A 57,671-nucleotide genomic window follows, 5' to 3' on the forward strand; every position below is an offset into this window, starting at 1 on the left:
TCAACAGGGTCGAACCGTCTACCATATTCATTGGGAGACCTCAAGCTTTGGTGTCGTTACCTTTATCTTGTGGTTTCCCCTTCTTTTTTGCTACCCCATCTCACATAAGGCGTAAATTATGATTATAAACATATTCATAATTTTTAGTTAACCATTATATAACCTACTAATAATTATTGGTAATTAGCTTAAGTGAAAGCTGGGATATAGTGTGAAACTTTAATGAAAATCTCAGTGTTAACCTGTGCTTTCAAGCAGGGTTACTAAAGTTTGAAACTGGAAAAACTCACATAAATTGAGTTATTTTTTCAGCTTGGAAAAGAGTTGGTTACTAGTAAATTTCTCCTGATACAACAGAGGAAAATTTGATGTCTACATTAAGTCGAAGACAACTTCTTATATTTTTTGGTGGCAGTACTGCGGCTGCTGTATTGGGAGACAAACTTTTAACAGGTTTGTCCAGTGTCGCCGAGGCAACAACAACTCCACTAAGCTTTACACCAGTCCGATTACCGCATCCTTTACCGATTTACCAAAATCAGCCTAGTTTTTTACCAACAGGAATTGGACAAGGACAAGTAGTTGCAGCTTCTAGCAGTCCCAATTTGCCTAGCTACAACGTTATCGATGATGTGATTGTACCCCCAGAATATGAGCGTTATATCATCGTCAGTTGGGGCGATCGCGTATTTCCTAACTCTGATGATTATGTCGGTTACAACTGCGATTACACTGGTTTCATTCCTCTGGGCAGAACCTTAGATGAAGGCTATTTATGGATTAACCATGAGTATGTGAGTTTTCCCTTTTCTGGTTTTGCACCCGAAGCTCCGGCTGATGTCCAAGCACTCACCACAAGCTTTCCTACAGTCATCGGTCGCTCTTTACCGACAACCAGAAACATCGAAGTAGAGGGAGAATTTTTATATAACTTGGGTGGTTCGATTATTCGTGTTTCTCGCCGCAATAGTGCTAGACGTTATACCGTAGTTCGCGGAGATAGCCGAAATCGCCGAATTCATGGTTTATCTGGTTTGGGAATTAACCGCGAAAGAACGGATAGCTACAACACTGTCACAAGTTGGGGCAGTCTCAGCCACCAGCAAGGCGACCAAAATTATTTAATTGGTACTGGCCCGGCTGCAACCCAAGTTTTCCCCCTAAGTGCTGATGGCTTAGGTAACAGAATTATCGGTACTGCTTACAACTGTTCTGGCGGAACAACACCTTGGGGAACCATTTTAACAGCAGAAGAAAACTTCCAAGGTAGTTCAGCCTTTTTTGTGGGTGTCACAGAAGCAGTTCAACCCAATGGTACTCAAACAGCTTACTCCAATGGTACAACTGGACAGACTTTTGGTTTAGTTGGTGAAAAATATGGCTGGATGGTAGAAATTGACCCAGCTAACCCGAATTTTCGTCCCCGCAAACACTCATGGTTGGGTCGTTTCCGCCATGAAAATATTGCTATACGTGCGGAAGCTCGTAAGAGATTAGTCGCCTATATGGGTGATGATAGACGTGGTGGACATACATGGAAATTTGTGAGTACAAATGTTGTCACTTCACCAACTAGTAAAGCCAATAGCGATTTGTGGGAACGAGGGACTTTATATGTAGCTCGTTACAATCCAGATGGTACAGGTGAATGGATACCTTTATTATTAGATACTCGCACCAATCCAATTTCTCCTTCAGTACTTTCTTCTGTAGAATTTGCGGCTTTGGGTACAGCGCAAACTAATGGTCGTTTACCACTACCTAGACGTAATGGTGTGGCTGGACAGACTGTTGATGGTGGAGCATTTAATTGCGATCGCACTAACGAAGCCACAGCGTTACCCGATTATCAAAATAGAACACTCAGAAATTTCTACACTAGCCAAGGTGCAGTTCTCTGCGATGCGTTCCTCGCTGCCAACTTGATTGGGGGAACTCCTACAGCTCGTCCCGAAGATTTAGAAGTGCATCCCGTCACTAGAGAAGTGTTCATTGCTTATACCGATGGTGCGCCTGGTAGTGATGGTTATCCTGATTCTCGGATTTTCCAAGTGGCTAAGTTAAGTGCTGCTGTTGATGCTACTCAACAATCAGGTGGACTGTACAAAATTATTGAAGACAGTGCCGATGGTACAGGACTAACCTTTAGATGGCAAAGATTTGCTCAAGGTGGTGAAGCTGGAGCAGATGATGGTGCTGGTTTTGCCAATGTCGATAACTTGGTATTTGACAATCAAGCCAATGTTTGGGGTGTAACGGATATGTCCACCAGCACTCACAATGGTTTCAACGTGGGTGCGGCTGGTAATCCAACAACTATCAATCACACAAGTACTGGTAATATTTCCAATTTTACAGGTGTTTTTGGTAACAACTGGTTGTTCTTTATCCCTACCAGCGGCAGCAATGCTGGAAAAGTTATGCCTTTTGCTTATGGGCCTGTGCGCTGTGAGATGACAGGGCCGACCTTTGTGGGTGATACCCTGATCATTTCCGTCCAGCATCCTGGTGAAGATTGTCCAATTAATGATGGTACAGTTCTTAGCCGCTCAATAGAAATGCTGGCTTTGGATGGCACACTGTTCAATCAGACTCGTACTGTTCCCCGTGGTAGTAGCTGGCCTAGCAATATTCAAGGTCAACCCCAAGGCGTTCCTCGTCCATCGGTCATTGGGATTCAACGCCGCAACCCCATTAATGGCAGATTTGTCTAGATAAGGTTCAGTAGCAGGAGTTTTATTGATTAGGGTGGCTAGAATCATAGCCACCCTACTTTTTTATTGTGTTACTGATGCTTTTTTCTTACGATTTGCCCATAATCCTGTCGCTGTAGCGATCGCTGTTCCCACAAGCGCCAAGGGTTCGGGAACTTTAGTGTAAGTCACTGTGCCTGTTTCTATAGTGGATGTCAAGTCAGCACTGACAATACTATAAAATCGATTGCCACCAGTTGAGGGACTATTAGCATCGCCAATGAAAAATTGATCTTCTACTAGGTAGCTGAGTCCAACAAAATTGCCATTATTAAAGCTAACGATGGGTGCAATTCCGGCGGGAAAATCAAAGTCATCAGCTTCTGTATAGCGAGTACCAAGATAATCAAACACAACAGATAGCAATCCATTGCTGACATCGAGATTTTCTGCGCCCACACCAGTTAAGTTGGTGTCATCATATCTGAATGAACCGCTATATTGACCAGGGTTAGCACCAGAAGTCACATCAGCAGTGAAATTATAATTAAATACTGCTGCCTGTGTTGGCTTAACTTCAACAGTTGCTAAAGATAAGGCGATCGCTAAACTAGCAACGCCTAAGTATTGAGTTGATTTCATCAGACTAAGCTCCAAAGCTCAAAAGTAAATATTGTGGCAATATCACTTAAATAAACTTTGAAGTTATCTTTAGAGGTTAAGAAAAATAGAATAAAAGGTTAAGCCGTTTTTGCCTAATACCAATTCTGTATGAAGATTCACAGAATCTTAAGAAATGAACCGCCAAGAGCGCCAAGGATATAGAGTTTATCACTATGGTTCTAGAATTTTTTATCTGTTGCAGATGCTCAACTTTTGAAGAGATTTTCTACTAATGGTAGTTGATAGTTATCTAACTGAGATTGTGCGGCTTGAGTTTCGTCAAAAGAATCTACCTCTGGAATTTCCGCTTCTTCAGAGGTAGGTTTAAAATTTTCCCCGTTCTCACTATCTATAATTGGCAAGGTAATCTTAACCGTGGTTCCCTGATTTAGCCCCGGACTTTCTAGGGAAATGCTACCACCCATGAGTTCAATTAAGTTGCGAGAAATTGCCAGTCCTAATCCTGTACCATCAAACTTACGTGTTGAGCCACCATCTATCCGTACAAAGGGACGAAATAATTTGTGTTGTTGAGATGGTTCAATTCCTAAACCTGTATCGGTGACAGAAACAATCACTTGCGAATGGCTATTACTATGTTCAATCATGGCAGCGATCGCAATACTGCCTTCATCAGTAAACTTAGTAGCATTACCAATAATATTAATTAATACTTGTCGCAGTTTGGCTGCATCTGCCTTGACTGGAATTGGCTCATCACCCAAAGTTGTTTTTAACTGTAAGCCTTTTTGCTGCACATTCACTGATTGGATATTAATCACCTCCAACAGTGTTTGTCGCAAATCCATTGGGACGGAAACCACAGAAAGTTTCCCGGCTTCAATTTTAGAAATATCCAGTAAGTCGTTAATAATCCCTAGCAAGTGAATGGCGGTTTCGTCAGCGCGTTTGAGAAATTCCATTTCCTCATCGCGGCTATCGCACATATCTTCTCGTACGAGGCGCACACAATTAATAATAATGTTCAGGGGGTTACGCAACTCATGAGAAGTTGTCGCCAAAAACTGACTTTTAATTTGGTTGGCTGTTTTAGCTTCTTTCCAAGCACTTTCTAATTCTTCCGCCCAAGCTTTCAGCCTGTCAAACATTTGGTCAATTGCTTGTGCTAGTTGATTAAACTCCCGAATTTTAAAAGTCTGTGGTACTGTTTGGGCTACATGATGACTGTGAATGTTCAGCACATAATCCCGCAATTCTTCTACAGGCCCGGCTAAATAAGGAGCCAAGTATAAAGATGCTAACAAAGTTGCACCAATCAAACCCACTGTTAGCACAATCAAAATCAGTTTAATTTCTTCTAAACCAAACAGGGCATTATCTACACTGGTAACAGCTAAAATAATCCATTGTGGCGGTTGTTTGGCGATCGGATTGCTAATTACACTATAGCCAGCAACTAATTCTTTGCCTTCTTGAAACGATAAGTTGACAGAGTTGCTTTGACCTGTCATTGCATTTTGAATAATACTTTGCAACCTATCGGCATCAGGGTATTCTTGAATATTGCTGTTAATTCTCTCTGGTATTGGATGTGCCAAGATTGTGCCATCGTCAGCAATTACTAATGTAGAACCTGTGAGTGAGCCTGGGAGATTTTTGGTGTGCTTGTATAGCGATGACTGGACACTCAAGACATACTTTAGCTGCTTAGTTGGATTGTAAACTGGGGCAGAGAGAACCATTTGCAGCTGATTTTCTGTGTCTCTTTGACCAGTTTTACCTGCTTTGGGGGGTAGTACTGGATTGATTTCAAATCGACTGTCAGTTACAAAGGGTAGTTTCGGTTCTCTGATGGGTTTGTCACCACAACTACTAGCAATGATATTGCCGTTTTCTAAATCAGCTAATTGTAAACATTCAACGTAGGTTGGTAATTCTTGAATTATCTGACTGATAAAGTCTTTGACTTCAGCCTCTGAACCTGTTCGTAATACCGATGTTTCACTAGCCATTAATAAACTGGTTTTGAGACTAGCAATCTCATCAGCTATTTTCTTTCCTTTGAAAACCGCACTTTCTGTCAGATTTTGGCGTGCAGTTTTTAGCAAGCTAGAACGCGCTTTATTTAAAGCCACAAGTTCTCCCAGTAATAACACTGGGACAAACAGCAGCAAAATTCTTGTTACTAAAATACGTCTAAACGACGATTGACGGGACTTAGCCATCGGGTGTCTCACTGTCTCACTTCACATCTGCAAACCACAACAGCAAACAATATGCAATTAGATTAGCTAAATGAGACATTTTGTTACGTTGGGAGGGGTTTATTGACGATCCCTAACAGTATCAAACATTGAATGTACAAAAAGAAATATCGTATACCAAAACTCTTATGTGCTAGATGTAATCGCGGCTTATGTTGCATAACAGTACAGTAATGAAATTGGTAAACAGTAGCTTGCTGTGCAAAGATTTTTTACAATCGACACAATAGCAAGAAAATCCTCAGACTATCAAACCAACCCAATGACGCAACATCGTCCTCATACCGCAGTAGTTTTGGCAATGAGTGCAGATGGCAAAATAGCAGATTTTAGGCGATTGCCTGCTCGATTTGGCTCTGGGGCAGATAAAGCACACCTAGAAGCACAAATCGCTGCCTCTGATGCCGTTCTTTTTGGTGCTGGTACACTGCGTGCTTACGGTACGACAATTACCGTATCACATCCAACACTGCTGCAACATCGAATCAAAGCGGGGAAGACTCCCCAGCCGGTTCATATAGTGATTACACAGTCTGCGGATTTTAATCCGGAAATCAAGTTTTTTAACCAGCCTATCCCACGTTGGTTATTGACAACAACAGTGGGAGCAACGATTTGGCAAAAACGCCCAGAATTTTTTGAACAGATTTTTGTTTTTGAAACCTCAACTGGAAAAATTGACACTGCTGCTTTTTTGCAGCATTTGGCATCTATAGATATAACACGCCTAGCGGTCTTAGGTGGCGGACAATTAGTAGCTTCTATGGTTCACTTAGATTTAATAGACGAATTTTGGCTGACTGTCTGCCCGTTGATTTTAGGTGGGACGACAGCACCCACGTCAGTAGAAGGACAGGGATTTCTAGCGAATCTAGCTCCTCGGCTCAAACTTTTGGAAGTTAAGCAAGTTGAGCAAGAGGTCTTTCTACACTATCAAGTGCAACGAACATTAGACTAAGAAAAGTGTGAAGTCTGGCAAATCCATTTCACACTTCACACTTCATACTTCATCCTTGAAAAAGATGGTGGAACAACTTAAGCCGCGCTATTCTGTTGCCTGGATTAATAAAATTGCCGAAGTCCCGCAAAATGCCTGGGATGCTTTAGCACTGTCATTGAAAACTCCGTTTTTGGAGTGGCAATGGTTAAAAAATTTGGAAACTTCCCATAGTGCTACAGATAAAACTGGTTGGTTGCCAAATCACTTAACTTTGTGGCGAGACAAAACCTTGATTGCAGCTGCGCCTTTATATTTAAAAGGGCATAGTTATGGTGAATTTGTTTTTGATCATCAATGGGCAGAATTAAGCGATCGCATCGGTGTGCAGTATTATCCTAAACTCTTGGGTATGGCTCCCTTTACACCGGCTGAAGGTTATCGCTTCTTAATCGCGCTAGGAGAAGATGAAGACGAAATCACCGCCATGATGGTGCATGAAATTGACAGTTTCTGCAATAAATACCGCATTTCTGGGTGTCACTTTCTCTATGTTGATCCTGAATGGCGACCAGTTTTGGAACGCAACGGGTTTAGTTCTTGGTTGCACCACAGCTATATTTGGGAAAATACCGGATTTAATAATTTTGATGATTACTTAGGAGTTTTTAACGCCAATCAGCGCCGGAATATCAAGCGGGAACGGAAAGCCGTGGAAAAGGCGGGTTTACGACTAAAACCTATCACTGGTGATGACATCCCTAAATCTTTGTTTCCCTTGATGTACCAGTTTTACGCCGATACTTGTGATAAGTTTGGCTGGTGGGGCAGTAAGTATTTAACAAAGCAATTTTTTGAACAGCTACACGCCGATTATCGCCATCGGGTGGTGTTTTTTGCCGCCTATAGCGAACATGACAATCGTCACCCAGTGGGAATGTCTTTTTGCCTTTATAAAGGTGATAGATTGTATGGGCGTTATTGGGGGAGTTTTCAAGAAATCGATTGCCTGCATTTTGATGCTTGCTATTACACACCAATTGAGTGGGCGATCGCTAATAATATCCAATTATTCGATCCCGGTGCAGGTGGTAGACACAAAAAACGCCGTGGATTTCCGGCTACACCCAATTACAGCCTACATCGCTTTTATAATCAGCGTCTGGCGCAAATTCTACTTCCATATATTAAAGAAGTAAATCAACTAGAACAGCAGGAAATTACCGCCATTAATGAGGAAATGCCATTTAGTCAGAAACAAGTATAAAGTATGAAGTCTGAAGTATAAATTTCATACTTCAAACTTCACACTTCATACTTTTATTTACTCTCTTGTCCAAAAGAAACTGGCACATCTCCAGGGTTAGCTGGTGTTCCTTCAGGTGTTGTGGGGGTGGGTTGTTCTGGTGTCGCTACATTTTCAGTTGGTGCGGGTTTTTTACCTGCTTGACGCTGTTGTTGTTCTTGTAACTTCTGTTGGGCGATTTGCTGGGTAATTTGCTGCATTAGTTGTTCAACTTTGGCAGTTTGTTCGGTATTACCTTGTGTGCGGTAGTTATTCAGAGCATTTTTCAAGGCTGCATTTGCTTTTTTGAGTTCGCCCTGATTATATAAAGTGATGCCTAAGTTATGGTAGGCGACAGCATCTTTGGAGTTTTGGCGAATGGCTTGTTTATAAACATTAATTGCCTCCGCCGTCTGCCCTTGGACTACCAGCAAACCAGCCATATTATTGTAGGCGACTGTATTTTTGGGGTTGAGTTGGATAACTTGACGATAAGCTGCGATCGCATCTTCTAATTTGCCTTGTTCTTGCAGCGCGATCGCTAAGTTAAAAAAGGTATTCTCATTACCACTATCAAGATTAGCCGCTTGTTGGTAAGCTGCGATCGCTTCTTGCGGTTGTCCTAGTTCCTGTAGTAATACACCCAAGTTATACTGGGCTGTTGCTATTTTGGGATCTATAACTATAGCTTGGCGGTAAGCGGTGACAGCAGCTTCTTTCTGTCCTTGTCGTTGTAACACTAACCCCAAGTTGTAATAAACCTCACTTTGATTGGGGTTCATTCTAATCGCCTCGCCATATTCTTGCACTGCTGCATCCAGGCGATTTTGTCTTAACAGAATATTCCCTAAATAATTCCGCGCCATCCCAATATTTGGGTCACGTTCCAAGGCTTGACGAAAGGCAGATTCCGCACCGTCTAAATCTTTGCGGTTATATAGCGTCACTCCTTTTTGGTAAAAAATAGCTGCATCCAAATCTTGGGAGATCACATTCTCTGCTAGTAACCGACTTCCTGGTAAATTCATTACTGATGGTGCAGCCAACACCAAAAACGCCGAGGCCGCTGAGATGATGGTTAAATGCGACTTCCGCCAATTAATCACTTGGTGAAACGCCATCTGAGGAAAGCCGCAATACCACTGACGAATTTGATGGTGTTTATACATAATTAGCAGCCTGTATTGTAGTGAGTTCTATATGTCAGAGTACCCACTACAGCCGGAAAAATTAAAAATGCCAGATGAATAAAACAGGACTGACGCACAAAGTTTTTCTATTCACATCTTGTACCAAGCGACTGAAGTCACGGCTACACCGACAAAACCACTTGATTTTAGGTTAGTCCGCGTTCAGCTTTGCTGTTGCCGCAGGCTAGGCGGACTTTGTTCTTATAGCCGCGAATTCCATTCGTCGGGGCGTTGCAAGATATGTGTCTATGGAGACTGGGTGTAAAGGTGAAAGGGTTTTGGATACATGCACTCCTACAGGGAAGTCGAAATTCAAAAGTCAGAGAATTTTTGACTTTTAACTTTTGACTTGATTTTGCCCCTATACCCCTTCACCTCCGCAAAATCTTGATTTTTGTCTGAGTACGGTATTTACAACCTCGTTTAGTATGGCTTACACCACAAATACTTTTTGTCAATACATTGCAAATATTATTTACATTCTGTTATATTTAGTTACATAAACCAGCTAAGGAAAAAAGAGATGATCAGCAAAAGCTTCACCATGAATGAACTCGGTCAACTCAACAACTATGCAATTGAACCAAAAGTTTATGTAGAAGAAACCCCACGAGTTGGTTTTACCGAGTATGCAGAGAAACTCAATGGGCGTTTGGCAATGATTGGTTTTGTCTCAATCATCGCTGTAGAAATCATCACCGGACATAGCTTAATCGGTTGGCTAACAAACCTGTAGATAAGTTTGACTATTTTAGAATTTGACTCAATCAACAAATAGAAATTTAATGAGACAATTTATGAGAACTGATTTTGATTTTCCTAAAAAAGATATGATTGGATCTGTGGTTTTTCGCCCTGATTTCAACAACTTTGAAACAATCAATGTTAACCAAGCTTGGTCACTATTTTTTAGTAAAGGTCAAGATGACAAAACATTAGGTCAAAACGTTGAATTAGGTAGGTTTTTCACTAACCTGATAATTGCTATGGTCACTGTAGGCAGCCTCTGGGAAACATTTTTCAGTAATGTAGGTTAAGCAGTTGGTTTTTGTTAGTCAATTGAATAGATTAAAAAGAAGCCCTATGTTATCACTAGGGCTTCTTTTTAATTTTGATGTAATAATTCAGGGTTTATTTATTCACATTTTGCACCTAGTGACTGAAGTCGCGGCTACAGGGAAAAACCCTTAATTTAATGTTAGTCTGTGTAGGCGGACTTTGTTTTTATAGCCGCGAATTTCATTCGTCGGGGCTAGATGCTGGCTGGCAAAATTAGCATCGCATCACCAAAGGAATAGAAACGATATCGAGAGGCGATCGCTTCTTGGTATATTTGCAATAATCTTGGTCTGCCAATTAAAGCACTCACCAGCATCAACAAACTCGAACGCGGTAGGTGAAAATTAGTAATTAACCCATCTACTACCCGCCATTGATAGCCAGGGTAAATAAATAAGTTGGTTTTGCCACAAAATGGTTGTAACTCGCCAGACTGCGCCGCACCTTCTAAAGAGCGTACTACTGTTGTACCAACTGCAATAATTCTGCCCCCAGCAGCTTTTGTGGCGCGGATTTGTTCGACTGTAGCCGCAGGGACTTCAATCCATTCTTCGTGCATTTCATGGGTGGTGACATCTTCTACTTCCACAGGGCGAAATGTCCCGACACCAACATGCAGTGTCACAAATGCTTGATGGATATTGCGATCGCGCAATTTTTCGAGTAATTCTGGAGTAAAGTGTAACCCAGCCGTGGGTGCAGCGATCGCACCTGGTTGTTCGGCGTAGACTGTTTGATATTGTTCATCAGCTGCGGCTGTAGTGGTGATATAAGGCGGTAAAGGAATTTCACCAAAGTTATCTAACAGTTCTACCAAAGATTTTCCTGGCGGTACATCAAATTGCAACAACCGCCCGCCAGTCGCCGCATCATTTTCTAAAACTGTAGCGGTTAGCTGGGGAGTCGAGGAATTTTTACCAGAAAAAATAATCTGTGAGCCTAATTTAAACCGCTTTCCTGGTTTGACTAAAGCTAACCAACAATTATTTTGCCTCTCTTCTAACAGCAATACTTCAATTTCTGCCCCTGTAGATTTATTCCCGTACAGTCTGGCGGGGATAACTTTTGTATTATTCATCACTAACAAATCCCCAGGGCGCAGGAGTTCTGGTAAATCGCGGAAGATGTGGTGTAGGGGGGCTAAATTTTTACCTGTGGCGTTAGAGTTGACTACTAATAAGCGAGAACTATCTCTAGGAACTACCGGATTTTGAGCAATTAGTTCTGGCGGTAGTATGTAGTCATAGCCAGTTAAGGAACAATCTAACTGTCTGTTTTCTACTCCTGTATCTGTAACTTTATTAAAATTTTCTTTTGTTATTGCTGGCTCCATTGAAGGTTATGCTAATTTTTACGGGTTTATTTGATATTTTCTAAGGAAAACACCATTTCATTCATAGAGTTTTCCAACGGACATCATTAGGTAATACCTAATGATGGATTGTAAATTGGGTAAAACTCCCCATTCAAAGACGGGGGCTTCTACCCTACCGGGAAAGTGTTCTATTGAGGATGATAGAAGTGTAGGATTGGCTTTGATCCCAAGCACCAACATGGAATATTTGTATTATCTGGCAAATGCCAGTCTAACACTGAGGGTCGTTCAACATCTGCACGCCACGCCCCAGTTGCCTGTCTCTTTCGTTACAGTTATTCATCAAATAGATGGCTGGGTGGTTAGGATCAAACTTAAATGTCAAATCTCCGCGCAACAGGATGGAGACTTTCGAGCTTTTCTAAATGAATTAGGAATTTGCTACGAGCCACCTATGCGTGTACAAATGGCACTTTGGAGTTTGGAAGCTGGTCAGTCTCCAGTAGACGTAATGCGCCGCTATCAAGTAGCGATCGTCTCTCATGGTAGCTCAGAGAGAGAAGAAATTGAAGCATTCCGCCAACAGTTTGTTCGTGGATTAGGCTACTGTCCAGAAACTTTAGCGTGAAACTGTTGACCGTGTGGCGAATAGCTAATAATTTTTAATTGGTAATTGCTGACAAAAATATTCTAGCAATTACCAATTATGCTTTTATTTGTAGCGGCATGTAGCTAATATGATGAAAGCGGTGTTTGAGATTTATCAATTAATTTTATCTTTAATAAAAAACTACGGTTAGATTCTGTTGTTCCTTCGGATAATGTAATTTGATTGTCTGGGATCTGCAATTGAGAATTTAGATATTTTTGCATAGCTTCAATTCTTTTTTGAGTAATGTCAGTAAGTTCTTTTTTGGCTAAATCAGCCCTTATATCTAGTTGTAAATTTCGCTGCAATTTTAAGATTCTGCCTATACGGTCAAGTAATTGAGTATTAGCAGGTGTCAGTGCTGCTTGATCTGGAGCAAAATTTAGAGAACCTTGCAAAACAGGTATTCTTTGAAATTTGATATTTGCATTTAGTAAACTGAGCCTGTTTCTGACATCATCCACCAGTAAACTTTTCGCATCAGGACTAATCTCACGTTGGCTGAGATAAACTACATTCAAACTTAAAGGTTCTACTGGGTTGTTTGTCATGATTAGCTCGTAGCGTAATAATTCGGCTGGTGATGGCAGTTGGAGATTCTGCAAAGCAGCCTCGGTACTTTGTAAAAAAGCAGCTTGATATTCTGCAATAGTCGGCTGTGGTTTTTCTTCGGGAGGAAGTTCTGGTTTATCTGCTGCGGCTAATTGGGTAATAATATCTTTAGAAGCTGTAGGAATTTCAATTAATTGTAATTGAACGGCATCAGGATTTTTATTTAACCGAGAAGCAATTAACCGAGCAAATTCATTTTTTTCTTCAGGAGTGTATAACTTACTAGTAAATACGCGCATCTGAATTAATAGCTTTTGATTTTGCTCTTGAGCGAAAAACTTGCTAATGTCAGAACGCGGTTGACCATCTATGAAATTAGCAAATTTTTCCCGCCAAAGTTCTGTACCAATTTTGGTAATCTGGTTATTTTGTTGCTTCTGGCTAATTTCTTGTCGCAGTTGCGTGAGAGATTGACTCAAGGGAATGAGAAGAACTAATACTGGAAATAAAATGAGGATAAAACGGCTGGGAAGACTGCCGATAACTTCTAAGCGATTAGAAATTGGTGAGTTTTGGATCAACGACTGGAACCAATGGCTTTCAGGGTCTTCTTCATGCCATTTTCGCACCTGTTGGCGCACAGGCGGCGTGTCAATGTGTAGCAATAAAAAGACAATCATTGCCATGAGGGTAATAGCTGTCAAATTAGTGAGAAAGAGCAACCCTCCGCCACGGGCAATTTGTAAACCATCCGTCAAGTTCAAAGTAGCTGCGATGCCAATACCATAGCCAACAACGCATAAAGGCGGCATGAGCGCAACAGCAATTGATACTCCTGGGATGGAGGTGACAACACCTTTGGGTTCTTTGCTGGTAGCCACTGAACCCAAAGCGCCAGAAAATAGGGCAATTACTAAATCAAGGGAATTGGGACGAGTTCGCGCTAAAATTTCTGCTGTTAGTTCTTTAAAGGGCAGAATTGCCACTAAAATGATTGCAAAAGCGATCGCCACAATGCAACTCAAGCTGAGATTAAGGATGGCGCGTACTGCTAAAATTATGTCTCCCGTAGCAAATGCTAATCCAGTAGCCAGAATTGTTCCCATCAACGGGGAAATTAACATGGCTCCAATAATGACTGCTGGACTATTCAGCACTAGCCCTAAAGTTGCAATTCCAGCAGCGAAGATTACTTGTAACCAATAACTCACATCTTTGAGAGTCACGGAAATCAGTAAGTCGCGGTAAATTTCTTCCTTACGGACTTGAGAAATTCCCAGGTTAATTGTCAGCCAATTCCGAAATCGATTTACCGAATCAAATTTGGGAGTATTTGTCTGCCGAAACTTACCCATAATCTTCCTCACCAGTTAATAAGACTGCACTTTACCCAGCAGATAAATCGAAAGCTGCTGATATATATTCTTGAAGATGAAATTCATACCCAGCAACCGATAAACTTAGTAAAGCATCTTGGGCTGATGAAGGGAACTGAGTGTTTAGTTTTGATACTTGCTGACAACAGACTATCGCCACATCAAAGCTACAAAAATAGTCAGCTTTGTCTGGATGTTGAGCTAAAAACATTTCTGCTGTGCGCGACAGTTTCGCCTTTTTTTTTGGCGTGATAGCGTTTCTGCCGCCAGCATCCCAATTACCTGGACTGCGGGTTTTTACTTCAACAAAAGCAAGTTTAGAGTTCTGAGTAATATTTTCTTGTGCCTCTTTTTCTTGATATTGAGCAATAATATCAATCTCTCCCCAACGACAAGAAAAGCGCCGATGTAAAATCAACCAACCTGTAGACTGTAACCATTGTGTAACTAAGTCTTCACCTTGTTGACCAATATCGAGATAATGGGATGGAGGATGATTCGCCATTGGTGAAAAGTACCATGAATTTTAGGTTAAGCGATCGCATTTGGGCAGGTATACTCAGTGTATTGCTGTGGGCTGTGTTGAGCATTACAGCTACTTTTACTTATACGCCCACAGCTTTAGCACTCGAATATAACAAAGAAATATTGATAGAAGCTGATTTTTCTGGACGTGATTTAACAGATTCTAGCTTTACCAAAGCTAATCTCCGGCAAAGTAATTTTAGCAATAGTAACTTAAGTGGTGTGAGTTTCTTTGCTGCTAATTTGGAGTCAGCAAATTTACAGGGGTCTAACCTGACAAATGCTACCTTAGATTCAGCGCGGCTAATTAAAGCAGATTTGACTAATGCAGTTTTAGAAGGTGCATTTGCGGCTAATGCCAAATTTGATGGTGCAATTATTGATGGAGCAGATTTTACTGATGTGCTGCTGCGTCCAGATGAACAAAAAAAATTATGCAAGGTAGCTAAAGGTACTAATCCCACCACAGGACGAGAAACCCGTGATACTTTGTTTTGTCCTTAGTGAAATGAACTTACTGTTAGGACTTATTGTTTTTGCCAAGAATTCGGAGAAAAGAGAGTTCAGACATCAACTCACCCTCGTAAAATTGCGAAGGTATTATTTTGTAAATACTTCACGTCTCTTTTCGTTTTCCAAAATATACCAATTTGTAAAGATATGAGCAAAAAATTAGTAGACAGGCTGCTGCTATTTTGTTTCACATTTGTTCTTGGCTTCACATTTACTATTCATAATGCCCAAGCCGAATCAGCACCTTTCTATTGGGAATTTATCAATGTCGATATTGCCGTACAGCCTAACGGTGATATGTTAGTCACTGAGACACAAAAATATAATTTTACTGGAGAGTATAATCATCAGCGTTCCCGATACATTCCTTTAGATAAAGTAGACAGAATTACTGAAGTTTCTGTATCCGAAAATGGTCAAGTGTTACCCAGTATAACAAGTACAGTAAATAATCAATTTTGGATTCGTTGGGAACATCAATTGCAACCACCAGAAAGCCCTATTTTCGTGTTGAAATATCGTGTTATTGGAGGATTGCGCGTCAATCATAATTATGCTCAAGTATATTGGGAAGCGATATTCTCTGACCGTAAAGCCCCTATTAAACAGGCGCAGGTTAGGGTGGAATTTCCTGAAGAACTTACTACTAAAATTAAAACATTCCAAAGCTTTGGTGTAGTTGCAAATATTCGCCGAGTCGATACAAAAACTATTGAGGCTGTTACTAAACAATTTCTAGAGCCAGGGAAGGGGTTAGAAATTCAGGTGATATTTGATCGTGCGGGTACTAAGATTGAAACCTCTGGATGGCAAAGTTCACAATTTTTTTATGAGAGGTTATTGTGGATTTTGTCGGGATTGCTAGTCTTTGGTATGCCTCTTTTCCTCATTATTGTCTCTAGGACTGGGACTAGTAGTAGCTACATTGGAGACAGTAGCAGTTATTACTATGGCGGTGGCGGTGATTATGGTGGCGGTGATTATGGTGGCGGTGGCGGTGGCGGTGGTGATTAACTAAATAAACGCTGTACGCATCAAATCTAATTACAGTAGTGAAGTACAAATATCGAGGATATCCAGGAGGTGACTGTGGCGCGTAAACGTTTAGTAATTGAGATGGGGATGGGTGTAGATCAGCACGGACAGGAACCAACTGTAGCAGCTGCAAGAGCAGTCCGAAATGCGATCGCGCATAATGCTTTACCAGGAGTCTGGGAAGTGGCTGGGTTGAATGATCCCAATGAAATGATCGTAGAAGTGCAAGTAGCAGTACCTTATCCCGAACAAGTGAGAACAGATGAGGTTCTCGCAGTACTACCCTTTGGACGCAAAACGATAAATGTCGAATCTGGGGGAATGGTGGTTCAGGGACGGGCGATTCCTTCTCTGAATGATAAAAATGATGATATGTTAATTGCGATCGCTGCGGTGACAGTCCTCATCGAAACTGACTAAGCTTGGTTCTCCGATTTCTGCACATCCTCAACAGCATGAGAAATCGAGGCTAAGGGTGGAGTTGATACATCTAATTGTGGTTGTGGCGTTTCGAGTGATGCCGCAATTGATGTATCACTGAAGTAAGAACCTACAATCTTGTCATAATTAGAAGCAACGGCTAAAAATGCCCCGCCTAAAATATAAATCGGCAATGGCAGAGAAAATTCTTGTAACCAGTCAAATAGTTCTGCTAAAGCGAACAATAGCACAAAGCAAGCAATCCAAACTCTCATCTTTCCATCCCCATAACCAAATAACTCTACTAGTTTACTAATAGGGTAGACAGATTGCATGATAGCTGATGTGGACTGAAACACATACCCCAGAATTCAGGCTTCGCCGTGAGTCTCAGCCGAACTGAGTCAGAATTCAGGAGAAAAATAGCCTCTCTACCTTTACCCGATTGAAAATATGCCGTATTTATTGGGATTGGTGTTGGCGATCGCTTCCCCATCCACATCTTTAGGTAGAGGTATCCAGCCAATTAAATTCTAACTTTTGTCAGTATTTATAACAGCAGCTTAGATTAATAATGACTATAATAAAGATATTTGAATAAGTGGTAATTGACTAAATTAAAATGGCAAATTTTACTTTATCAAATATTTTTTTAACCCTAGGTATTGTTTTTCTAGTGATTTCTGTCTTAGGGCAATCAAAATTAGGATTTATTGAAATTAATCCAGGCTGTTTTGGTAGAGTATTAGCCTTAGTTATCGGGGTCGCTAGTTTAGCTTTTGTCCTTTTAGGTGGCAATTTTTCTGTAGAAACTATTGACTTAATTAGAAACTATTTGGCAAAGGCTATTCAGCAAAATATCCCCCAAATTAACGAACTGCTCAATTCTTAATCATAAATAAATTAAGCAGATTTCGAGAGTAAGAGTATGATAATTTTCTTCTGCTATAAGTTCTCTAAAAATTGTGGTGCAAGCATATAGTCTACACCACAATGTTTTCATTTATTTAAATTTAGACTTATTACAAAAGCAGTTGATTGGGCTAAAAATAAGCTCCTACCAAACTATAAGTTAAACTAGCTAATACCAACAGAGTGACAACTATATAAGTTAATTCTCGCTTTATAGTAAAAGCCAATAAAGAAATAATTACACGTAAAATTGGGGTGGCAATTAATAGTAATAATCCTAATTGAATAATTCCGCGACGGCTACCAGATAATACTGCATTGATTACACCATTTGGTGAGCGAAACTCTGATGGTTCACCGTGAAAAATTTGATATGTCGCAGGCTCTGAACCGTGGTGACTTAAATATAAAATGCCGCCTAACAAAACAACAGAACTAGCTATTAATACACCATACTTTAAAAGATTGCTGAGTATATATTCTAATTGCTGTTCACTGGGGGTTTTGCTGGCTATATGACTGGCATTAATCTCACTGTTATTGTGTTGTTCTTCTAATTGTTGAATATCAGAATCTGGTTCTGCTGGTGGTAAGGTAATTGCCGCCACTTCAGTTTCTGGTGATGCTGATGAGTGCCAACGAAAACTAGAATTAACCTCATACTTATACATTTTACAGCCCCCCTATTAGACTGTTGTAGACCATTTTAAAAGCCATTACCACCAGCACAAGACTGAAAATAATTCGTAAAATCTGTGTTTTAGCACCTATGAGTACTTTTGCTCCTAAAAAAGCGCCAGGTAATACTCCTAACATTACCGGCATTGATAATCCCGGATCGATGTAACCCCTGGCTAAATAAACGCCGGCTGATGCGGCAGCGGTGACACCAATCATAAAATTGCTAGTAGTGGTTGAAACTTTAAACGGTATACGCATGGCTTGATCCATTGCTAGTACCTTGAACGCGCCTGAACCAATACCCAGTAATCCCGACAATATTCCAGCAATAAACATGACACTAAAACCTGCTGGTACTGAATGAACTTGGTAAGACATCAAGCCATCTGGAGTGGGATAAGTACCATTGAGGTGGAAATAATTTGCTAAGGGATCTGCGGGTTGATTTTGATCAATTTCAATTCTTGGGCGTTGTGAAAGATATGCAGAATATATCAAGACGATCGCCAAAACAATCGTTAACATTTTTACAGAGACAAACACCGCAATCATCGCACCAATAATTGCCCCAATTGTGGTTGCAACTTCTAAAAACATTCCTAAGCGCAAGTTGGTGTAGCCTTTTTTGATATATGTTGAGGCTGCACCTAAAGAAGTAGCAATCACAGACACCAATGAAGCACCAACAGCGTAGCGAATATCTACGCCAAAGACTGAAGTTAATAGGGGGACAATAACAACTCCGCCACCTAAACCCGTCAACGCACCAACAAAGCCAGCACTAAATGAGCCAAGCCAAACTAGTAGAGAAAATTCTAGTATGTTCAAATCTCATACCTCTATTGATATGTGGAAATATTGAGATATTTTGCGAATGAATCTCCTGCCGATTGGGTTTTATTTAAGATAAATTTAATAACGTTAAGCTACCACTATCGATAACGATAAAAGCGCCTAATCCCATGAGAACAAAAGGCATAAAATTATTCCCATAACGAGTTAATAAGTTAGCGATCGCAGTTTGGTTAGTTAATTTATTAGCTAAGTAACACAAACACCCCACCAAGGTAAAAAACACACCCAAAATTACCAACAAACTTTCCCAAGTGGCGCTGGCGAACAAAGGCACATAAATACTAATGTTGTCAGTACCATTAGCAAACGTCACCGCGGCGACACTGTAAGTTTGTAAATTGAATAATTTGGCTAAAAGAGTATCTTGTGATGTTTCTGTTTGGGGTTCAACGGCTGCTGATTCATCTTCTGCTTGATTCAACAAACACTTGATGCCAATGGCAATGGGAACTAAGCCAAATAATCCAATCCAAGGACGTGGTAGGATTAAGCCACCAAAAAAACCTGGCAGACTGGCCATTACCAGTGCTGTAAAACCAAGATACTGTCCGGCAATGATCTGCCAACGGCGAAACCTGGCGTTAATCTGGGAAAAAAATAGCGTTAATATCACTAAATCGTCGATATTTGTGGCGCTAAAGGCAAATGCCCCGGTACTAATTGTGGTGACTAACCCGTTCATATCAATTTAAATCAATTCAGAATTTTTGTAATTAAAAGATGCAAAAACTTAAGGAATTTTGCTGCGATCGCTAAATCGGGCGTGAATTTCTTCAATTCCTCGGTGCATTCCTGCAACTAAATGGGGAGAACGTCTTCTTTTGACAATGAACCAGCCACTCGTAGCGACTATGTACATCAAAAATAAGTAGGGAAAAGCATTATATGGTGCTTCAGGAACTGGGAAGAGGCTGCTACCAGGAATGCCAACACTACCCAAAACCGGAATCATCATAAAGCCAACGCCAAGAATAGAAAACACGATATCTCGGCGGCGCAGTTGGTTGATTTTATATAGATAAACAGGTGCAGCAATAGAAATCAAGATATAAACACTCAAGAACCCATAGCTACAAATAGCCCCCAAGTATCCCATACACTCGAATAATTTGATATTAAATAATGACATCCCCGCCGGTACGAGGAATGTCATCAAAGAACACATTGTGACTGCAACATGAGGTGTTTTATTAGCTGAGTGCGCCGTACCTAAAGATGAATGAAATAAACCATGACGCGCCATCAAAAAGAATACTCTAGAGGCGGGGTTGATACTGCCTAAAATGCAAGCAAAGAAGCTAAATAACGCACCCAAACCTACTAATTCACCCAAGAAACCTACTCCCGCCTGTCGAGATAAAAAACCCAGAGGTTCTTCTGTGTTGGTAATAGATACGCCAGCGCCATTGAATCCCAACACTTCTATATAAGTTGTACAAATATAAAACAACCCAGCCAAAATTACACTACCCATTACCGATTTTGGGATGGTTCGCAGAGGATTTTTGGCTTCATCACCCAAAGATGTGGCACTTTCAAAGCCAGAGAACGCAAACATCACCAAAACCAGTCCTGTAGCTACGCTACCTGGAGTCGCACCAGTCAAAGTTAACTGGGACATATCCAACGCAAAACCTTTGTGCGCCCAGATAATTATGCACAACACAGCAATTAAAACAATTGATATACCTTCCATCCACAGCATAGCGACAGCAGAAAGTTGGATATCTTTATAAGCGGCATACCAAGAAATTCCTGCACCGATCGCCAGTAATGTAATACTTGAAGGATGAATGCCCAAATGCCCAATTAAAACACCACTAAAATTGGCAAAACCACAAAGAACAGACATCCCAGTGAATAAATAAGCGAGTACTAAACTCCAGCCACAAACTACTCCGGCTGTCGCACCTAAACCTTTGGTGATGTAGGAATAAAGTGAACCTGGAGATGCTGTCCGACTAGCAAATTGATTGATATTAATACTGACAAATAATAGTCCAATTAAGCCAATCAAAAAACTGAGCCAGGTGCCGCTTCCGGAAAGTGCAACGATTAAGCCAATATTAGATGCGGGTATTGTTGTTGGTGCAATTACCGCAAAAGATTGCGCTAGAACTTCCGTAAAAGAAAGACATTCTGGCTTTAAACCATGAAGACTCTGATGAGAAGAAATTTCCTTGTTCATCTTGCAAGTTTTAGTTTGGCGAATGGCGCATAAACGATAGTTTTTATAACAAGTTAGGAGAGAGTTTTTAGTTGAATCATACTAAGAAACAAGCCCTAAGTTTTACTTACAGATATCGATATATCTATCAATGGGCAGCGCCTATCGTTAGTTTTATTTCTCAAGATAGATTTAATACTACCCTATGTATTTTCTACAATCAAGTAGACAAAAAAATTAAATTTAATCATTTATTAATTTGAGCAAATCCCTGAACCTACACGGGTATATGAGAGATTTTGTATTTTAATTGCCACAAAAATTCTCTTGCTGATTGTGCAGAAAAATACCCACAAACATCATCGGAATAAGTGCCATTTAGCGCCTGAAGTTATGAGGTTATGACATATCTAAAGAAAATATAAAGATAAATTAGGAAACAGTACCAAAACATGAGATTCTCAAAAACAGAATGATAAATTTGTCTGGTTGATATGCAGTAATTAGCCAGAAAAACAAGCTAATAAATTCAAAATTCAGTATTTCTCATCAAAAATTTAACTTTGATAGCTGATGAGAATATTGACAAGATGGTTGAGATAGTCATAAGCTGCAATTTTGTAAAAATGGGTAGATAGATATGAAAAGATTTAAATACGTTTTGCTGACAGTTATATTATTTGTAAGTTTAGTATTCGCTCCACCTGCTTTAGCCGATCGCCCAAAAGTTAGCAAAAATCCTGATTATATAAATCTGACTAAAGAGCTAGATCAATTTCGTTCTGCCAAAGCAACACAAGAGCAATTAGAAGGTTACACACCAGAACAAATTGACCAAAAAATCAATGAATTAGAATTACAAAAATACGCTTTTGAGTCAGGACTTGATTGGGGACAATGCACCAATCAAACAGGAAAAACTATAGCTATCTACGGGCCAGAACCAAATTTAGATGATGATGAATATTCAAAAGGAGCAGCACTTTATTTTTTAGCTGATGGCGCGACAACTCAAGATAGATGGAATTGCAAAGGTATCTATCTACCCGCAGATGTAAATGCTGTAGCGTTAAATCCTGACCGTCCTGGTCAAGAATTTGTGGGTGATGTTGTGCTGAAGGTTCCGAATGGAACAAACTTAGTTCTCAAGACAAATGCTGATACTGGGGCAATTGAATTTAATCAAGTTGGCGCTACAATTCTCCCAGCCAGTGATGTCAACTGGTTTATTCCCAAAGTGTCGCAGACAATTGTCGAAGCCCATGTTGCAACTGCACCGACAAAAAAGGCGTAAATGGGGGAGTTGAGAGTAGTGATATCGTGTCCGGTCAAATACTTATCATTAAGGCCGCAGAGGAAGCAGGGGAGCAGAGGGGCAGAGGAAAAGTTTTTGGGTTTTGTGCATAGATTCGGGAATTATCACTAATTAGCCGGACATGATATGAGTGGGATGTAAGGGTTTTGCAGACTTACACCTTATACCCTTACATCCCAGTCTGAAACCTTGATTTTTCGTCTCATTGCGTAAGTCTTGTACGTGACATTTACCCAAAATCTTTGATGGTGACTGGCACATTCTAGGATAGTAGTTTTTAGTAAGAGCGATCGCTTACCACAAAGATTCACTCATTAGCGGCTAACTTTTCCTGTTCTTCTGGGAGTAAAGTAGTTTCCGCCGCAGGCTGCACACCAGGGATGGGTACAGTTTTCACCAGATGGGGTTTAATAATCATACTCACGCCAGTTCCCCAAGCGATCGCCACCATCCAACCTGCGAGAATATCACTAGGAAAATGAACACCCAAATAAAGGCGTGTCCAGGCAATAGTTAATATATACAAACTCCCAAAAATCCAGACGACCCAGCGCCAAGAACTCTGCCAAGCTAAAATCAACAAAATAATAGCCAAAGTTGTACTTGTCATTGCATGGCCGCTAGGAAAGGCAAAATCTAACTCTGGCGCGAGAGACTTCCACAAATCTGGGCGGAGACGATGCCATAATTCCTTGGCTGTGCGGTTGATAAAGGCGCTTCCCAAGGCGGTGATGAGCAGGTAAACTAGCGATCGCCAGCGTTTTTGCCAGAGTAATATCAGGGCGATAGTAATTAAAATTGGCAGCACAGTCCAAAATGATCCCAACTTAGTCAGCACCACCGCCAGAGTATCTAACTGGGGGTTGGCTGTAGAGTGAACCGCTAACAAAATTGGTACATCCCAAGGAAAGCCAGTTTGATATTGCCAAACTTGGGCAGCCAAAATTTGAAATATCTGCAATGGTAAATATACCCCAAGAAATAGGAGTAAAAGCGATCGCCAACGGGCAACCAGCAAATTCTTGATAAAAGAAACAGTTGTCTTTTTCTCTGCATCCATGTCAACTTTGTGCCTTTGCAACGGCAGTTGCTTCAAGTCGGGAAACCCGCCCAACGCACTGCCTCGCCTTTGCGCGAAATTTTTCTAATTATGATTGCAAACGTACAGCCACACTACCCGCATGAGCTGGTAAACCTTCCGCCTCAGCTAAAGTCACCGCAGCTTTACCAATTTCTTGCAATGCGGCTTGATTGCATTCTAAATAAGTAATGCGTTTGAGAAAATCATACACACTCAAACCAGAAGCAAACCGCGCTGAACGGGAAGTTGGTAAGACATGGTTAGGGCCACCCAAATAATCACCTATCGCTTCTGGGGTGTAACGTCCTAAAAATAAACTGCCGGCGCATTTAATTTGACTAGCTAGTAACTGCGGGTTATCTACACATAACTCGACATGTTCAGGAGCCAATTGATTCAGCAATGGTATACTTTCTGCCAAATCACTCACTACGATGACTGCACCGTGATTTTGCCAACTAGCACTCGCTACTGCTTGAGTAGACAGCTTGGGAAGAACTAATTCAACGGCGGTGATAACTTGCTGGGCGAAAACTTCTGAATCAGTAATTAAAATAGATTGGGCGCTGGGGTCATGTTCTGCTTGCGATAATAAATCCCAAGCTATCCACTCTGGGTTATTTTGATCATCAGCAACCACCAAAATTTCCGAAGGGCCAGCGATACTGTCAATACCCACAGTACCGAATACCTGCCGCTTGGCTTCTGCAACATAAGCATTACCAGGGCCAACAACTTTATCTACAGGATTCAGAGTTTCTGTACCGTAGGCGAGGGCGGCTACTGCTTGCGCCCCACCAATACTATATATTTCCGTCACGCCAGCCACCTGTGCAGCCGCCAATACAGCCGGGTTAATTTCCCCATGAGGCATCGGTACTGTCATCACAATGCGTTCCACCCCGGCAATTTTGGCAGGTAAAGCATTCATCAACACCGAACTGGGATAGCTGGCGCGTCCACCAGGGACATAAATTCCAACTTGGGAAAGAGAAACCCAATTTAAACCCAGTTTTACGCCTGTTGCGTCGGTGTAACCAATATCTTGGGGCAGTTGTTTTTGGTGAAAGCTACCAATGCGTTCTGCGGCTAATTCCAGCGCGGCTTTGACATCAGCAGGACATTTGGCTGCTTGGGCGGCGATAAAATCGGCACTCAGATGCAAAGATTCCGGGCTGAAATGGTCGAAACGAGTAGTATATTCCTTAACTGCGGCATCACCCCGCACTTTTACATCAGCCAGAATGCCGCGTACTGTACCACTAACATCAACCGTGGCTTCCCGGCGATTATTGACGAGTGCTTGGAACGCGGTGGAAAAATCTGTGTCAGTTGTTTTAAGTAGCTGCATGGACAATATCTTGGAAATCAGTGCAGGTTAGCAGTCAGGATATTAATTAGTGTAGAGTATGAGGCTCTCTGAAGGTGGGATTACTTGTAAATATGTAAATACTACAATAATTGAAAAAGCCAAAGTAGTGTAATTGTGATGCAATCTATTTTTTGGAGTGTAGAAGAAGTAGCCTCACACGCTCAACAATTTTACGAAAACGGTATTCGTCAAAATGTTGAGCATAGCGATAACATCGGTAAAATGATTGTGATTGATGCCGAAACTGGTGAATATGGTATTGATCTAACAGGTGTAGAGACAGCGTTAAAGTTAAAACAGAAAAATCCGAATGCTAGATTGTTTACTATCCGCATTGGTTATGATGTTGCAGTAAGTTTTGGTGGTGCAATGGAGCGTACTTTAGTTGTGATTTAGATCGAGTATGAAGATGGGCATTGCGGCAAAATTCACATCTGCGTTCTCACAGTTAAAACCTGCGGCGGGGTAGCATCAGGCGGATATAAAAAGTCTACTTGAACTTGCCGTTGATTTCCGGCTGGCATTTGCAAAGTTATCAAAGCTTTTCCTACTTGTCCCCGTCGCTGTACCAAATGAACATAGCGCGTTTGTTCTACTTGATTATCATCGGTGTAACGTAATCTCACTGTTCCCCGAAAAAATACTTGTTCAACTTGGGGATTCAAAAATAGCAGTCTATCCCTACCACCCTCATCTTTTAACGGCGTTTCTATTGATATGGTTACAGTCCGAGTTTGGTTACTAGGATTGTGTAGTGGCAAAGTGAGATTGTATTCTACACCATAGTTACTGTGAGCAAAGTAAGCTGTATCATTGTAGCGTTTCAGCATCGGCGCACTTTGAATTTGTCCTGTGCTGAGTGTAATTAAATGCACTGTTCCCAAAGGATAAGAAAATGCTTTGCCTGGTTGGGGTATCATCAACTGAGACACACTGGAATTATCTGTAATATTTCCTTGCCATTGCGTACCTTGAGACACACCAGCCACACGACTAAAAACTGTTGGTTCTCTAGGAGGGTCGAGAGGTGTGGGGATGGGGTCGCGCTTACCTGCTAAACTACCTTTATCTAAAAGTGTTTGCCACTCGCTAACAGTAGGGGGAAGATCGCTATTCTTTGCTAAGTTTGCCATATAAACTGGGCGATCGCTCACCAATCGCATCATAGTTGTTCGGCCATTAGAACTAGGCGCTTGTACCGGAATGGGTAAGTTTGCCAAGATTTGTGTTTTCCCTGGTTCAATGACTAACTTATCGGGAAAAACTGCTTGTCTAACACCCCGCAACACATCATTCATGGTTCTACTACCAGGGCCAGCGTAAACAGTGCTTTGAGCATTATCCGCCACATCCGGCAAATCAATAAATGGCGCTTCTCTGGTTTGGTAACTGGCTGCTTGTAATACTTGCAATGTTACTGGTTCGTTTCCTGGGTTGTGAACAATTATCCCTTGATAAACCGTGCGGTTTTGGGCTGGCGTTTCTGCCCTAACGATATGATGAGCAAATACATCAAACCTACCTTGGAATGGGTAATTTAAATGTGCTTCCTTGACTTGTTTACCATCTGGGGGGAAAGTTGAAAGTAAAATACCTTCAGTTGTGACTAATTCGGGGCTGTTGCTGTTAAAGGTGGGAATAGTATCGAGTTTTCCTGGTAAAGAACGTACCTCTAGAGGATATGGTTGGACACCTGCAATATATTGTGGTGGAACAGTGTAGATATTTAACGCCCGACACATCAAGGCTGCAACTTCGCCTCTGGTAACACTTTGCAGGGGTTTTAGCTGTTGAACGTTGGGATAATTGACAACAATACTGTTAATTGTGGCAGATGCGATCGCATTCTGGGCGTAATTAGGAATTTGTTGAGCATCGGCAAAATAACGTTGTAATATCTGTGCTGGGTTAGGTTGAGAACTATAATTTTTTGCCCCTGCAACAACACCGATAATTTGCGCCCTCGGAATTGCTTGGTTAGGTTGAAATACTCCACCCGGATAACCAGAAAAAAATCCTTTTTGATAAGCTGTAGAAATTGCTTTTGCTGCCCAATAATTAGCAGGTACATCTTTAAATGTAGTCGGACTGCGTTTAACTGAAGCATCAGGAAAAGCGTTAAGCATAAGTACAGCCGCTTCTGCCCTTGTGACGGTAGAATTAGGGCGAAAACTGCCATCAGGATAACCTGTGATCAGTTTACGTTCTCCCAGTTGTTGAACACAAGCTTTCGCCCAATAATCTTGAGTATCTGTAAAAGCTAGTGCAAGTGAGTCCGATAGAATTAAACCTAAGCCAACTGATAGAGAAATTTTTCCCAAATTCATTTTTATCAACCCAGATAATCACCGATAAATTATCTATGTTCATTTATGTTTATCTGTGATTTGTTACGAAAAATTATACTTCGATGTAATTTAAAATTTAAATCCAATGCTCAGGATGTACTTGGTAATATTTTTTTAATAAATCATAAAGCTGCGAATGCTTCTCTGACAATTGCTGCGGCTGTTCAAAGAAAGTTTCAGTCGCCACGGCAAAAAATTCGGCGGGATTAGTCGCGCCATAACTGTTAATTACAGTTTTGATATCTTGTTGAATATCATTACAGAGTTTTTGATATTCTGCCGTCATTACCTGCGACCAAACAAGATAATCTGATTTGTTGGGTAGAATTGGTACACCTTCAGCTTTACCATCTTCTTGGTCTAATTGATGGGCAAATTCATGCAACACAACATTATGTCCATCATTCCAATTTTGGGTGTCTCTTTGCACCTGTTCCCAAGATAAAATTACTTGGTCTTTTACCCAAGATTCTCCTAGTCTGGCATCGCGTCTTTCTTCGACAACATAATCACTCACCGCCACAGTTTGATTGACAAAATAAGTACTGGGATAAATCAAAATTGAACGCAATTTAGGAAAGTATTCGCCGCGTTCATTTAATAAAAGTAAACAAGCAACAGCCGCAATCGTAATTTTCATTTCTGCTGTGACTTGCAAGCCTTGACAGCCAATAAATTGTTTTTCTACTAAAAATACTTGAATATGTCCTTGAAGTCGTCGGCGTTCTTCGGGAGTGAGACGTAAGTAAATAGGGAGATTATTTTCAATAACAGCACTCCAAAGTGGCGGAAAAGAACGCTTTTTAAGGCGATTTCGTCGCCGTTTAGTCAAAACGGGACTGATAAAAATCGCGGTGACAATCAACCCCAGGATGAGAAAAATAATAATTGCTGCACCCATTGATTTTGTATGATGCTGTGCCACTGCTAGTTAGTATAGCGATCGCACCAACGAAAAGATCCGCGACTTCTCAACAATTCGGAAATCTGAGTACACAACTGCCGTAAAATTAACATTTATCCGGCATCTGCTAATCTTTGACACCCATGCTTTGTGACTATCTAGTACAAATCCTGACCGCCCGTGTGTATGATGTTGCCCAAGAAAGCCCTTTGGAGTATGCCCCAAATCTCTCCCAGAGACTGAATAACAAGCTGTTATTAAAGCGGGAAGATATGCAGTCGGTGTTTTCTTTCAAACTGCGGGGTGCATACAACAAAATGGCGAATTTACCACCAGATTTGTTAGCACAAGGTGTCATTGCAGCTTCGGCGGGAAATCATGCCCAAGGTGTGGCTTTAGCTGCTAGTCGCTTGGGAACAAATGCGATTATTGTCATGCCTGTAACTACGCCCCAAGTGAAAGTGAATGCAGTTAAAGCTAGGGGTGGACAAGTTGTTTTGCATGGCAATACTTACGATGATGCTTATGCTTATGCGCGACAATTAGAAGCCGAAAAAGGTTTAACTTTTATTCATCCTTTTGATGACCCTGATGTAATTGCTGGTCAGGGAACCATCGGTATGGAAATTTTACGACAATACCAGCAACCTATTCACGCAATTTTTGTGGCTATTGGTGGCGGTGGTTTGATTTCGGGAATTGGGGCGTATGTCAAACGGTTGCGTCCTGAAATTAAAATTATTGGTGTGGAACCTGTTGATGCTGATGCCATGAACCAATCTTTAAAAGCCGGAAAACGGGTGCGGCTGTCGCAAGTTGGTTTGTTTGCTGATGGGGTAGCCGTGCGGGAAGTTGGTGAAGAAACCTTCCGTCTGTGCCAAGAATATGTAGATGAAATTATTTTGGTGGATACAGATGATACCTGTGCCGCAATTAAAGATGTCTTTGAAGATACCCGTTCTATTTTAGAACCTGCGGGGGCATTGGCGATCGCAGCTGCTAAAGCCTACGTCGAACGCGAACAAATTCAAGGACAAACTTTGGTGGCTGTGGCTTGCGGTGCCAATATGAATTTTGACCGCCTGCGGTTTGTTGCTGAACGCGCCGAGTTGGGTGAACGCCGCGAAGCGATATTTGCAGTCGCCATCCCCGAACAACAAGGTAGTTTGCGGAAGTTTTGCGAATGTATTGGTCAACGCAACTTAACTGAGTTTAACTATCGTATCGCCGATGAGAAAGAAGCCCATATTTTTGTCGGTGTGCAGATTCAAAATCGCGCCGACAAAGCCAAGATGATAGAAACCTTTGAAAATTGCGGCTTTAAAACCATCGATTTAACCGATGATGAACTCACCAAATTACACTTACGCCACATGGTAGGCGGACATTCGCCCCTCGCCCACAATGAATTACTGTATCGCTTTGAGTTTCCCGAACGTCCTGGCGCATTGATGAAATTTGTCGGTTCTATGAGTCCCAACTGGAATATCAGTATGTTCCACTATCGCAACAATGGTGCAGACTATGGACGCATTGTTGTGGGGATGCAAGTACCGCCCCACGAAATGGAAGCATGGCAAGCCTTTCTCGATACCCTTGGTTATCAGTATTGGGATGAAAGCCAGAACCTTGCATACAAACTATTTTTGGGATAGTACTATAAGGCAAAAGTAAAAAGTTAAAAGTAAGAAGCAGATTTCCCTGTTATCTGTTTGTCCCGATAAACACAATATCTTGCACTAGGCGATTTCTAATCATTAGGGCTAGGTGCAAGATGTGAATAAACTAAACTTTCGCTAAAATCAGGGTGTTTACTTATTTGTGGTTAAGTTGTGGCTACTGTATCTTGTCCCCGTTGCCATCAACTCGTTGAGAGTCAGGCTATTACCTGTCCTTATTGCCGAACAACACTCAAAGCTTTTGGTCATCCCGGTATTCCCTTACATCGCGCTACCGGAGACGAATATTTGTGTGATAGTTGCACCTACCACGCTGACGACACTTGCAACTTTCCCCAACGTCCCTACGCCAAAGACTGTACCCTTTATCAAAATTTGGCCGAGTACCAGTTACAGCAAGAACAACAGCGTCAAGACAACAGTTTTGGCACAACTTTTCAAAGTTGGATAAAACGCAATCAAACTTGGCTATTGTTACTTGGTTTATTACTGATTTGTTTGTTCATTGCTTTGTCAACATCTTAAGAGTTTGATAAAACTAGTTTTCTAATCTCAACAATTTAGCAATTTCATCTGGTGAATGAACAATAAAATCTGCACCATGAATTGTTAATTCCTGCTCAGTTCCATAGCCATAAGTAACGCCAATGGTGGTTAAATTATGAGACTTGGCTCCGATGATATCGTGTTTGCGATCGCCCACCATAATTGTACTCTCAGGCAACAGATTTTCCTGAACTAAAATATAGTGAATTAAATCAGCTTTAATACTCCGCGTTCCATCAAGTCCACTACCATAAACATTATCAAACAGCGGCGATAAACCAAAATATTCAATAATTTGCCTTGCATAAATATCAGGTTTAGAAGTCGCTACAAAAGTTTTGTAACCAGCCAAACGAATTACTTTCAGAGTTTCTATAATCTGCGGATACAGAGTATTTTCAAATAACCCAATCGTAGAAAATCGACTACGATACAGAGCAATTGCTTGTGTAAGAATTATCTCATCTGATGTCTGTAATAGTTGAGAAAAACTATCTTTAATTGGCGGGCCAATACACCAATTCAATTCATCAGCTTCCGGTGGTTGATAACCAAGTTCAGATAAGGCAAACTGAATACAACTAGTAATTCCTAATTTCGGGTCTGTCAGTGTTCCGTCTAAATCAAACAAGATAGCATTAGCAAGCATATTTTCTACTTATATCATGTCCGGCAAATCAGTTATAATTCAGTATATCTGTGCAGAAAGACAAAATTATTTGATTGTAGTGCTGAAGCCGCTATTTTGCTTGACTGACATATCCCTAGGCATAATTCTGAGAATTGAGCTAGGGTGCGATCGCTTATTTTTTGCGTTAATTTTTATGCACCTGTCGTTTTTTTGTCAATCTAAAGTTATAATTCAATGTCAGAAATTCCTGAACTCACCAAGGATTTCCGAAGATAAGCTATGGGTTTTTCCGAAGATAAGAGTCTATCCGAACTTAACAGAGTTGGCTCTTGTCGAAATTTAGTTGTCCAAAACCTGAATCTCAGTCTGGCGCTGACTTTGGCAAATTAGCCATTAATAGTGATTAACTTCTTGCTTAATAGCCTAAACTGCGATTGCCTTTATAAAATGACGCTGTTAGACTAATCTTTATTTATTAAAACAAGCATGAATTTTAAAAACTAAATTATGCAATTTCTCTAATTCATACATATCCTGATTCAGTAATTTTTGCATAAATAATTACTAATCATGTATTGGATTTATCTCGATATTAACTTTTGGGAATAATTCAGGAGCCAAACTTCAGTATTCAGAATGCTGCCTTCTTACATTTTTTGTGCTTTTAATGGGAAAAATACAACAACATAAAAGATGTATATCATGGCTAGTTCACTACAGTTTCACTGTATAATTAATAATCGTTGTGATGTACCATTAAAGGTTAAAGAAACTTACCATCGTTCAGGAAAATGGTATCCAGAAGAAGTTAGTCAACCAAAGGACGTACCAGCAAAACAAGTTATTAAAGCATTTGCTTCATCTGGTCGCATAGCTTCTTCATCAGGCACAGAAGGATATGTAATTTATCAACTGGGAAATGAACTAAATACCTGGATAAAGATTTATTGGGATGTACCTTGGCTGACTGGCTCAAACAACAAATTTAAAGTAGAAACATCTCATGAAAACATCATAGTTCAGACCGATGGTTTTATCGGCTCTGGTTCAGTAGAAAATATCCTCTTAAAAGTAGTTGATTTAAGAGATTAAGCAAAGATGACTAACTCAGATAATTCAATGTATATAGCTGATTTCTTTGCTTTATTCTGGCTCCAATTTTCATAGAAATGGTATTTAAAATTACGTCCGCCACAAAATCAAGATAAATAAAAATCTTATTGATTTTTTTAATACCCATAAAATAATTGTGACCAATATCAAGGCTAATTTCTAGCGTAGCAATAAATCATCAATCTATCATTGAGGACTAAAAACTTAAATATGCAACTCCAAGAATTAACGACAAATAATATTAGTCCTCTGAAGAATTGGGATGTAATTAGTAGAGGCTACAATATTTTAGAAATTGATCCATTACATTTAGTTGATAATTCAGGTTTGAGAATGGTATTTGATTTAGAAGCTACTATTCCTCTCCTAGACGGTAGTGGAATCAAGTCCTCTGAATTTCTGCATATTTCCGAAAGTAGCGGTTTATTAGATGCCACTACAGCAGTAATCTTTTCTGCCTATGATCTTCAATCTTTCTTACATCAAAATATCAATTTTAATATTAATGATTCCATAGGAGAATTATTTGCTTATAGCCGCAGTAGTACCTATGAAAATATCACTCAAGAAATAGAATATAACGAAAAAGTTGTAATTTACACTAAAGTAAGCATCAATAATTATAAACTTCAGTTAGATAAAACTAAAGCTAGAAAATTAAATGGTTATTTCCAAAAATTAGTAGCAGATATCTATTATAAATCATCTTTGCTGCTGCAAGAGTTTGGTACACACTATGCCTATGCAGTTTTTTATGGTGGACAAGCATATCATAAGTTAGCCTTTACAAAAGAAAACTTCATTTCAATGTTAGGCAATCATATCAATGTTAAAACTGAAGCCCAATCTACTTTTGATGTTTTAAAATTTGGTAATTCGATTGCAACCGCCTCAATTTTAAATCAAGATTTTCGTGATAACATTGAGAATCAATATGAGCAAATAAATTATAGCAGTGAGACGCAATTTCAAAACTTTCATGACTGGGCTAAATCTGTTAAAACTAATCCCACACCCATCAAATTGGAATTAGTTCCTCTCTATAATTTATTAACAAAAAAATATTTTCCTGAAGATGAAAATATTGAACAGAAACAAATATACCTCAAAAATCAAATAGATAAATACATCATAAACAATGGACATAATCCATCACAATCAGTAATCCGATATGGTGATGAAATTGAAATGAGTATTGCAGCTAAAGGTCAGCCTCGCTATCTCTGTTATGCAGATAAAGTTAAATATGCTAAGACTGAATCTGAATTGCAATGTCTTAGTGGTAATCACTTACAAAAATACAGATGGAAGATTCTTGCAACTAAGCAAGAAGATTTTAATCAACCTGTAAGAAACGATGATTTAGTTGTCCTGCAAAGTCAGGCATCAAACCTTTATCTAGATGCTAAATCAGGAAGAGATGAAACTTACTTTCCAGGTGAGGGTTTAACTTCTGCCAATCAAAATAATCCTCAATTAGTTAGTGCTAAATGGAAAATTGAGCAGCTTAATTTAGCTGAACGGCGGGAAGTAGTAGATGGAGACTATTTGAGACTGCAAACTCAATGGAAAAATGATGACGGTGAATATGGTTATTTAAAAGGAGAAACTAGCCTCACTACTGCTGAAGAACAAAAAGAAAGAGTGTTTTCTTTTGGCAAAGGTCGTCATCAAAGTGGCTGTTACTGGAAAATCAACAAAGTTGGTTACTATAATAAATCTACAGCAGCAACACACAATAATAACAAAAATCAAAGAATTACTAAATCATTACAATTATACTGCACAATTAATAACCGTTGTGATTTAATATTAAAGGTTAAAGAATATTATTATGCGGAACAGTGTTGCCCAAATCATGAGTCTAGCCCACCAAAAGATGTGCCAGCAAAGCAAGTAATTCAAGTATTGGCTATGTCAGGTACAGAAGGCTATGTGATTTACCAACTGGGAGATGATCCAAATGCTTGGATAAAGATTTTTTGGGATCGAATCAGTGGATTTCAAATAGAAACATTCCATGAGGATATTGTTGTTCAATGCGATGGCTTTATTGGTTCAGCTTTGGTAGAAAACGTACTTCTGAAAATAGCTGATGTTAGATAGGTAAGAATTGAGTAATTATTAAGTTATCAACAAAACTGAATAAACCCTAGTTAGACTTTTGTGTATGTTTATACAACATTTGCTCTATCCAATCAGCATTAAAGACAAATTGATAAATCCGGTTATGAATTCGGAGATTTCCTTGCTGCTTGACTACTAAACCTGATAAAAGCAGTTCTCTTTCTTCCAGGTTATCAACAGCAACAATTTTTCCTTGATGCCAAATTTCTCGATATAACGTTAATCGGGCAAGAGTTTGTGATTCAATATTAAGCAGGCGATCGCGGATAGTTTTTAAATGCTCAGGTTCGTCTTGAGCCTCCCAATTGTCAATCACTTGTGTTTGGACTAAGTTTTCTATCCAACTAGCTTCACTACCTTGGGGAATACTAGTTGAGGAATTACGAATGAGTTTACAAAGTTTTTGCGTGAGAAAAGGTTGTCCACCTGTCCAGATTAACACTTCTTTCAAGACATTCTGAGCATTACCCACTCGTTCTGTTAATCCTTGTAGTAATGGTTGCGCTTCATGTAATTGAAAACCACTTAATTGAATAGCTTGGCCAATGTTAAAGGGGGTGCGCTTCTTATCGAGAATTAATTGCGAAGGATGTGCTACTCCCAATAAAACAAAAGTGAGGCGCTTATATTTTGGCAAATCAGCTCGTTTATTATAAAAACTTCGCAGTAGGATAAAGAAGTCATCAATTGCAAAATTCAAGTTAAGCAAACTATCAATTTCATCGATAAAAATCACAATATTTTGTTGCAGATTTTCTAATACTATTTCATCGATAAACTTACTCAAATGTTGCACTGGTGATAGCAATTCATGTTCCCGCCACCAAGTACGAATATTCACCTGAGCTAAAATATTTAAACTGCTGGCTAACATATAGATAAAACCTGCATACCACTGCTCCAAAGTTAGCTGCTGATTTCCAATTTCGGAAATATCCATAGCTGTACAAGCAAAATTCTCTGCTTGTAGTCTTTTCATAATTTGTACTCGCAAGCTCGACTTACCCATCTGTCGAGCATTGAAAATGTAACAAAACTCTCCTTGTTTCAAAGCTTTGTAAAGATGTCTATCGGCTTGGCGGACAACATAAGTAGGCGCATCTATGGGTAAACTTCCCCCTACTTGATATTCATAAGCGAGAGTTTGTTCTGTACTTCTTAATAAAGCATTTTCAATCACTAATTCAGCTTGGGTAGCTTTGAGAATTTCTAAAGTTTGACTTAACTCCTTAGTTCGTTCTTGCACTTTAGCTTCTAAGTTGCGGTTAGACTCTGCTAATTGCTTTGTGGCTTCTTGCAAAGCTGTATTTTTTTGAGCCAGTTCTTGGGTGAATTTAGCTCGCTCGGCTTCTGCTTGCTGGCGTTGTGTGATATCTTGAAAAGCTGCGATCGCATAAATAATTTCACCTTTATTATCAAAAATTGGCGTTGCTAACACCTCCAAAGGAATCACCTTATTCTCAAGCTTCAATTTCAGATCATCAATCACAATACTTTCACCATGCAAAGCTCTCATAATTGGCTGCTTCTCCATCGGATAATGTTTGGCAGTACCTTGGAGATAAGCTTGATATATCTCAGTTAATTCTGTAGTTGGAGATTGATCAACATTTTCCTTAGCTAAAATTTTCCGTGCAGTTTGATTTGCATAGTCAGCTTGTCCTTGGGGATCAACCACAAATATCCCCACTGGAACAGCTTCCAATATCTGCGTTAACTTTTTCTCACTCTCTCGCAATGCTTCTTCTGCTTGTTGACGCTCTTGAATTTCTTGCTTGAGATTTTGATAAAGTTGAGCATTTTGAATAGAAATTGCCGCTTGAGAAGATAAAATTTTCAATACTTCTAATCTTTCCGTGGTGAAAGCACCAACAGCCAAATTATTTTCCAAATACAATAAGCCAAAAAGCTCACCTTGATGAATAATCGGTGTGCATAAAACAGATTTAGGTTTGTTTTGCAGTACATAATTATCTGTAGTAAATATTCCCTCATGAACTGCATTAGTTAAAATGACATCTTCTCTAGTTCTCACTACATAATTAATTAAAGAATGAGGTAACTGTTGGCTAGTTTCAGCCAGGAAAGATTCATACACTACTACCTTGGAATTATCTACAATACCCTTCGCTTGAATTAATAGCTTTTCTTGCTGCTTTAAAATCAAAAACCCAGTTTGAGCGCCAGCATTCTCAATTACAATATTCATTAACTTTTCTAGCAAATTTTCTAAAATAATTTCACTAGCAAGCGTTTGGGAAGCTTTAATAATTGTTGTAGCATCTAATAGTTGTGAACTACTACTAGTAGTAGAAGAAGTAGAAATTTGATTTTTAGCTAATGTTAAATCTTTTTGGGAAACAAGGATTATTTGTGAATATTTTGCTTCTAAATCTTTAACTTTAGCAATTGCACCCCAGCAGATATAACTATAGTGAGCTTTGGTCATATAAGTCCGGGCAATTTCTTGTCTTCCCAACGCTAAATAAAACTTGGCTGCTAATTCATACGCCAGAGCTTCATCTTGAAGATATCCATTATCTTTAGCCCCAGCAATAGCTAAATCATAAAGTTCCATTGCTGACAATGTTTTTCCCAAAACTCTAGCTTTTTCTGCTTCTACTAATTGATATTTATGTCGATGATTCATCGGGGCGTGTTCCGCCCAATATTTCATGATCTCCTGATTTTTTTCTACTTGATGGATGTATGTTTCTTGCTCATGTTTTTTCTGCTCTTTAGCTAATAATGCTAAAGAATAAAACCAGTTATTATATCTAAATAACACACCTGTTTGCATGAATAGACTATATTGCAAAGTCAATTCTACAAACTGCAAACACTCGTCATATTTTTCAAATAAATAACACAGCCATACTTTATAAGCATAAACATCAAATAATGGTAAAGTATTTTTAGTAGATTTTACATAATTAATAAATTCTTCCTCATATAAAATATCACCAGTTAATTGAGTTTTACCCACAGATGGATTGCGTAAATTTTCTACTGCCTGAGCGCAGGTTTTAATGAGTCCTAATTGATGATTTTGTTCAAATTTACTGACAAACTCTATATATTCAGATTGAGTTTGGGCAACAGCATCTAAATGTTGAGCAGCAAAAAAGATATGAGCGCAATAAAAGTTAGCTGCATGGCAGGCATATTCAATATCTCCCACTTCTAAACCACTTTCAATTGCTTCATAGATAGGATTTACTGTTGCTTGAATATGCTCTTTATGATGAGTGAGACTAATGGCAACTGTTAACAGAGATTGAGATTTATATTTTTTAGCATTTAATTTATCTAATAGTTGCAGAGCTAACTTACCCATCTGATAGCCTAAATTCATATCTGGTACTGACCAAGCTATCAATTGACCATAAGCTGCATAAGCAAATATACATGGTGGAGAATTGCCGTATTGTCTCGAAAGCTCAATCATTGTGTGCAGAATGGGAATTGTGATGCTGCTTTCGGCAAAACAAGCAGGAGGCCAAAGCAACATTAAAATTTCCATTGCTGCTAATTTATATTGGTCAGTCATCAGTGACAGACGCGATAACTGCTCAATATCAATTGCTGGCGGTGATTTTACTAAAGCAACACCCAGCATTTCTAAAAGTTGCTGACCAATATCTAAAACAATATCTACTTGATTTTTAGCTAAATAAATTTTAATTTTTAGTTGATGAAATTTGACCGCATCAAGCAGATGACTAATTTTTTTAATGGCTTGATTACATAAAAATAAGGCTTGTTCTAAATTAATATTGATGTATTCTGCCTCTGCTGTTTCTAGATATAAACTTAAAGTTAAGGTATATTTACTTATCCAACTATCAGAATTTAGTAGTTGTAGACCGATATTTAAGTATTTCACAGCCGCTTCGTAAGCTGTAGCAGATTTAGCTTTTTGTCCAGCCAGGAGATTTAGTTGCGCTAATTCATCTTTTTCGATTTGTGTTTGTAGTAAATCAATGCCAAAATTTAATTGATTCACTAGAGCAAAGATATTATCTTTTTGGGTTTCTGGTGAAGTATTTTTAAGGAGTAGTTTCCCAATTCTTAAATGAGTAGTTTTTCTTTTAGTTTCAGGAATTAGAGAATAAGCAGCTTGTTGCACTCGGTCATGTAAGAATTTATAATTAATTTTCGTATTGCTAAATCTCAAGAGATTTGATTCTTTCTCTTCAAAGACCAACGGAATTTTATAATTGGAAGATAAGGGCAGAATCAAACCTGCTTGCAAAGCACTCCATAAATGATTAGCGGTGATAATCTCTGAATTGTCATAGACGGCTGATAAAACTTTTAAATTAAATTGATTACCAATACAAGCTGCTAACTGCAAAAGTTTCTGTGTTTCTAATGGTAGTTTCCGAATATTTCTGGCAATTAATTCGACAATATTGTAGTCAGTAATGCCAACTGTTTGAATTTCCTGAATATCCCAATGCCAACTGTCTGTACCTACATGATATACCAAGAGATTTTCGCTATATAAACTTTTGAGTAATTGAGTTAAGAAAAATGGATTACCTTGAGTTTTATGAAAAACTAATTCGGCTAATAACTCAATTTTGTTAGTTATGCTCCCTTGATTTAATGTATCTTCTATCAGTTGTTGGATATGAGTCAGCAACAGAGGTTTTACCGTGATAGTATGTATCACAGTGTGTTTTTGCCGGATTTTTTGTAGCGTTTGAATAAATTTATGAGTCGGGCTAACTTCGTTATCGCGGTACGCGCCGATTAAGAATAAATATCGGCTACTGTCATCTGTCATCAACAGCTTAAGTAATTTTAATGATGCGGAATCTGCCCATTGTAAATCATCTAAAAAAATGACTAATGGATGTTTCTCTTGACAGAAAATATTGACAAATTGTTGAAAAATGCGGTTAAATCGATTTTCAGATTCAATGGTACCCAGTTTAGGGACATCTGGTTGTGAACCAACAATTAATGCGACTTCGGGAATCACATCAATCAGTACTTTACCATTAGCACCAAAAGCAGCTAATAACTTCTGTTTCCAAATGTCTATTTGCCGTTCATTTTCTGTTAAGAGTTGACGAATTAATTCTTGAAAAGCTTGAATGAAAGCTGCATAAGGAATATCTTGTTTAAATTGGTCAAATTTACCTGCAATAAAATATCCTCTGGCTGCAACAATAGGTTTGTGAACTTCATTGACAATCGATGTTTTCCCAATACCCGAATAACCAGAAACTAGCATCATTTCTGTTGCGCCTTGACTAACTCGCCAGAAAGCATCCATCAATGTGCTAACTTCTGTTTCTCTACCATAAAGCTTTTGTGGAATTAACAGTTGATTACCGCGATCGCGCTGACCAGGAGTAAAATCTTTAATGTCTCCACCTGCTTGCAACTGTCTAAGACAAGTTTCTAAATCAAATTTCAACCCCTCTGGACTTTGATATCTATCCTCAGCGTTTTTCGCTAACAGTTTCATCACAATATCCGACACAGCTTGCGGAATGTGCTGATATTGCTTGGGTGGGATGGGTTTTTTGGCAATGTGACAGTGAACTAACTCTAGTGGATCATGATTGGTAAATGGTAATTTACCTGTCAGCATTTCATATAAAGTCACACCCAAAGAATAAAAATCGCTACGATAGTCAATCGAGCGATTCATCCTCCCTGTTTGTTCCGGTGCGATGTAGGCTAAAGTACCTTCTAATAAATTAGGGTTGCCGATAGTCGGCTTTTCTAAAAATAGTCGGGAAGATAAACCAAAGTCAGTTAATTTTACCTGTTCACTTTCTACATTAATAATAATATTACTGGGCTTAATATCTTTATGAATAATTGCCGCTTTCTCTAAATCAATTAATGTTTCTGCTAAAGCGATCGCTATTTGTAAGCACTCTGTAACTGTTAATTGTTTAGATATTAGAATTTGACTTAAAGCTTGACCACCAAAATCTTCTAAAATCAGCGCAAAAGCATTTTGATATTTTTCTAATTTGTAAGCTTTAACAACTCGCTCACTTACAAAATCTTTGAGGATTCTATATTCATGGCGTAAGCGCGTAATTTCTTCTAATGTAGGATATTCAGATTTAAAAAGTTTAATAATTACTGGCTGCTGTTGTCTTTTTTTTCTCCCTCGATAAACAACTGTAGCTGTACCTTCATGGATTTTGTCTAAAATGTCATATCCTGCTATTTGAATCATGATTTAGAGTTAAAATAAAAATATAATACAAGTATATATCTATACTTTTGCCTGTAGCCCCGACGAATGGAATTCGCAGCTATAAAACAATAAAGTTCAGTTAAGGCAAAAACTTAGACTTGTGTAGGTTGGGTGGAGGAACGGAACCCAACATTCACGTCTACTTTGTTGGGTTCCGCTATCGCTCTACCCAACCTACTATTCTCTTAACTGAACTAAAAATTATTTACCCAAATAAGCTTCTAAAACTTGGGGGTTGGATTGAATTTGTGTGGGAGTTCCATCAGCTAAATTCTGCCCTTCAGCCAATACCCAAACCCGATCGCACAAGGACATAATCACGTCCATGTTGTGTTCAATAATCAAAAACGTCAAACCTTCTTGGCGGTTCCAAGCGACAATGCGATCGCATATATCATCAATTAACCTGGGATTCACCCCGGCTGCTGGTTCATCCAACAAAATTAACTTGGGATTCGTCATCAACGCCCTCCCCATTTCTAATAGCTTGCGTTGTCCACCAGACAAACCCCCCGCATAGTCTTGGGCTTTATGCGCCAACCCCACAGACTCTAACAAAAACATTGCCCTCTCTTGCAATTCCTTTTCTTCTTTAGCGACTACGTGGGGTTGGAGTTGCACTTGCCAAAAACTTTCGCCTGTTTGTTTTTGCGCCGCTAATAGCATATTTTCTAACACCGACAGCCGCGAGAGAGTCCGCGCTACTTGGAAAGTCCGCACTAGTCCTTGCTGGGCAATTTGGTATGGTTGCAACTGCTGAATTTGTTCACCATCAAAAATCACTCGTCCTTTATCTGGGCGGATAAAGTTAGAAAGTAAATTGAATAAAGTCGTTTTACCCGCACCATTGGGGCCAATCAACCCAGTAATGCTACCTTTGAGAACTTCAATTTGTGCCTCATTCACTGCTTTGATACCGCCAAAGCTTTTGCAAAGTCCAGAGGCTGCTAATAAGGGAAGTGGCGGTGATTGGTTATTTACCAAGGGTGAGTTCCTCCTTTTTCCCTAAAATACCTTGAGGTCGCCAAATCATTAGCACCATTAAAATTAAACCAACGACCATAATCCGAAATGCACCCAGCCGCGCTTCATCTAAGGGAATAATTCTGGGTAGAACTTCTCTAGTAATGGCATCGTAAGCAAAGTAAATAACTGCACCTAAAATTGTGCCGATGTTATTACCCGAACCGCCTAAAATTACCATAATCCAAGCGTCGAAAGTTAACTGTGGTTGGAAGTTATCAGGATAAATGGCGCTTAACTGCCAAGCAAAGAACGCACCCGCCACACCTGCGATCGCACCGCCTAACATCAAAGATTGAATCTTGTACCAAAAAACATTTTTACCCAAAGCTTTCGGTACTTCTTCATCTTCACGGATTGCTTTTAATACTCGACCCCAAGGCGATCGCACTAAAATTTCTAACCGCCAAAAAACAAACGCCAACACCAACAGCGACAACAACATCAAACCTGCTTTGGGATTGTAATTATACAAACCAATCACACCAGAAATATAAATTGCAGCTGTTAACAAACCCAAAACAATCCCCACCCCTAAACGCGATATTAATTCCTGCTTGCTGCTGGTTTTTTTAGCATTATCCGCCACCAGCAATCTTTGGGCGGTGCGAATCCATCGCCACAATGTGAAAAAAGTTACAGCCGCCAATAAAGTCAGCAACCCAATCATGATCAAGCGAACTACTAAATTAGGTTCTGTCGAGAATGGGATAGTATAACTCTGCACCCCAAACGCCCCAGATACCCAAGTATCACCCACAGGTAACTCTTGGTTATTCACCACCAAGCGAATCAATTCCCCTGTACCAATAGTGACAATCGCCAGATAATCTTCCCGCAGGCGCAGAGTCGCAAAACCAATCATCAAGCCCAACAACGCCGCTACGATCGCGCCAATCACAGCCGATAAGACTAAAGGAACACCTTTTAAACTTAACAATACTGTTGTGTAAGCTCCCAAGGTCATAAAAGCAATATGACCAAAGTTAATTAACCCCGTAAAGCCCCACTGTAAATTTAGCCCCAAACCAAATAGGGCAAAAATTGCCGTCGAAATCGCCAAAAAAATTAAATAATCAACCATAACAGTTAACAGTTATTCAGTTAACAGTTATCAGTTAACGCTGAACAGTAGACAGGGAAAGGTAAACACTTTTCCACTGATTACTGATCACTGTCTACTGATTACTGTCTCAAGATACTACCTCTTCCCGTTCACCATTGCCAATTTTTGGGAACAATAGCCTTGACTTTTGGAACATAGTTTATTGATATATGAACTTGCTGCGTATAAGAATCCACCATTTAATCGAGCAATTGAGTGACGAAGAACTCCAAAGCGTCTGGGAGAGTGTTCACGCTTTACATTGTGACTTTTATATGCTCAAAGCCATACAAAAAGTCAAGCGATCGCAGCAACCTTGGGATATCTTGACTCAGGAAGAAGCGATACAAATTTTAATGTTTTACTGATGCAGTGATAAAAAAGGGATTAGAGGCTAGAGGCTAGGGACTAGTTTATCGGTCAGGACTACGCACAACAATTGTCAGTTGAGATGGGTGTAGGAGCAAAATAAAGTTGTGGTATCAATATCCTTTCTTTTTCCTTTTTACTTTTGCCTTTTGCCTTTTGCCTTGTTGTACTAGCCTCTAGCCCCTAACCCCTAACCCCCAACAGAGGTGATGCCTAGTGAGTGTGGAAATGCGCTATGCCAGGTCTTTTTTAATGGATCTGAAGAGTTTAGAACCTGCTGCTTATCAGCGAGTGTATGATTTTGTGTTTTTTGAATTTGGAGAAAAGTGGCAGTTGCATGGTCTTCCTGAACTGCGACAGCTAGACCATGAAGGCATTTTTCACCGTTTTACCTTGGATGATTACTTAATTGGGATTGAGATTAGAGGAGAAATTGTCAAGTTTCTGCGAGTCATACCTATGCCAGATGTTTAGGACAGAGCATTAGCTCAACACTTAAAACTGTATAAGGCTAGGCAGGGATGCACCTGAGCTTACATTAAACTTGTCATGGAAAAACAACTTACTTGAGATTTCCCTATGGATGCAATAGCACTTTGGCAAAGATACCAAGATTGGTTATATTTCCACGAGGGATTGGGACTATACGTAGATGTAAGCCGGATGCGTTTTGATGATGTCTTCGTGGAGTCATTGCGTCCGAAATTTGACAAAGCATTTGCGGATATGGCGGAATTGGAAAAGGGTGCGATCGCCAATCCCGACGAAAACCGCATGGTTGGACATTACTGGCTGCGAAACCCTGATTTAGCACCCACGCCAGAACTCACCCAAGAAATTGTCCAAACACTCGAACAAATTGAAGCCTTCGCCGAAAAAATCCAAACCGGCGCAATTCATCCGCCGAAAGCTAATCGCTTCACTGATATCATCTCCATTGGTATTGGTGGTTCTGCCCTCGGCCCCGAATTTGTCGCCGAAGCCCTCGCCGCCGATTTCCCCCCCCTCAAAATTCACTTTATTGACAATACCGACCCCGCAGGTATTGACCGCGTTCTTAACCAATTACGCAACAACCTCGCCAGCACCTTAGTTTTGGTCATCTCCAAATCAGGCGGTACACCAGAACCCCGCAACGGCATGATTGAAGTGAAAAAAGCCTACGCTGGCCACAATCTCGATTTTGCTCAATATGCTGTAGCCATTACCAGTCCTGGCAGTAACTTAGATAAAGTTGCCCAGTCTGAAGGTTGGTTAGCCACATTCCCCATGTATGACTGGGTAGGCGGTCGTACCTCCGAAATGTCAACAGTGGGTTTAGTCCCAGCCGCACTGCAAGGCATTGATATACGCGCCATCCTCGACGGTGCTAAAGAAATGGATGATGCTACCCGCGTTGCTGATATTAAAAAGAATCCAGCCGCTTTATTGGCATTGTCTTGGTACTACGCTGGTAATGGTAAAGGCGAAAAAGACATGGTTGTGCTGCCTTACAAAGACAGCTTGGCACTGTTCAGCCGCTATTTACAGCAGCTAGTCATGGAATCTTTGGGTAAAGAAAAAGACTTAGACGGTAATATCGTCCATCAAGGTATTGCCGTTTACGGTAACAAAGGTTCCACAGACCAACACGCTTACGTCCAACAATTGCGTGATGGTGTACCAAACTTCTTTGCTACTTTGATTGAAGTTTTGGAAGACCGTCAAGGTCAATCCCCAGAAATTGATCCTGGCGTGACATCTGGCGATTATCTGGCTGGTTTCCTCCAAGGAACACGCAAAGCCCTTTATGAAAATCAGCGCGATTCAATTACTATAACGATTCCTCAAGTTAATGCCCGCACAGTCGGCGCTTTAATTGCCTTGTATGACCGTGCCGTTGGTTTTTATGGCAACTTAGTAAACATTAACGCTTATCACCAACCAGGAGTAGAAGCAGGTAAAAAAGCCGCCGCCGCTATTCTGGATTTGCAAACTAAAGTAGTTACTGTTTTGCAAAGTGAAAAAACACCCCTTTCCTTGTCAGAAATTGCCGAGAAAGTGGGTGCTAAAGAAGAAGTAGAAGCAATTTACAAAATTCTGCGTCACCTACACGCCAATCAGCGAGGTGTAGTGTTGCAAGGTGATTTTGCTCAACCAAACAGTTTAAAAGCTTCTATTAGCTAATTTTTTCTAAAATTTCCTGCTCAACTAAAATCAAGCATCCTGATCTGAAGTCATACCTTCAACGCTCAGGATGCTTAATTGTATAGCAAATAATGAGTAATGAGTGATGAGTAATGAGTGATGAGTAATGAGTCAAAAATTTACTTTAGGACTTACGCAAAAACCCTCTCGAATCCTCTTAACTTCGTGTCCTTTGCGCCCTTTGCGGTTCGTTTTTTCATTATTCTGCGTAAGTCCTGTACTTATTACTCATTACTTACTTCAAAAGTGCTGAATCAAAAAGTACAAATTCCTAACCTCTACCCCCTCGTCCCTTTCCTCACACCACACTCATCAACCTTTGAGTAAAGTAGCTCTTAGGTAAAAAGCAGCGATCCAGGAAAAATGGATTGCGGATATTTTCACCGACAAAATTATCAGATTTACGCAAATGACAGAATGGTGGCACTATTCCCCAATCTTCTGCTAACCAAATCCAGTATCCTATTTCGATTCTGCCGTAATTTGAAGCTGTGAGAATTTCTCCCACACTATTATTGAGAGATACTAATTCTGGCGAACATTTCACTTCAGTTAATAGCCATGCTAATTCTTCAATAGAAAAATGAAACCGATGCTCGGCTGCTATTTTAATAAACTGTTGCGGATTTTTAGCAGCTAGTAATTGTTCTTTTAAAGATGGGATTTTCTGTGCAGTATCCAACAAATCCCAAATTTGTTTTCTGGTAATCACAAACCACGCAACTGCTTCTTGAGTAAATTTATAACCATTTTCTTTAGCCAATAGCAGAAACGCTTCAATACTATCGATTTTTTCTAGTTGAGTGCTGAGGAAAAAATTCTGCTCTACTAGTGAGAGAAAATCAATAATTTTTTGCCATATAAAATGGTCAAACTTTGGCTGTAATTTGACTTTCTCCTTCCAATAGAAATACTTATCCTCGCTCAAGAATAAATTCCAGAGTTGATAATACATAACTTTATTGGTTTTAGTTTTAATAATTGTTAGGGATAATTACCAGTGTAATAAGTATAAGTTGAGTTTATCGACAGTATTAACTAAAATAATTTATGTAAATGAAATTACACAGTAACTAAGTATAAAATTTTTGTAAATTTTAGAACAAGCCAACTTCATATTTACGGATGCTGCAACTTTTTGGGGACAGGCGATCGCTCCTTTCCTCATAGCTAATGACCCAAAAAATCCAAAATTCGGACTTTACAGAAGAATATAGACATGTCAAACCCTGATATCCTTACACTCGTTTTCAAAAGATCATCTTGGTGAGTCAATCTTGTTATGAGCAAGCAATGTAATTTTTTAGCCCATTACCAGAACTTAGATACGCAAAGATAAGTAGTTATTTTCAGGTAAATTCATATACAGGTATACTAAAACTCTGTCACCTGCCATAGCAATATATTTCTAGAGAGTGAGCGCCATTTCTCTCAAAGGCAGGAGTAAATACTGCAAGAATTCCTTGATAATTTTTACTATCAGTTTTTAATAAGTGCCAAGTTAATAAATCTATTTAGTGAAAAATATAGGAGAGTAATTATTATGGTAGACGGCTTTTTTCAAAGAGCGAAAGAGTTTTTTACAGGCTCAAATAATAATGAGTTTGAGCAAGAGACTGATGAAAGCAATATGCGTCCAGACAGCGAAGATGATTATATTGAGCCTGAAGACCAAATTTATGAAGGTTTAAGTCCAGCTAATCAAGAACCCTATAGCGACAAAGCTGATGAGTACAGCAATATTAGCCCAACTAATGCAGATCCCTTTGGCGATCCGGCTGATGAATATGGACGTGAGTAATAAATAATGTCGTGACGATAGATTAAACTGGTGTTGATTTTAGGCGGTGGTAGCGAATATCACTGCCTATTTTTTAGATTAACGAACCGCCAAGACACAGAGAGCGCAGAGTTATTTTGATATTAGGGATTGGGAAGAAAGAGCGATCGCCCTTGCTTTTTTATAATAGGAAATGAATACATCTGGTTCAGTAAATATTAAGTAGGGTGTGTTACGGCTATGAAAGTATTTGAAATTTTCAAAGAATGAGAATTAGCCGTAACGCACCATATATCAGTGATTTAATGGCTACTATAGCATTTAGTTATCTTGAGTATATTTGTAACTCTCGGAGAAAATAAAAGCGATCGCTCCTCCAATCCGTTCCTTTTTCTCTACCTAAATAGCCTGTTAACGGTGAAGAAAGTTCTATCAATAAATCATGAACTATATCATCATTTAGTTTAGGATTATGTTTGGCATTATAGTGGGCGCGAATTTCTGTTACTGTAAATTTCTGATGTGTAGCTTTTGAACTTTCATTATCTTGTTCAGCTAGTTCTTTTAATGCTGTGATAATCTGCGATCGCAAATTTATGGCAGTATAAATTTGTTCGATATATTTTTCAACTTCTTCATCAGATTGACCAGGTTTTAGATATTGTCTAAGTTTAAATAAGTCTACTGAGTTACGATAAGTGCTTTGGAGTTTGACTAGTTTTTCAAGTGTTTCTGGGTTAATAATAGCCATACAATGTACTGTAGCAGCTTCTTTAAGTTGGTTTGTTGGTTCGCCAGGGCCAATGATTAATTTAACAGCTTGATTGAAAACATCTAAGCGATGTAGACTTCCTAAGTTTAATAGCTGTACTGCTGTATCATTAGGAATTTTCTTTCCTGCTTTACATTCCCCAAAAAGTGGATATGGTTCAGAACAAAATAAATCTAAACCACCAGCACCACCTTTATGAGTATGATCAACAGTAAAACCTAGAAAATTAAGACTATCGCGCACCACATTTTCAAAATCTGTCCCAGCTTGATAGTTACTTTTACCTTCGTCTTCTTGTTTGCTACGATTACCTAACGCTGCAATATCACTAATCCATGCTAAATCTGTCTCAGGTTTGTAAATCTGCTGAATACTACTCCAACCTAAAAATACTTTAATCTCATCATCTAAATTTTTCGCGGCTGGGTTAGTACTTGCTATCGAAGCTAATGCACTTTGCAATTCTTGTAATTCAGGGTGTAGAGGTGGTTCTAACTTTTCTAGTTGCTGTTTGCGTTGGGTAAAAGTGCGATCGCTTAATACTGGTAATTCTTCAGTTACAGTTATAGAAGATTGTGAACTAACAAATTTACCTAGTTTATCTTGAATAGTTGAGTTAACTGCAAATTCTTGAGAACTAGCTAAATTATACACACGTAAATAAGCTAGAAAAATATGCTGATTATGTTTAATTATCTCCTTTAAAGCTTCCGTAGAAAAGATGGTTAATTGAGACAAAATATCTAATGGCTTAGTTTCGTCTAATATCTGGCAAAGTTCGCATTTAGCCCAAGCCTTAATATTAGATGTATGAGTAGCATCCAGATTACTAACAGGTAAGATATTGACCCGATAGTATTTCTCAAATGGTAATGCAGTAGGTAAACTTTGTGCTGGATAAAGAGCAAATCTCTGCCCAGGACGAATAAACATCTTGGGCATAGCTGCTATTGTTTGCCCCTGTGTTAAAGCTTCAATTTCAGAGGCAGGTAAACACAAAGCTGTTGGCAGTGAAAACAGCTTATTCATGCTTTATTAATTATAGAGTTAGTTGGATATTATCAGCGATAGAAATGCTTTGAGGTATTCTCATAGGCAATTCATCATCGGTCAAATTATCTGGTTCTTGACCAGAAGGATCGCTGAGTATTTCTCGAATTAAAGGATTATTGATTGCTATTTTTTCCTGCTCAATAAAATCAAACACTTGTTCTTCTGTCAATTCATAACTCTTCCTGTTCTTCCAAACAAAATAGATAGCTAAAAGAGGTTTGATATCTTGAGTTTGTAAAAGCACCCATTCTCCTCCTAACTTTTGTAAAAGTTGTTGTAAATATTTTTGTGCTAACTTTGCACTAGTGCTAATTTTCTTGGAACGTACTAGGCAACCTCTCGTTAAGTGAAATTTTCTATAATCAATTAGTTTATTTAAGGCTGCTTGTACAGTATTACCTGCTGCTTGCTGTAATACATCCACACCAATTCTTACTTTCTTTCGATTACCTACTATTTTGAAATCGATATAGTCTTGATATGGTATCTCCTCTATTTCTTCAATTGTTATTCCTTCTAATGTTTGACCTTTCAGGCTAACAAATGCCAGCCGAATAGCAGAGCTAAGAGTTATTTCTTCTTCCATTAATGAATAAATAGAAGCTTCTACATTGCTTAATTCATTATCAAAGTATGGTTTAACTGGGTGTGGAGTGATAATTGTCTCTAATTCTGATTTTAGATAATTATTAGAGATTTGCTCATCATGAGAAATAATAGGTGTATTGATTATAAAATTTTCCGCACACCATTTTAGGACTGACCTTAAAGTAGGTTTTCCTTTGCCAAGTTCTCTCAGTTTACTTTCATCAAATGGATAAAGAGGATGAGGTGGATTTTGTTTGTTATCTTGATAAAAATCTTGTAGCCATAATTTAACAAGAGCGACAATATCATCGGAATTAAGATATTTTAATGAAATTGGTTGCTTATTTGTTTGCTCACTAACTAATCTATCCATCACTGCTTCAGCCTGTGGCAAAAGCCTGATTTGGTCATTCCATGTTTCAGGGTACATTGAGAGTAGTAAAACGCCTCGTTTGAGACTGTTGTATAAATCCTTTGCTAAGGTGGCAATAATTTGTGGTGCTGTAAATCCTGTATCAGAAATATCTGGCGTGTCTAATTCATCGAAGCATATCACCGGAACTTTATAATGGCTAGTTATATCTAATATCTGGCGTACATTACTTAATGCTTCAGCCTCTTTATCTTCATTTTTAGAGTTTGGTAAGCCGAGTGCATCAGCTTGTAATTCTGTTATCTCTAAACCTGATAACCAATAAGTTGCATAGTGAGCGTGTGTTGTCGAAAGTGTCCACAAAATAGCTCTAATGATATAAGGATTATTAATCTCAGGCTTAATCTTTAAGACTGTTTCTGTTAAAGCATCAATTGTCTTAGTTGAGTATTTGTTTAACCAGTTTGGGTAAATACTGCTGACGTATTGCTGTGGTGTGTAGTTACATTTCTTCGCTTCATTAATTAAAGCTGCTGCTATTTCTTGCCACTGCATCAATTCTTGACTACCAAAAGCTCTCAGGCTAGAAGCAACAGTTTGCAAAAATTGAGATTTAATCTGATTCAGATTGTCATACTTACCCATGTAAATAAATAAAGCAGTATTTTCTGTTTGAAAGCGATGGCGAATGCGACTAATAATATGGCTCTTACCCAAGCCTTTTTCAGCCGCTATGGTAATACCTACAGTGTCGCGCTGACCTTTACGAATTTGTTCAACTGCGTTAAATACTGCATCAGAAGCATGAGCATTAATTGAGGTAACATCGGGATAACTTTTTCCCCATATCTGTTGCGGTCTGACAACAATATGTCCGGCGAATGGATTTTTATTTCTAATCAGTTCATCAATGGTAGATGTGGTGGCAATCATAGTTTTTTGAGATGATGTTTATTGAGTGAGGAGTACAAAAAATTTATGCTTTCAACAGTTTGGCGTAACAGCGCAATCCATCTAAGACTGTGGTGATAGAATCTTCTATCTTGTCTGGTGCGTTATCTTCTACCGTTCCGCCTTGTAGTTGCAAAATATCGTCAGCTTGCATTTCTAGCAGCCAATCATTAAATTCTGTACGGCTTAAGCGATCGCCTACTTGTCTTCTAATCCGATAAATTGGGACTAGATGATTGAAGTTGTATTCATAATTCAACTTTTCGTAGACTTCCAGCACGACTAACTTAAATTCTTCGTAGGAAGCGATCGCACCCTTGTTAGGTTTTTCTGGTGCAGGTGTACTAGTAAATGTGCTATTGACTCCACCAATCCATTTAACTAGTGCATTTGCAGTCCAACTCCCAACAATAGTTCCATCAAATCTAAACTCGGAACTTCTCAAACCCTCACCTAGAACTTCTAAACCCTTGGGAGAAGCAAGAGAATAGCCAGTTTTGGAAATTGCGATCGCGCCTTGCTTGCGTAATTCCTCGAATACACTTTGGTAATCTGCTGCTTTTTTACCTTTGGAAACAATACGCTTAGTCAATAAGCCTTTTTTTACTTCCTGCTGCACTCCTCCCAAATCCCACAAAGCCAAAAGGAGGCGAGTTTTCGTCTGAGCTATATTTTTGGTTGGCATATTGAGTATTTTTTCTGACAAAAAACATCGTAGCGACTGTTTCTTTTTAAATGATTCCAAGCGTAAAAAATAACCGCGTAATTGCTGAATATTGACACAGAATATCGCTGATTTATAAAAAAAGTCGGGGTTCTGAGCAAGATTTTTATAAATTAAATAATATTGTTATATATGTCAATCAAATGACACTTCTTAAAAGTTACTCATAGAATAAATACTTTTGAAAAATCTATCAGCAATAAATATGAAGCAAAATTATGAAATTCCAGCTATAGCGTTTTCCAGTTTGCCGAGTTACAAATTTATTGGTTTTTATCTGCGTTCATCCGCGTCCATCGGCGGTTAATTATTCTTGCTCGTACTTCACTACAACGAGAGAATCTATAATATCTCTTGCGATCGCAATATTATTTGTCTTATTGTTGAGATAAAATTGTGAAATAAGTTCACGTATAAATTGTTTTTTCTAGGGAAGATATCTAAATCATGAACTACCAAAATATTATTACTATCGAACCCGGAAAGCGGAGCGGTAAACCCTGTATTCGGGGAATGCGAATCACCGTATATGATATTCTCGAATATCTTGCAGGAGGTATGACAGAAGCAGAAATTTTAGAGGATTTTTCAGAACTGACATCAGAGGATATTAAAGCTTGTCTTGCTTTTGCTGCTGATCGTGAGAAAAAGTTATTTGTGGCACCGTTGTGAAACTGCTTTTAGATGAAAATCTCTCTGATCAGATTATTGGCAGGATTATCGACTTATATCCTGATTCTGAACACGTAAAAACCTTGTCGCTAACGAATACTGATGATGGGATTATCTGGGAATATGCAAAAGCACATGGTTTTGTGATTGTTTCCAAAGACTCTGACTTCCATCAACGTAGTTTACTTTATGGTCATCCTCCTAAGTTCATCTATCTTCGTATCGGTAACAGTCCAACATCAAAAATTGTTCAAATTTTGAGAGATAATTTCGACACCATCATTCAATTTGGAAATAGAGAATTAGAAAGTATCTTAGTGCTGTCATAGTTTGAAACAGAAGCTTAACTCAGTACATCATCTCTATTATAATTTCGCTGCTAGAATTTCTTGCGATCGCTCGATATTTTTCCGCACAGATTTAGCAGAATTATGCAACGCTGCTACTTCACTTTCACTTAAACTTAATTCCAAAATACTTTCAATACCACCACAACCTAAGCGACAAGGCACACCAATCACCACATCTTTTAAACCATATTCACCATCTAAATAAGCTGCAATTGGTAACAGCCGCGATTGATTTAATAATATTGACTCAACCATCATACTTGTCGCCGATGCAGGGGCAAAAAATGCGCCACCTGTTTGAATTAATTCAACAATTTCTGCACCACCGTTGCGGGTTCTTGCTATTAAACTTTCAATGGTAGCTGCGTCTAATAATTCTGTAATGGGAATGCCGTTAACAGTGGCATAACGAGATAATGGAACCATTAAATCGCCGTGGCTTCCTAATACCATCGCCTTCACATCGGCAGGTAAAACACCCAATTCTAAAGCGATGAAAGTTTCAAAGCGGGCTGAGTCTAACACGCCAGCCATACCCATAATGCGATCGCGTGGTAAACCTGTGGCTTGCCAAGCTAAATAAGTCATCACGTCTAAAGGGTTTGTGACGATAATAAAAATTGCATTGGGCGAATGTGCGATCGCATTTTTTGCTGCGTCGACGACAATCTTGGCATTAGTTTTCAGCAAATCATCCCGACTCATTCCCGGTTTACGCGGTAGCCCAGCCGTAATCACCACAATTTCAGAATTAGCCGTATCAGCATAATTATTCGTCCCGATAATCTGACGGTTATGCAGTTCTATTCCTCTGGCTTCCATTAAATCCAGTGCCAAACCCTGCGGCATACCCTCAACAATATCAAGTAACACCACATCTGCTAAATTCTTCTCGGCAATGCGTTGGGCGAGAGTACTACCAACTCTACCAGCACCAACAATGGTGACGCGCGGTAAATGGCAAGGAATAGGGGAAAACATAATTAATTTGTAATTTTAGGTTTTAGATAATCCAAAAATACTTTTCTCTTCCTCACTCCTGGATAAACTGCGATCGCCAGTTTGTCACACCCAGTATTTTGACAATATTTTAGCGCAGAAGTTCTGGAAAAATTCAAAAGTCAGAACTGAAAATCATCAATTCTGACTTCTGGATGATATGTAGCAATCCTCAATGATTTACAAACATCTCTCTCCCTAGTCTTCCTTGTCCTCCTTGTCTACTTTGTCCGTATATCAAATAGGACGCTTTTTGCATCCCACACCCAACCCTCAACAAATCTGCATCTAGAGAAGAGGAATTATTTGAAATTTAAAGAATCATGTTGTGATAATAATTTTTCCACCTTCGCCTCATCAATTCTTGCTGTTAATTTTTTAGCTTCATGCAAATCTCTGGTTGTTTTTGCCAAGGTAAAAGTCGAACCAACAGAAAAAGCTAAACCCATACCCATAAAGCCTTTTACCCAGTTATCCACGGGCAAATTCACAATTCCAAAGCTAGTCATAGAAACAGAAAGCATAAAAGCAGCCCATGTTTGAATAATCCAAGCTGTACTATCTTTTTGTGAACTTAGTTGCTGCATATTTCCGCCCGATAAATTCAGGAATTTAATAGCGATATTATTAATTGGTGTAGTCAATTACAACAATAAAATTACCACTTTGATAACTGGACTGTAATCAGTTAACTAAAAAGTACCTAAATAAAAGAATAACTGGTACACAGTTTTGTACCAGTTAGATAAATGGCATAAAGTTGGGGAATTTAATTATTCAGATTCTGAAAATGTTTGTACCTTACCATCAGGACTGAAAACAACTCGAATTCTGATATTTTGACCAGATTTATTACCAGAAACAAAAGGCTTACCAATTGCAGGTATACCCGTATTATCAATAAACTCTCTTGCTGGTTTATTCAAAGGTAAAATTCTTGCTAGAGAACCATCCACATCCACAGTCAAGCTGTATTCTAATGTTTGTGTTAATCCAGCAGGTGGTTGCCAACGCTTCTGAAAGAAACTTCTAGCTTCTGCGATTTGGGTTGTGTCAAATATTGTGCTGTTGGTAGCCACATTAGAAGGTGTAGAAGTTTGCGGAGTATCACCCAATCTATCAACAAATGGATTATTCTCTGCTGAAGGTGGTAGAGAAGAAGTGATTTTTTCTCCTAGTGGCTGATTAGTTGGTGAGTACTCAGGAGAAAGATTATTGCCCCGGTTGTTATTGGGTATAGTTGCCAATGGTGGCGGAACAATTGACGGGATACTAGTAGATGATAAATTATCCGCCCCGGAAGACAGACGCGGAGGTAAACTCCGCCTTTGAGGTAAGCTAATTTCACCCTGATTAATGGGCGGTACAGGGTTCAGTGCAATTTGTTGACCAGAAATTGTTGTTGATGTCGTACTTGGGAGATTATTCTTGGTGCTAATGCTTGCTTGGGGTATATTCAGCCCAGTTTTAGAAGATGTTGACGGTACACCGAGCGAGGTGGCGGAGTTAGCCGAAGAAATACCCGCCCCAGAAGGGATGACAGGTTGTGCTGGCAAACGAGAAGTTGGCAGAGGCAGAGTAGAGTCGATGGGTGGCAGTGATGGTAAATTATCTGGAGATGCCAGTCCAGGTAGTGGTGTACTCAAGTTAGCTGACGGTGCAGGTGCTAAAGCCACATCAGACTCTTGGGAAGTCGTTTTATTTGCTGTTGTTGGCTGATTTTGTCGATAATAATTGGCGTATTGTAAAGTGATTGGCAATAAACCTACACTTAAAACCAAAACTGCGGCGACAGGAGCCCAAGCTGGGAAGCGGAGAACAGAATTATTATTATTCAGAGATGGTAAAGCCATCACATCAGCTGAGTATTCATCCAAAGCTGAGGCTAAATCATAAAGTTGTAATAAACTGAGTTGCACCAATGGGCTAGAGGCTTGACCAGACAAAGAACCAAGATGTAATTTGTGAGTTAAAGAACTGCCCGGTTCTAAATAGATTTTGCTTCTGGGAATGTCGGCGGCGAAAGATTTTAAAGTCTGTGTAGATAAAGCTGATGGGGCTGAATCATCAGATGTTGTGATTGCATCGGCAAAGTCAGACAAACCCAGCGAAAAACTTTCTGGCGACTGTTGGAGGAATTGCTGCACATAGCTGGTGACGGCATCACATAAAGCTTCGAGTTGGTCGCGATCGCCCCGAATTACAACCCTGCGTTCTTCTGGTAGTCGTGGATCGTCAATGCGTAACTCAAAGCTGAGTTGCTTAATTACAGTTTTCCCCATCCAACGGGACAAAGGCGAACTTTGTGCCAATACTTCGAGTGTGCAAGTGGGGGGTGTGTAGCGACGAATGACAGAATTTAATACAGGCATGGCAGAAACTGCAAAGGAGACGTTTTCAATATTTTGCGGAATGGTCGATGAGTGCGAGCCAGAGACGGCGGTGTCCACCAGGGGCGCTGTAAAACAGTAAGTTTACAAGCAATTTAAGTGCTAGGTGGGTGAGTAATTCCGTTGAGATTTGGTCATCCTCTTCCATTCGCTCTTGGTAGGTGTTGCAAAAAGCATCAATGTAATCTCCAAGTAAAGCAGCCTGATGAGGTTCCCGGTTATTTTCCGCCATTTGCTCTAGTAACCCAACAGCACGACGAATTAATTCTTGGTGCTGTTTGGCGAGATAGCAGATGATTAAAACAAGCGATCGCGCTTCTTCTACATCTAGCTTTTTTCGCCCTCCTTGACCTTTGCGTAGGGGATTTGACTGCCGTAGCCGCCATAAAGCTACGCGGTCTGGCACTCTTGACTCTAAATTTAGGTTAACTGCCGCCGAGAGCATAGCCTCAGAACCAATCCCAGTTAAGGTTTCTAGCGCCAACAGTACCAAGTCCAACTGAGTTTTGATATTGTCCCATTGAACTGTGTCTGGGGTTGGAAGCTTAATTAACTCCTCCCACTGAGAATTGGGTGTGGCTGAGTCTGCGGCCGAGTGCATAACTTTTAGCATAGGTGATCGGGCTGGTAGGGGCTGGTGCTGTTACCTATTTTGAAACCAGACTCTCTAGGATTTAAGTTGGTTTCCCATACATAAATTTTGGCAGGAACTAGCTTCTAGCTGGTTGAACTTTGGTAAACAGCAGTTGTCACTGTCTTACTCTACAAGATGAAAATTTATTTTCCATACACTTAGCAGAGGAGAAAATGATCTACCTCAGTAAAAATTTTCCTAGCCTCCACCACTGCTTCCGTATGAAGTATAAATCAATATCAACAATAAATAATTGTGTGCATCCACTTTCGGCAAATAGCCCTGCGCTAAGGCGCACGCTACGCGAACAGACTGAAGTCTGGGGCTATACAAACTAAACCCGCCTGCGCGGGTTTTGAGATAGTCCGCGTAGGCGGACTTGGTTTGTGTAGCCGCGATTTCCAATCGCCTGGTGTTTCTTCCAAAAGTGGATGCTCCCAAATAATTGATGGCTCTGTGATGAATAATTACAACTGAAACAATGCTGTTAAAGCTACTGCTAAAGCATCTGCGGCATCGTCTGGTCTTGGGATTGTATCTAAATTCAACTCTCGCGCCACGGCTGCTTGCACATCAGATTTATCTGCATTGCCATAGCCTGTTAAAGCTTGTTTAATTTGTGCTGGGGTAAATTCTACATAAGGTAAACGATGTTGTCCCAAAACTAACATGACAACGCCACGAGCTTGTGCTACAAGAATAGTGCTTGACATACGATAGAAGAACAGCTTTTCGATCGCAACCAAGTCTGGTTGCAATTCACTAATCAGGGTGTGTAAATCATCAAACAAGGTACACAGGCGCTGTGCCATTTCTGCATCTGCCGAGGTACTAATTACACCAAAATCAAGCATATCTACCGTTGCGTCTTGTACCTTGCTAGAGCCTTGTTTGCAAGTAATTGCACCAAATCCTAAAATGGCTAATCCAGGATCTAAACCTAAAATTCGTTTTTCCATTAAACTAACTTTGACCAAGCCAGGGTATTGTTTTACTGGGAAGACTGGCAACTTTGATGACTGGTTTTCTAGCTGTAGTCAAAGAAGTTAGGATACTCGGAAAGCATGAATGTTAGGCATAGTAATACTATTACCTCCTGCCTGCATTTGGCCTCTATCTCCTGTCTTCTGCTATCAGTCTCAAAGCACTGAAATACTTAATAATGACACACTTGGTGTTAAAACCAGGGAGTGTAAATTTTCTTTTATTCATTAGTTTGTAGCACTGCTTTCAATCAGGTATGTCAATTGGTTTTCTCAGACAAGCCCTCAACGCCCTGCAACAGCAGTCGCGCAGCCGCA

General features: G+C 39.6%; 51 protein-coding genes (1 of these 51 running past the window's edge). 23 read left to right on the top strand and 28 right to left on the bottom strand.

Annotated elements, in window-relative coordinates; translation table 11 throughout:
• Positions 1-368: 368 nt before the first annotated feature.
• The gene (locus H6G74_RS19620; RefSeq protein WP_190969270.1) at positions 369-2,714 is read left to right on the top strand and encodes a PhoX family protein; all 2,346 of its coding nucleotides are present in this window, start codon (positions 369-371) and stop codon (positions 2,712-2,714) included.
• Between the two features lie 63 nt (positions 2,715-2,777).
• On the opposite strand, the gene H6G74_RS19625 is transcribed toward H6G74_RS19620, so the two are convergent.
• Entirely contained in the window at positions 2,778-3,335 is a 558-nt protein-coding gene (locus H6G74_RS19625) for a PEP-CTERM sorting domain-containing protein (protein WP_190969271.1), read from the bottom strand.
• Between the two features lie 227 nt (positions 3,336-3,562).
• Positions 3,563-5,542, bottom strand: a complete 1,980-nt coding sequence (locus H6G74_RS19630) for a sensor histidine kinase (protein WP_190969272.1) — start codon at positions 5,540-5,542, stop codon at positions 3,563-3,565.
• 301 nt (positions 5,543-5,843) lie between these two features.
• Here H6G74_RS19630 and H6G74_RS19635 point away from each other — a divergent pair, with 301 nt between their 5' ends.
• On the top strand, positions 5,844-6,539 hold the full coding sequence (locus H6G74_RS19635) for a RibD family protein (RefSeq protein WP_190969273.1): 696 nt from the start codon (positions 5,844-5,846) through the stop codon (positions 6,537-6,539).
• A 64-nt stretch (positions 6,540-6,603) separates the two neighbouring features.
• Complete coding sequence (locus H6G74_RS19640; protein WP_190969274.1) at positions 6,604-7,785, top strand: GNAT family N-acetyltransferase; 1,182 nt, start codon at positions 6,604-6,606, stop codon at positions 7,783-7,785.
• Between the two features lie 53 nt (positions 7,786-7,838).
• Here the strand turns inward: H6G74_RS19640 and H6G74_RS19645 are convergent, their stop codons facing one another.
• Entirely contained in the window at positions 7,839-8,972 is a 1,134-nt protein-coding gene (locus H6G74_RS19645; RefSeq protein ID WP_190969275.1) for a tetratricopeptide repeat protein, read from the bottom strand.
• A gap of 544 nt (positions 8,973-9,516) precedes the next feature.
• On the opposite strand from H6G74_RS19645, the gene H6G74_RS19650 reads away from it, so the two are divergent.
• Both H6G74_RS19650 and H6G74_RS19655 read left to right on the top strand, forming a co-directional pair.
• The gene (locus tag H6G74_RS19650; RefSeq protein WP_190969276.1) at positions 9,517-9,729 is read left to right on the top strand and encodes a chlorophyll a/b-binding protein; all 213 of its coding nucleotides are present in this window, start codon (positions 9,517-9,519) and stop codon (positions 9,727-9,729) included.
• A gap of 61 nt (positions 9,730-9,790) precedes the next feature.
• The gene (locus tag H6G74_RS19655; RefSeq protein ID WP_190669703.1) at positions 9,791-10,030 is read left to right on the top strand and encodes a hypothetical protein; all 240 of its coding nucleotides are present in this window, start codon (positions 9,791-9,793) and stop codon (positions 10,028-10,030) included.
• Positions 10,031-10,245: 215 nt separating this feature from the next.
• On the opposite strand, the gene queA is transcribed toward H6G74_RS19655, so the two are convergent.
• Positions 10,246-11,385: a tRNA preQ1(34) S-adenosylmethionine ribosyltransferase-isomerase QueA gene (gene queA / locus H6G74_RS19660; RefSeq protein ID WP_190969277.1), complete on the bottom strand. Its 1,140-nt coding sequence runs from the start codon at positions 11,383-11,385 to the stop codon at positions 10,246-10,248.
• Positions 11,386-11,605: 220 nt separating this feature from the next.
• On the opposite strand from queA, the gene H6G74_RS19665 reads away from it, so the two are divergent.
• Positions 11,606-11,995 carry a hypothetical protein gene (locus H6G74_RS19665; RefSeq protein ID WP_190969335.1) on the top strand — a complete coding sequence of 130 codons (390 nt, stop codon included), beginning with the start codon at positions 11,606-11,608 and terminating at the stop codon, positions 11,993-11,995.
• Between the two features lie 104 nt (positions 11,996-12,099).
• Here H6G74_RS19665 and H6G74_RS19670 read toward each other — a convergent pair whose 3' ends face one another.
• Complete coding sequence (locus H6G74_RS19670; RefSeq protein WP_190969278.1) at positions 12,100-13,923, bottom strand: DUF389 domain-containing protein; 1,824 nt, start codon at positions 13,921-13,923, stop codon at positions 12,100-12,102.
• 31 nt (positions 13,924-13,954) lie between these two features.
• Entirely contained in the window at positions 13,955-14,449 is a 495-nt protein-coding gene (locus H6G74_RS19675; protein WP_190969279.1) for a YraN family protein, read from the bottom strand.
• Between the two features lie 14 nt (positions 14,450-14,463).
• On the opposite strand from H6G74_RS19675, the gene H6G74_RS19680 reads away from it, so the two are divergent.
• From H6G74_RS19680 to H6G74_RS19690, 3 genes are all read left to right on the top strand, one after another.
• On the top strand, positions 14,464-14,973 hold the full coding sequence (locus H6G74_RS19680; RefSeq protein WP_190969280.1) for a pentapeptide repeat-containing protein: 510 nt from the start codon (positions 14,464-14,466) through the stop codon (positions 14,971-14,973).
• 156 nt (positions 14,974-15,129) lie between these two features.
• Positions 15,130-15,996: a DUF2207 domain-containing protein gene (locus H6G74_RS19685; protein WP_190969281.1), complete on the top strand. Its 867-nt coding sequence runs from the start codon at positions 15,130-15,132 to the stop codon at positions 15,994-15,996.
• 75 nt (positions 15,997-16,071) lie between these two features.
• Positions 16,072-16,437 (top strand): Lin0512 family protein, encoded by a 366-nt coding sequence (locus H6G74_RS19690; protein ID WP_062296530.1) that lies wholly within the window; start codon positions 16,072-16,074, stop codon positions 16,435-16,437.
• Here H6G74_RS19690 and H6G74_RS19695 read toward each other — a convergent pair.
• Entirely contained in the window at positions 16,434-16,712 is a 279-nt protein-coding gene (locus H6G74_RS19695) for a hypothetical protein (protein WP_190969336.1), read from the bottom strand. The two genes, H6G74_RS19690 and H6G74_RS19695, sit on opposite strands and share 4 nt — an antisense overlap.
• A gap of 347 nt (positions 16,713-17,059) precedes the next feature.
• On the opposite strand from H6G74_RS19695, the gene H6G74_RS19700 reads away from it, so the two are divergent.
• Complete coding sequence (locus tag H6G74_RS19700; protein ID WP_096581406.1) at positions 17,060-17,329, top strand: hypothetical protein; 270 nt, start codon at positions 17,060-17,062, stop codon at positions 17,327-17,329.
• A gap of 151 nt (positions 17,330-17,480) precedes the next feature.
• Here H6G74_RS19700 and H6G74_RS19705 read toward each other — a convergent pair whose 3' ends face one another.
• From H6G74_RS19705 to H6G74_RS19720, 4 genes are all read right to left on the bottom strand, one after another.
• Positions 17,481-18,020, bottom strand: a complete 540-nt coding sequence (locus tag H6G74_RS19705) for a DUF1634 domain-containing protein (protein ID WP_190969282.1) — start codon at positions 18,018-18,020, stop codon at positions 17,481-17,483.
• 1 nt (position 18,021) lies between these two features.
• A complete protein-coding gene (locus tag H6G74_RS19710; protein WP_190969283.1) occupies positions 18,022-18,858 on the bottom strand; it encodes a sulfite exporter TauE/SafE family protein in 837 nt (278 codons plus the stop codon).
• Between the two features lie 73 nt (positions 18,859-18,931).
• Positions 18,932-19,567: a cadmium resistance transporter gene (locus H6G74_RS19715; RefSeq protein ID WP_103125182.1), complete on the bottom strand. Its 636-nt coding sequence runs from the start codon at positions 19,565-19,567 to the stop codon at positions 18,932-18,934.
• A gap of 48 nt (positions 19,568-19,615) precedes the next feature.
• On the bottom strand, positions 19,616-21,073 hold the full coding sequence (locus tag H6G74_RS19720; RefSeq protein WP_096581400.1) for an APC family permease: 1,458 nt from the start codon (positions 21,071-21,073) through the stop codon (positions 19,616-19,618).
• Positions 21,074-21,692: 619 nt separating this feature from the next.
• On the opposite strand from H6G74_RS19720, the gene H6G74_RS19725 reads away from it, so the two are divergent.
• Positions 21,693-22,346 (top strand): hypothetical protein, encoded by a 654-nt coding sequence (locus tag H6G74_RS19725; protein ID WP_190969284.1) that lies wholly within the window; start codon positions 21,693-21,695, stop codon positions 22,344-22,346.
• 328 nt (positions 22,347-22,674) lie between these two features.
• On the opposite strand, the gene H6G74_RS19730 is transcribed toward H6G74_RS19725, so the two are convergent.
• Together H6G74_RS19730 and hisD are read right to left on the bottom strand one after the other, a co-directional pair.
• Positions 22,675-23,427, bottom strand: coding sequence for a phosphatase PAP2 family protein (locus H6G74_RS19730; RefSeq protein ID WP_190969337.1), 753 nt, complete (start codon positions 23,425-23,427; stop codon positions 22,675-22,677).
• 88 nt (positions 23,428-23,515) lie between these two features.
• A complete protein-coding gene (gene hisD / locus H6G74_RS19735; protein WP_190969285.1) occupies positions 23,516-24,799 on the bottom strand; it encodes a histidinol dehydrogenase in 1,284 nt (427 codons plus the stop codon).
• Between the two features lie 138 nt (positions 24,800-24,937).
• Between hisD and H6G74_RS19740 the strand changes: the two genes are divergently transcribed.
• On the top strand, positions 24,938-25,216 hold the full coding sequence (locus H6G74_RS19740; RefSeq protein ID WP_190969286.1) for a hypothetical protein: 279 nt from the start codon (positions 24,938-24,940) through the stop codon (positions 25,214-25,216).
• 32 nt (positions 25,217-25,248) lie between these two features.
• Here H6G74_RS19740 and H6G74_RS19745 read toward each other — a convergent pair whose 3' ends face one another.
• Both H6G74_RS19745 and H6G74_RS19750 read right to left on the bottom strand, forming a co-directional pair.
• Positions 25,249-27,147, bottom strand: coding sequence for a DUF3370 family protein (locus H6G74_RS19745; protein WP_190969287.1), 1,899 nt, complete (start codon positions 27,145-27,147; stop codon positions 25,249-25,251).
• A 97-nt stretch (positions 27,148-27,244) separates the two neighbouring features.
• Entirely contained in the window at positions 27,245-28,069 is an 825-nt protein-coding gene (locus H6G74_RS19750) for a M90 family metallopeptidase (RefSeq protein WP_190969338.1), read from the bottom strand.
• Between the two features lie 146 nt (positions 28,070-28,215).
• On the opposite strand from H6G74_RS19750, the gene ilvA reads away from it, so the two are divergent.
• Positions 28,216-29,727, top strand: coding sequence for a threonine ammonia-lyase, biosynthetic (gene ilvA / locus H6G74_RS19755; RefSeq protein WP_190969288.1), 1,512 nt, complete (start codon positions 28,216-28,218; stop codon positions 29,725-29,727).
• A 177-nt stretch (positions 29,728-29,904) separates the two neighbouring features.
• Positions 29,905-30,276, top strand: coding sequence for a zinc ribbon domain-containing protein (locus H6G74_RS19760; RefSeq protein WP_190969289.1), 372 nt, complete (start codon positions 29,905-29,907; stop codon positions 30,274-30,276).
• Between the two features lie 13 nt (positions 30,277-30,289).
• Here the strand turns inward: H6G74_RS19760 and H6G74_RS19765 are convergent, their stop codons facing one another.
• Complete coding sequence (locus tag H6G74_RS19765; protein ID WP_190969290.1) at positions 30,290-30,946, bottom strand: HAD family hydrolase; 657 nt, start codon at positions 30,944-30,946, stop codon at positions 30,290-30,292.
• A 684-nt stretch (positions 30,947-31,630) separates the two neighbouring features.
• On the opposite strand from H6G74_RS19765, the gene H6G74_RS19770 reads away from it, so the two are divergent.
• Together H6G74_RS19770 and H6G74_RS19775 are read left to right on the top strand one after the other, a co-directional pair.
• On the top strand, positions 31,631-32,020 hold the full coding sequence (locus tag H6G74_RS19770) for an aegerolysin family protein (protein ID WP_190969291.1): 390 nt from the start codon (positions 31,631-31,633) through the stop codon (positions 32,018-32,020).
• A gap of 231 nt (positions 32,021-32,251) precedes the next feature.
• Positions 32,252-34,147, top strand: coding sequence for an MAC/perforin domain-containing protein (locus tag H6G74_RS19775; RefSeq protein ID WP_190969292.1), 1,896 nt, complete (start codon positions 32,252-32,254; stop codon positions 34,145-34,147).
• A gap of 46 nt (positions 34,148-34,193) precedes the next feature.
• Here H6G74_RS19775 and H6G74_RS19780 read toward each other — a convergent pair whose 3' ends face one another.
• The 3 genes from H6G74_RS19780 to H6G74_RS19790 form a co-directional block, all read right to left on the bottom strand.
• Positions 34,194-40,379 carry an AAA family ATPase gene (locus H6G74_RS19780; protein ID WP_190969293.1) on the bottom strand — a complete coding sequence of 2,062 codons (6,186 nt, stop codon included), beginning with the start codon at positions 40,377-40,379 and terminating at the stop codon, positions 34,194-34,196.
• A 222-nt stretch (positions 40,380-40,601) separates the two neighbouring features.
• Positions 40,602-41,384, bottom strand: a complete 783-nt coding sequence (locus H6G74_RS19785; RefSeq protein ID WP_190969294.1) for an ABC transporter ATP-binding protein — start codon at positions 41,382-41,384, stop codon at positions 40,602-40,604.
• Positions 41,374-42,507: a branched-chain amino acid ABC transporter permease gene (locus tag H6G74_RS19790; protein WP_190969295.1), complete on the bottom strand. Its 1,134-nt coding sequence runs from the start codon at positions 42,505-42,507 to the stop codon at positions 41,374-41,376. The genes H6G74_RS19785 and H6G74_RS19790 overlap by 11 nt, the downstream gene beginning before the upstream one ends.
• 191 nt (positions 42,508-42,698) lie before the next feature.
• Here H6G74_RS19790 and H6G74_RS19795 point away from each other — a divergent pair, with 191 nt between their 5' ends.
• From H6G74_RS19795 to H6G74_RS19805, 3 genes are all read left to right on the top strand, one after another.
• Positions 42,699-42,896: a hypothetical protein gene (locus H6G74_RS19795; RefSeq protein ID WP_190593222.1), complete on the top strand. Its 198-nt coding sequence runs from the start codon at positions 42,699-42,701 to the stop codon at positions 42,894-42,896.
• Positions 42,897-43,113: 217 nt separating this feature from the next.
• A complete protein-coding gene (locus H6G74_RS19800) occupies positions 43,114-43,371 on the top strand; it encodes a hypothetical protein (RefSeq protein WP_062296559.1) in 258 nt (85 codons plus the stop codon).
• A gap of 105 nt (positions 43,372-43,476) precedes the next feature.
• Positions 43,477-45,063, top strand: coding sequence for a glucose-6-phosphate isomerase (locus H6G74_RS19805; protein WP_190969296.1), 1,587 nt, complete (start codon positions 43,477-43,479; stop codon positions 45,061-45,063).
• Positions 45,064-45,382: 319 nt separating this feature from the next.
• On the opposite strand, the gene H6G74_RS19810 is transcribed toward H6G74_RS19805, so the two are convergent.
• Positions 45,383-46,039 carry a Nif11-like leader peptide family natural product precursor gene (locus H6G74_RS19810; RefSeq protein ID WP_190969297.1) on the bottom strand — a complete coding sequence of 219 codons (657 nt, stop codon included), beginning with the start codon at positions 46,037-46,039 and terminating at the stop codon, positions 45,383-45,385.
• 588 nt (positions 46,040-46,627) lie between these two features.
• On the opposite strand from H6G74_RS19810, the gene H6G74_RS19815 reads away from it, so the two are divergent.
• Positions 46,628-46,885: a translation initiation factor gene (locus tag H6G74_RS19815; RefSeq protein WP_190969298.1), complete on the top strand. Its 258-nt coding sequence runs from the start codon at positions 46,628-46,630 to the stop codon at positions 46,883-46,885.
• 304 nt (positions 46,886-47,189) lie between these two features.
• On the opposite strand, the gene H6G74_RS19820 is transcribed toward H6G74_RS19815, so the two are convergent.
• The 3 genes from H6G74_RS19820 to H6G74_RS19830 are packed head-to-tail and all read right to left on the bottom strand — an operon-like array spanning position 47,190 to position 51,286.
• Positions 47,190-48,665 (bottom strand): DUF1802 family protein, encoded by a 1,476-nt coding sequence (locus H6G74_RS19820; RefSeq protein WP_190969299.1) that lies wholly within the window; start codon positions 48,663-48,665, stop codon positions 47,190-47,192.
• Between the two features lie 10 nt (positions 48,666-48,675).
• Positions 48,676-50,583, bottom strand: coding sequence for a hypothetical protein (locus H6G74_RS19825; protein WP_190969300.1), 1,908 nt, complete (start codon positions 50,581-50,583; stop codon positions 48,676-48,678).
• A gap of 43 nt (positions 50,584-50,626) precedes the next feature.
• The gene (locus tag H6G74_RS19830) at positions 50,627-51,286 is read right to left on the bottom strand and encodes a hypothetical protein (RefSeq protein WP_190969301.1); all 660 of its coding nucleotides are present in this window, start codon (positions 51,284-51,286) and stop codon (positions 50,627-50,629) included.
• A gap of 486 nt (positions 51,287-51,772) precedes the next feature.
• Here H6G74_RS19830 and H6G74_RS19835 point away from each other — a divergent pair, with 486 nt between their 5' ends.
• Together H6G74_RS19835 and H6G74_RS19840 are read left to right on the top strand one after the other, a co-directional pair.
• A complete protein-coding gene (locus H6G74_RS19835) occupies positions 51,773-51,997 on the top strand; it encodes a DUF433 domain-containing protein (RefSeq protein ID WP_190969302.1) in 225 nt (74 codons plus the stop codon).
• Entirely contained in the window at positions 51,994-52,326 is a 333-nt protein-coding gene (locus tag H6G74_RS19840; RefSeq protein WP_190969303.1) for a DUF5615 family PIN-like protein, read from the top strand. The genes H6G74_RS19835 and H6G74_RS19840 overlap by 4 nt, the downstream gene beginning before the upstream one ends.
• 36 nt (positions 52,327-52,362) lie before the next feature.
• Here H6G74_RS19840 and mdh read toward each other — a convergent pair whose 3' ends face one another.
• The 5 genes from mdh to ruvC all read right to left on the bottom strand — a co-directional run bounded on the left by mdh (position 52,363) and on the right by ruvC (position 57,329).
• Positions 52,363-53,328, bottom strand: coding sequence for a malate dehydrogenase (gene mdh, locus H6G74_RS19845; RefSeq protein ID WP_190969304.1), 966 nt, complete (start codon positions 53,326-53,328; stop codon positions 52,363-52,365).
• Between the two features lie 320 nt (positions 53,329-53,648).
• Positions 53,649-53,933: a YiaA/YiaB family inner membrane protein gene (locus tag H6G74_RS19850; RefSeq protein WP_190969305.1), complete on the bottom strand. Its 285-nt coding sequence runs from the start codon at positions 53,931-53,933 to the stop codon at positions 53,649-53,651.
• A gap of 186 nt (positions 53,934-54,119) precedes the next feature.
• Complete coding sequence (locus H6G74_RS19855; protein ID WP_313888498.1) at positions 54,120-55,796, bottom strand: DUF4335 domain-containing protein; 1,677 nt, start codon at positions 55,794-55,796, stop codon at positions 54,120-54,122.
• Positions 55,744-56,349: a DUF3038 domain-containing protein gene (locus tag H6G74_RS19860; RefSeq protein WP_062296578.1), complete on the bottom strand. Its 606-nt coding sequence runs from the start codon at positions 56,347-56,349 to the stop codon at positions 55,744-55,746. Before H6G74_RS19860 ends, H6G74_RS19855 begins: the two co-directional genes overlap by 53 nt.
• 488 nt (positions 56,350-56,837) lie before the next feature.
• The gene (ruvC, locus tag H6G74_RS19865) at positions 56,838-57,329 is read right to left on the bottom strand and encodes a crossover junction endodeoxyribonuclease RuvC (RefSeq protein ID WP_190969307.1); all 492 of its coding nucleotides are present in this window, start codon (positions 57,327-57,329) and stop codon (positions 56,838-56,840) included.
• 281 nt (positions 57,330-57,610) lie between these two features.
• Here ruvC and H6G74_RS19870 point away from each other — a divergent pair, with 281 nt between their 5' ends.
• A protein-coding gene (locus tag H6G74_RS19870; RefSeq protein ID WP_190969308.1) for a gluconeogenesis factor YvcK family protein crosses the window boundary here: on the top strand, positions 57,611-57,671 show its start. Its footprint extends 1,310 nt past the window's final position; 61 of the gene's 1,371 nt are visible here — the first part of the coding sequence; it begins with the start codon at positions 57,611-57,613; the stop codon falls past the right edge of the window.

Source organism: Nostoc spongiaeforme FACHB-130 (genome assembly GCF_014698475.1).
Classification (GTDB): Bacteria; Cyanobacteriota; Cyanobacteriia; order Cyanobacteriales; family Nostocaceae; genus Nostoc_B; species Nostoc_B spongiaeforme.

Excerpts from the sequence above, each read along its gene's own strand:
- H6G74_RS19815 (WP_190969298.1), top strand. The coding sequence starts at position 46,628 with ATGGTAGACGGCTTTTTTCAAAGAGCGAAAGAGTTTTTTACAGGCTCA.
- H6G74_RS19730 (WP_190969337.1), bottom strand. The coding sequence starts at position 23,427 with ATGGATGCAGAGAAAAAGACAACTGTTTCTTTTATCAAGAATTTGCTG.
- H6G74_RS19665 (WP_190969335.1), top strand. The coding sequence starts at position 11,606 with ATGGAATATTTGTATTATCTGGCAAATGCCAGTCTAACACTGAGGGTC.
- H6G74_RS19695 (WP_190969336.1), bottom strand. The coding sequence starts at position 16,712 with ATGAGAGTTTGGATTGCTTGCTTTGTGCTATTGTTCGCTTTAGCAGAA.
- H6G74_RS19705 (WP_190969282.1), bottom strand. The coding sequence starts at position 18,020 with ATGTATAAGTATGAGGTTAATTCTAGTTTTCGTTGGCACTCATCAGCA.
- H6G74_RS19745 (WP_190969287.1), bottom strand. The coding sequence starts at position 27,147 with ATGAATTTGGGAAAAATTTCTCTATCAGTTGGCTTAGGTTTAATTCTA.
- H6G74_RS19640 (WP_190969274.1), top strand. The coding sequence starts at position 6,604 with ATGGTGGAACAACTTAAGCCGCGCTATTCTGTTGCCTGGATTAATAAA.
- H6G74_RS19825 (WP_190969300.1), bottom strand. The coding sequence starts at position 50,583 with ATGATTGCCACCACATCTACCATTGATGAACTGATTAGAAATAAAAAT.
- mdh (WP_190969304.1), bottom strand. The coding sequence starts at position 53,328 with ATGTTTTCCCCTATTCCTTGCCATTTACCGCGCGTCACCATTGTTGGT.
- H6G74_RS19850 (WP_190969305.1), bottom strand. The coding sequence starts at position 53,933 with ATGCAGCAACTAAGTTCACAAAAAGATAGTACAGCTTGGATTATTCAA.
- H6G74_RS19740 (WP_190969286.1), top strand. The coding sequence starts at position 24,938 with ATGCAATCTATTTTTTGGAGTGTAGAAGAAGTAGCCTCACACGCTCAA.
- H6G74_RS19860 (WP_062296578.1), bottom strand. The coding sequence starts at position 56,349 with ATGCTAAAAGTTATGCACTCGGCCGCAGACTCAGCCACACCCAATTCT.
- H6G74_RS19625 (WP_190969271.1), bottom strand. The coding sequence starts at position 3,335 with ATGAAATCAACTCAATACTTAGGCGTTGCTAGTTTAGCGATCGCCTTA.
- H6G74_RS19835 (WP_190969302.1), top strand. The coding sequence starts at position 51,773 with ATGAACTACCAAAATATTATTACTATCGAACCCGGAAAGCGGAGCGGT.
- H6G74_RS19700 (WP_096581406.1), top strand. The coding sequence starts at position 17,060 with ATGGCAAATTTTACTTTATCAAATATTTTTTTAACCCTAGGTATTGTT.
- H6G74_RS19830 (WP_190969301.1), bottom strand. The coding sequence starts at position 51,286 with ATGCCAACCAAAAATATAGCTCAGACGAAAACTCGCCTCCTTTTGGCT.
- H6G74_RS19655 (WP_190669703.1), top strand. The coding sequence starts at position 9,791 with ATGAGAACTGATTTTGATTTTCCTAAAAAAGATATGATTGGATCTGTG.
- H6G74_RS19680 (WP_190969280.1), top strand. The coding sequence starts at position 14,464 with ATGAATTTTAGGTTAAGCGATCGCATTTGGGCAGGTATACTCAGTGTA.
- H6G74_RS19630 (WP_190969272.1), bottom strand. The coding sequence starts at position 5,542 with ATGGCTAAGTCCCGTCAATCGTCGTTTAGACGTATTTTAGTAACAAGA.
- H6G74_RS19810 (WP_190969297.1), bottom strand. The coding sequence starts at position 46,039 with ATGTATTATCAACTCTGGAATTTATTCTTGAGCGAGGATAAGTATTTC.
- H6G74_RS19645 (WP_190969275.1), bottom strand. The coding sequence starts at position 8,972 with ATGTATAAACACCATCAAATTCGTCAGTGGTATTGCGGCTTTCCTCAG.
- H6G74_RS19650 (WP_190969276.1), top strand. The coding sequence starts at position 9,517 with ATGATCAGCAAAAGCTTCACCATGAATGAACTCGGTCAACTCAACAAC.
- H6G74_RS19790 (WP_190969295.1), bottom strand. The coding sequence starts at position 42,507 with ATGGTTGATTATTTAATTTTTTTGGCGATTTCGACGGCAATTTTTGCC.
- H6G74_RS19820 (WP_190969299.1), bottom strand. The coding sequence starts at position 48,665 with ATGAATAAGCTGTTTTCACTGCCAACAGCTTTGTGTTTACCTGCCTCT.
- H6G74_RS19720 (WP_096581400.1), bottom strand. The coding sequence starts at position 21,073 with ATGAACAAGGAAATTTCTTCTCATCAGAGTCTTCATGGTTTAAAGCCA.
- H6G74_RS19675 (WP_190969279.1), bottom strand. The coding sequence starts at position 14,449 with ATGGCGAATCATCCTCCATCCCATTATCTCGATATTGGTCAACAAGGT.
- H6G74_RS19750 (WP_190969338.1), bottom strand. The coding sequence starts at position 28,069 with ATGGGTGCAGCAATTATTATTTTTCTCATCCTGGGGTTGATTGTCACC.
- ruvC (WP_190969307.1), bottom strand. The coding sequence starts at position 57,329 with ATGGAAAAACGAATTTTAGGTTTAGATCCTGGATTAGCCATTTTAGGA.
- H6G74_RS19765 (WP_190969290.1), bottom strand. The coding sequence starts at position 30,946 with ATGCTTGCTAATGCTATCTTGTTTGATTTAGACGGAACACTGACAGAC.
- H6G74_RS19670 (WP_190969278.1), bottom strand. The coding sequence starts at position 13,923 with ATGGGTAAGTTTCGGCAGACAAATACTCCCAAATTTGATTCGGTAAAT.
- H6G74_RS19805 (WP_190969296.1), top strand. The coding sequence starts at position 43,477 with ATGGATGCAATAGCACTTTGGCAAAGATACCAAGATTGGTTATATTTC.
- hisD (WP_190969285.1), bottom strand. The coding sequence starts at position 24,799 with ATGCAGCTACTTAAAACAACTGACACAGATTTTTCCACCGCGTTCCAA.
- H6G74_RS19715 (WP_103125182.1), bottom strand. The coding sequence starts at position 19,567 with ATGAACGGGTTAGTCACCACAATTAGTACCGGGGCATTTGCCTTTAGC.
- H6G74_RS19620 (WP_190969270.1), top strand. The coding sequence starts at position 369 with ATGTCTACATTAAGTCGAAGACAACTTCTTATATTTTTTGGTGGCAGT.
- H6G74_RS19795 (WP_190593222.1), top strand. The coding sequence starts at position 42,699 with ATGAACTTGCTGCGTATAAGAATCCACCATTTAATCGAGCAATTGAGT.
- H6G74_RS19770 (WP_190969291.1), top strand. The coding sequence starts at position 31,631 with ATGGCTAGTTCACTACAGTTTCACTGTATAATTAATAATCGTTGTGAT.
- ilvA (WP_190969288.1), top strand. The coding sequence starts at position 28,216 with ATGCTTTGTGACTATCTAGTACAAATCCTGACCGCCCGTGTGTATGAT.
- H6G74_RS19775 (WP_190969292.1), top strand. The coding sequence starts at position 32,252 with ATGCAACTCCAAGAATTAACGACAAATAATATTAGTCCTCTGAAGAAT.
- queA (WP_190969277.1), bottom strand. The coding sequence starts at position 11,385 with ATGGAGCCAGCAATAACAAAAGAAAATTTTAATAAAGTTACAGATACA.
- H6G74_RS19725 (WP_190969284.1), top strand. The coding sequence starts at position 21,693 with ATGAAAAGATTTAAATACGTTTTGCTGACAGTTATATTATTTGTAAGT.
- H6G74_RS19685 (WP_190969281.1), top strand. The coding sequence starts at position 15,130 with ATGAGCAAAAAATTAGTAGACAGGCTGCTGCTATTTTGTTTCACATTT.
- H6G74_RS19780 (WP_190969293.1), bottom strand. The coding sequence starts at position 40,379 with ATGATTCAAATAGCAGGATATGACATTTTAGACAAAATCCATGAAGGT.
- H6G74_RS19635 (WP_190969273.1), top strand. The coding sequence starts at position 5,844 with ATGACGCAACATCGTCCTCATACCGCAGTAGTTTTGGCAATGAGTGCA.